At 68.8% G+C, this 57,671-nt stretch carries 48 protein-coding genes and 1 pseudogene (1 of these 49 running past the window's edge); 38 read left to right on the top strand and 11 right to left on the bottom strand.

From position 1 onward, the window contains the following. Nucleotides 1-300: 300 nt before the first annotated feature. The 4 genes from ABIN76_RS13220 to ABIN76_RS13235 all read right to left on the bottom strand — a co-directional run bounded on the left by ABIN76_RS13220 (nucleotide 301) and on the right by ABIN76_RS13235 (nucleotide 4,855). A complete protein-coding gene (locus tag ABIN76_RS13220; RefSeq protein ID WP_346960152.1) occupies nucleotides 301-1,407 on the bottom strand; it encodes an IS110 family transposase in 1,107 nt (368 codons plus the stop codon). Between the two features lie 151 nt (nucleotides 1,408-1,558). After that, nucleotides 1,559-2,173: a type IV toxin-antitoxin system AbiEi family antitoxin gene (locus ABIN76_RS13225; protein WP_346960153.1), complete on the bottom strand. Its 615-nt coding sequence runs from the start codon at nucleotides 2,171-2,173 to the stop codon at nucleotides 1,559-1,561. A 233-nt stretch (nucleotides 2,174-2,406) separates the two neighbouring features. Beyond that, nucleotides 2,407-3,987, bottom strand: a complete 1,581-nt coding sequence (locus ABIN76_RS13230; RefSeq protein ID WP_346960154.1) for a DUF349 domain-containing protein — start codon at nucleotides 3,985-3,987, stop codon at nucleotides 2,407-2,409. 61 nt (nucleotides 3,988-4,048) lie between these two features. Then, entirely contained in the window at nucleotides 4,049-4,855 is an 807-nt protein-coding gene (locus tag ABIN76_RS13235) for a peptidylprolyl isomerase (protein ID WP_346960155.1), read from the bottom strand. Between the two features lie 221 nt (nucleotides 4,856-5,076). Here ABIN76_RS13235 and hisS point away from each other — a divergent pair, with 221 nt between their 5' ends. Beyond that, nucleotides 5,077-6,438, top strand: a complete 1,362-nt coding sequence (gene hisS / locus ABIN76_RS13240; RefSeq protein ID WP_346960156.1) for a histidine--tRNA ligase — start codon at nucleotides 5,077-5,079, stop codon at nucleotides 6,436-6,438. 46 nt (nucleotides 6,439-6,484) lie between these two features. On the opposite strand, the gene ABIN76_RS13245 is transcribed toward hisS, so the two are convergent. Then, a complete protein-coding gene (locus ABIN76_RS13245) occupies nucleotides 6,485-7,786 on the bottom strand; it encodes an APC family permease (protein ID WP_346960157.1) in 1,302 nt (433 codons plus the stop codon). Nucleotides 7,787-7,882: 96 nt separating this feature from the next. On the opposite strand from ABIN76_RS13245, the gene aspS reads away from it, so the two are divergent. Further along, nucleotides 7,883-9,664 (top strand): aspartate--tRNA ligase, encoded by a 1,782-nt coding sequence (gene aspS, locus ABIN76_RS13250; protein WP_346960158.1) that lies wholly within the window; start codon nucleotides 7,883-7,885, stop codon nucleotides 9,662-9,664. Between the two features lie 132 nt (nucleotides 9,665-9,796). Beyond that, the gene (locus ABIN76_RS13255) at nucleotides 9,797-10,552 is read left to right on the top strand and encodes a GNAT family N-acetyltransferase (RefSeq protein ID WP_346960159.1); all 756 of its coding nucleotides are present in this window, start codon (nucleotides 9,797-9,799) and stop codon (nucleotides 10,550-10,552) included. Between the two features lie 28 nt (nucleotides 10,553-10,580). Here ABIN76_RS13255 and ABIN76_RS13260 read toward each other — a convergent pair whose 3' ends face one another. Beyond that, nucleotides 10,581-11,228 carry an acVLRF1 family peptidyl-tRNA hydrolase gene (locus ABIN76_RS13260; protein WP_346960160.1) on the bottom strand — a complete coding sequence of 216 codons (648 nt, stop codon included), beginning with the start codon at nucleotides 11,226-11,228 and terminating at the stop codon, nucleotides 10,581-10,583. A gap of 78 nt (nucleotides 11,229-11,306) precedes the next feature. Between ABIN76_RS13260 and ABIN76_RS13265 the strand changes: the two genes are divergently transcribed. The 14 genes from ABIN76_RS13265 to nusB all read left to right on the top strand — a co-directional run bounded on the left by ABIN76_RS13265 (nucleotide 11,307) and on the right by nusB (nucleotide 24,946). Continuing rightward, a complete protein-coding gene (locus tag ABIN76_RS13265) occupies nucleotides 11,307-12,740 on the top strand; it encodes a replication-associated recombination protein A (protein ID WP_346960161.1) in 1,434 nt (477 codons plus the stop codon). Between the two features lie 181 nt (nucleotides 12,741-12,921). Further along, nucleotides 12,922-13,548 carry a 30S ribosomal protein S4 gene (gene rpsD / locus ABIN76_RS13270; RefSeq protein ID WP_091251848.1) on the top strand — a complete coding sequence of 209 codons (627 nt, stop codon included), beginning with the start codon at nucleotides 12,922-12,924 and terminating at the stop codon, nucleotides 13,546-13,548. A gap of 146 nt (nucleotides 13,549-13,694) precedes the next feature. After that, nucleotides 13,695-14,069 (top strand): DUF948 domain-containing protein, encoded by a 375-nt coding sequence (locus tag ABIN76_RS13275; RefSeq protein ID WP_175321020.1) that lies wholly within the window; start codon nucleotides 13,695-13,697, stop codon nucleotides 14,067-14,069. 29 nt (nucleotides 14,070-14,098) lie between these two features. After that, complete coding sequence (locus ABIN76_RS13280; protein ID WP_346960162.1) at nucleotides 14,099-14,353, top strand: DUF6167 family protein; 255 nt, start codon at nucleotides 14,099-14,101, stop codon at nucleotides 14,351-14,353. Nucleotides 14,354-14,486: 133 nt separating this feature from the next. Further along, the gene (gene alaS / locus ABIN76_RS13285) at nucleotides 14,487-17,165 is read left to right on the top strand and encodes an alanine--tRNA ligase (protein ID WP_346960163.1); all 2,679 of its coding nucleotides are present in this window, start codon (nucleotides 14,487-14,489) and stop codon (nucleotides 17,163-17,165) included. Nucleotides 17,166-17,178: 13 nt separating this feature from the next. Beyond that, complete coding sequence (ruvX, locus tag ABIN76_RS13290; protein WP_346960164.1) at nucleotides 17,179-17,793, top strand: Holliday junction resolvase RuvX; 615 nt, start codon at nucleotides 17,179-17,181, stop codon at nucleotides 17,791-17,793. Further along, nucleotides 17,774-19,450 carry an endolytic transglycosylase MltG gene (gene mltG, locus ABIN76_RS13295; protein WP_346960165.1) on the top strand — a complete coding sequence of 559 codons (1,677 nt, stop codon included), beginning with the start codon at nucleotides 17,774-17,776 and terminating at the stop codon, nucleotides 19,448-19,450. Before ruvX ends, mltG begins: the two co-directional genes overlap by 20 nt. After that, nucleotides 19,447-20,331, top strand: coding sequence for a shikimate dehydrogenase (locus ABIN76_RS13300; RefSeq protein WP_346960166.1), 885 nt, complete (start codon nucleotides 19,447-19,449; stop codon nucleotides 20,329-20,331). Before mltG ends, ABIN76_RS13300 begins: the two co-directional genes overlap by 4 nt. A gap of 26 nt (nucleotides 20,332-20,357) precedes the next feature. Then, on the top strand, nucleotides 20,358-21,557 hold the full coding sequence (gene aroC / locus ABIN76_RS13305; protein ID WP_346960167.1) for a chorismate synthase: 1,200 nt from the start codon (nucleotides 20,358-20,360) through the stop codon (nucleotides 21,555-21,557). A 41-nt stretch (nucleotides 21,558-21,598) separates the two neighbouring features. Further along, a complete protein-coding gene (locus tag ABIN76_RS13310) occupies nucleotides 21,599-22,213 on the top strand; it encodes a shikimate kinase (RefSeq protein ID WP_346960168.1) in 615 nt (204 codons plus the stop codon). A gap of 3 nt (nucleotides 22,214-22,216) precedes the next feature. After that, entirely contained in the window at nucleotides 22,217-23,308 is a 1,092-nt protein-coding gene (gene aroB / locus ABIN76_RS13315; RefSeq protein ID WP_346960169.1) for a 3-dehydroquinate synthase, read from the top strand. Beyond that, entirely contained in the window at nucleotides 23,308-23,826 is a 519-nt protein-coding gene (locus tag ABIN76_RS13320) for a tetratricopeptide repeat protein (protein WP_346960170.1), read from the top strand. The genes aroB and ABIN76_RS13320 overlap by 1 nt, the downstream gene beginning before the upstream one ends. Before the next feature lie 146 nt (nucleotides 23,827-23,972). Then, entirely contained in the window at nucleotides 23,973-24,536 is a 564-nt protein-coding gene (gene efp / locus ABIN76_RS13325; RefSeq protein WP_018773146.1) for an elongation factor P, read from the top strand. After that, nucleotides 24,536-24,946 (top strand): transcription antitermination factor NusB, encoded by a 411-nt coding sequence (gene nusB / locus ABIN76_RS13330; RefSeq protein WP_175321028.1) that lies wholly within the window; start codon nucleotides 24,536-24,538, stop codon nucleotides 24,944-24,946. Before efp ends, nusB begins: the two co-directional genes overlap by 1 nt. 98 nt (nucleotides 24,947-25,044) lie before the next feature. Here nusB and ABIN76_RS13335 read toward each other — a convergent pair whose 3' ends face one another. Then, entirely contained in the window at nucleotides 25,045-26,229 is a 1,185-nt protein-coding gene (locus ABIN76_RS13335; RefSeq protein WP_346960208.1) for a PrsW family intramembrane metalloprotease, read from the bottom strand. 268 nt (nucleotides 26,230-26,497) lie between these two features. Here ABIN76_RS13335 and pyrR point away from each other — a divergent pair, with 268 nt between their 5' ends. The 13 genes from pyrR to ABIN76_RS13400 all read left to right on the top strand — a co-directional run bounded on the left by pyrR (nucleotide 26,498) and on the right by ABIN76_RS13400 (nucleotide 42,159). Then, nucleotides 26,498-27,097, top strand: a complete 600-nt coding sequence (gene pyrR / locus ABIN76_RS13340) for a bifunctional pyr operon transcriptional regulator/uracil phosphoribosyltransferase PyrR (RefSeq protein WP_346960171.1) — start codon at nucleotides 26,498-26,500, stop codon at nucleotides 27,095-27,097. Next, complete coding sequence (locus ABIN76_RS13345; RefSeq protein ID WP_346960172.1) at nucleotides 27,094-28,101, top strand: aspartate carbamoyltransferase catalytic subunit; 1,008 nt, start codon at nucleotides 27,094-27,096, stop codon at nucleotides 28,099-28,101. Before pyrR ends, ABIN76_RS13345 begins: the two co-directional genes overlap by 4 nt. Next, a complete protein-coding gene (locus ABIN76_RS13350) occupies nucleotides 28,101-29,471 on the top strand; it encodes a dihydroorotase (protein WP_346960173.1) in 1,371 nt (456 codons plus the stop codon). The genes ABIN76_RS13345 and ABIN76_RS13350 overlap by 1 nt, the downstream gene beginning before the upstream one ends. Beyond that, nucleotides 29,471-29,989, top strand: a complete 519-nt coding sequence (locus ABIN76_RS13355) for a hypothetical protein (protein WP_346960174.1) — start codon at nucleotides 29,471-29,473, stop codon at nucleotides 29,987-29,989. Before ABIN76_RS13350 ends, ABIN76_RS13355 begins: the two co-directional genes overlap by 1 nt. A gap of 4 nt (nucleotides 29,990-29,993) precedes the next feature. After that, the gene (carA, locus tag ABIN76_RS13360; protein ID WP_346960175.1) at nucleotides 29,994-31,205 is read left to right on the top strand and encodes a glutamine-hydrolyzing carbamoyl-phosphate synthase small subunit; all 1,212 of its coding nucleotides are present in this window, start codon (nucleotides 29,994-29,996) and stop codon (nucleotides 31,203-31,205) included. Further along, on the top strand, nucleotides 31,205-34,561 hold the full coding sequence (gene carB, locus ABIN76_RS13365) for a carbamoyl-phosphate synthase large subunit (RefSeq protein ID WP_346960176.1): 3,357 nt from the start codon (nucleotides 31,205-31,207) through the stop codon (nucleotides 34,559-34,561). Before carA ends, carB begins: the two co-directional genes overlap by 1 nt. After that, entirely contained in the window at nucleotides 34,554-35,420 is an 867-nt protein-coding gene (gene pyrF, locus ABIN76_RS13370) for an orotidine-5'-phosphate decarboxylase (RefSeq protein WP_346960177.1), read from the top strand. Before carB ends, pyrF begins: the two co-directional genes overlap by 8 nt. Nucleotides 35,421-35,906: 486 nt before the next feature. Beyond that, complete coding sequence (gene mihF, locus ABIN76_RS13375) at nucleotides 35,907-36,224, top strand: integration host factor, actinobacterial type (protein ID WP_346960178.1); 318 nt, start codon at nucleotides 35,907-35,909, stop codon at nucleotides 36,222-36,224. Nucleotides 36,225-36,263: 39 nt separating this feature from the next. Continuing rightward, nucleotides 36,264-36,836, top strand: a complete 573-nt coding sequence (gmk, locus tag ABIN76_RS13380) for a guanylate kinase (RefSeq protein WP_346960179.1) — start codon at nucleotides 36,264-36,266, stop codon at nucleotides 36,834-36,836. A gap of 39 nt (nucleotides 36,837-36,875) precedes the next feature. Further along, complete coding sequence (gene rpoZ, locus ABIN76_RS13385) at nucleotides 36,876-37,139, top strand: DNA-directed RNA polymerase subunit omega (RefSeq protein ID WP_138769242.1); 264 nt, start codon at nucleotides 36,876-36,878, stop codon at nucleotides 37,137-37,139. A 26-nt stretch (nucleotides 37,140-37,165) separates the two neighbouring features. Further along, a complete protein-coding gene (locus tag ABIN76_RS13390; protein ID WP_346960180.1) occupies nucleotides 37,166-38,449 on the top strand; it encodes a bifunctional phosphopantothenoylcysteine decarboxylase/phosphopantothenate synthase in 1,284 nt (427 codons plus the stop codon). A gap of 79 nt (nucleotides 38,450-38,528) precedes the next feature. Further along, entirely contained in the window at nucleotides 38,529-39,764 is a 1,236-nt protein-coding gene (gene metK / locus ABIN76_RS13395; RefSeq protein ID WP_346960181.1) for a methionine adenosyltransferase, read from the top strand. A gap of 223 nt (nucleotides 39,765-39,987) precedes the next feature. After that, nucleotides 39,988-42,159 (top strand): primosomal protein N', encoded by a 2,172-nt coding sequence (locus ABIN76_RS13400; RefSeq protein ID WP_346960182.1) that lies wholly within the window; start codon nucleotides 39,988-39,990, stop codon nucleotides 42,157-42,159. On the opposite strand, the gene ABIN76_RS13405 is transcribed toward ABIN76_RS13400, so the two are convergent. The 4 genes from ABIN76_RS13405 to ABIN76_RS13420 are packed head-to-tail and all read right to left on the bottom strand — an operon-like array spanning nucleotide 42,156 to nucleotide 46,060. Beyond that, the gene (locus ABIN76_RS13405; protein WP_346960183.1) at nucleotides 42,156-43,241 is read right to left on the bottom strand and encodes a glycosyltransferase family 1 protein; all 1,086 of its coding nucleotides are present in this window, start codon (nucleotides 43,239-43,241) and stop codon (nucleotides 42,156-42,158) included. The genes ABIN76_RS13400 and ABIN76_RS13405 overlap by 4 nt on opposite strands. Further along, nucleotides 43,238-44,167 carry an alpha/beta hydrolase gene (locus ABIN76_RS13410; protein WP_346960184.1) on the bottom strand — a complete coding sequence of 310 codons (930 nt, stop codon included), beginning with the start codon at nucleotides 44,165-44,167 and terminating at the stop codon, nucleotides 43,238-43,240. Before ABIN76_RS13410 ends, ABIN76_RS13405 begins: the two co-directional genes overlap by 4 nt. A 12-nt stretch (nucleotides 44,168-44,179) precedes the next feature. Next, nucleotides 44,180-45,049, bottom strand: a complete 870-nt coding sequence (locus ABIN76_RS13415; protein ID WP_346960185.1) for an aldo/keto reductase — start codon at nucleotides 45,047-45,049, stop codon at nucleotides 44,180-44,182. A gap of 48 nt (nucleotides 45,050-45,097) precedes the next feature. Further along, on the bottom strand, nucleotides 45,098-46,060 hold the full coding sequence (locus tag ABIN76_RS13420; protein ID WP_346960186.1) for a sugar-binding domain-containing protein: 963 nt from the start codon (nucleotides 46,058-46,060) through the stop codon (nucleotides 45,098-45,100). 125 nt (nucleotides 46,061-46,185) lie between these two features. Here ABIN76_RS13420 and ABIN76_RS13425 point away from each other — a divergent pair, with 125 nt between their 5' ends. The 8 genes and pseudogenes from ABIN76_RS13425 to holA all read left to right on the top strand — a co-directional run. Then, nucleotides 46,186-47,994, top strand: a complete 1,809-nt coding sequence (locus tag ABIN76_RS13425; protein WP_346960187.1) for a glycerol-3-phosphate dehydrogenase/oxidase — start codon at nucleotides 46,186-46,188, stop codon at nucleotides 47,992-47,994. 159 nt (nucleotides 47,995-48,153) lie between these two features. Beyond that, nucleotides 48,154-48,903 (top strand): MIP/aquaporin family protein, encoded by a 750-nt coding sequence (locus tag ABIN76_RS13430; RefSeq protein ID WP_346960188.1) that lies wholly within the window; start codon nucleotides 48,154-48,156, stop codon nucleotides 48,901-48,903. Between the two features lie 82 nt (nucleotides 48,904-48,985). After that, a pseudogene (gene glpK, locus ABIN76_RS13435) lies at nucleotides 48,986-50,500 on the top strand (glycerol kinase GlpK). Between the two features lie 352 nt (nucleotides 50,501-50,852). After that, nucleotides 50,853-53,387, top strand: a complete 2,535-nt coding sequence (gene leuS / locus ABIN76_RS13440) for a leucine--tRNA ligase (RefSeq protein WP_346960189.1) — start codon at nucleotides 50,853-50,855, stop codon at nucleotides 53,385-53,387. Between the two features lie 70 nt (nucleotides 53,388-53,457). Continuing rightward, a complete protein-coding gene (locus ABIN76_RS13445; protein ID WP_346960190.1) occupies nucleotides 53,458-54,492 on the top strand; it encodes a DegV family protein in 1,035 nt (344 codons plus the stop codon). Nucleotides 54,493-54,541: 49 nt separating this feature from the next. Then, nucleotides 54,542-55,447 carry a helix-hairpin-helix domain-containing protein gene (locus ABIN76_RS13450; RefSeq protein ID WP_346960191.1) on the top strand — a complete coding sequence of 302 codons (906 nt, stop codon included), beginning with the start codon at nucleotides 54,542-54,544 and terminating at the stop codon, nucleotides 55,445-55,447. Between the two features lie 21 nt (nucleotides 55,448-55,468). Next, entirely contained in the window at nucleotides 55,469-57,472 is a 2,004-nt protein-coding gene (locus ABIN76_RS13455) for a ComEC/Rec2 family competence protein (RefSeq protein ID WP_346960192.1), read from the top strand. Further along, nucleotides 57,406-57,671: the start of a DNA polymerase III subunit delta gene (holA, locus tag ABIN76_RS13460; protein WP_346960193.1), read on the top strand. The gene runs 748 nt beyond the window's last position; 266 of the gene's 1,014 nt are visible here — the first part of the coding sequence; its start codon is at nucleotides 57,406-57,408; the stop codon falls past the right edge of the window. The genes ABIN76_RS13455 and holA overlap by 67 nt, the downstream gene beginning before the upstream one ends.

A 57,671-nucleotide genomic window follows, 5' to 3' on the forward strand; every position in this document is an offset into this window, starting at 1 on the left:
GCCCTCGCGGCTTAGGATCTTACTTGGCCAGTCCAACTTTCGGGGACCAGTTCAGTTTGTCTTGGACCGCTCTTTTTGTGTCCGTTGCCTGCCTGGTCCGGCTGGCCGGCGCGTCATTGTCGACGGCGCTGTCAGGCTGATATGTGCGGGTTGGTTACCGCAGGACGAGGTGTTCGGCTGGAGGGGTGCCGCTGGTCTAGCAATGTCGGGCGTCACCGGTGATTGCCGGTTGTCCATAGCTGCATCGCGGGTCTCCTCCACGCTGCCGGGCCATCGGAGCGAGTCGGGAACGGCACACGTCTATTCATCCGTCCATGGCTGCTCCTGTTGGACCGCGGCGGCGAGCGACCAGCACCAGCCAGCCAATTCACGTGCGACGGCAACGTTGGCGATGACGCGGCGTTTGTGGCGGGATTCAAACTTGTCCCATTGGTGGTGGAGCCGGTGGTTGCCCTGATGTCCGCGGACCCGGGAGACCTCATCGGCTGCGTCCCAGCGGGCTCGCATCTCACGGCTGACATTGTTGCAGGGCCGTCGGTGATGCCAGGCGGCCTCGACCAGCAGCCGGCGGGCATGGGTGTTGCCGGTCTTGGTGATCCCGCCCTGGGACCGGGAAACGCCGGAGGAATGCTCGGAGGGGACCAGACCGAGATACGCGCCGATCGTCGAACCGGTGAAACGGGTCCAATCACCGATTTCCACGGCCAGGCCGAAAGCCGTAAGCACCGATACCCCGCGCAAACACATCAGCGCACGGACCACCGGGGCATAGCGGTCGGTTGCGGCGAGAGCCATGATCTTCGCATCGAGACGGTTTCGGCGGTCCAGCGTCAGTTCCGCGGCTTCCAGGTTCGCATCGTAGGCGGCCTGCAGGGCAGGATCATCAAAGTGCTGCCGGTGAAGCCAGGTGTAGTGCGCATCGGTCCAGGCATGACCGCCGGAGTAGACCAGGCCGTGGCGCAGCAAGAGCTTCGAGATCCGGTTCCTTGCCCTCATCAGGTCCGCGCGGACGTCCTCGCGGGCCCGCACCAGATCCCGTGCGGCCTCATCCGCATGGCCAGGAACCCGCACGGGCGTGATCTGTCCCAGCAAGGCCAACCGGGCCACATGCTCGGCATCGCGGACATCGGTCTTCACCCTGTCTCCGGGCGGCCGTTGAAGTTTCGAGCGTGCCGCGACCAGACACTCAATCCCTTCCCCGGTCAGCAGCCGGGCCAACCCGAATCCAGTCGGACCTGCCTCATAGACGACCAGGACCGGGCCCGGCAACCCTGCCACCCACTCGGCAATCCCGCCATCATTGGCGGCCAGGCTCTGCCTCAGGATCTCGCCCGTTTCACAGTCGATCGCACAGCCCTTGACGCTGCGTGCATGGACATCCAAACCGACGTAAGTACGCTTATTCATGGCTGGAACCTCCAAACGTTCAAATGTGGCTCTACCAGTCCACACCCCACACCTGTGCGGGGAAAGACCTGGACCGGCAACCCACGAACCTCTTTGAACCCGAGGTTCCAGTCCTACCCTCAGGACGGACGCCGACCACACTTCATATCGTCTACCCCTCGGGCGCAGGCAACCCTGCCATGCGCCGCCGGCATTCGTGCCCCGTGCCCGATCCGGGCCCGTCCAGCAGGGCAGCCAGTTTGGCGAGGGCTGACCTCTTGTGCGGCATCCGAGGCGTCGCGTCGACCGCGCGGATGAGCAGCCGCAGCCGGACGTCCAGTTCCGGTGCGGCCAGGAGGGCTGCCAGCGCCGGCAGGGCACGGTCGGGCTCCACGTGGAGGGCGATGTCGACCGCTGTCCGCAACGGACTGGAGACCATCAGCCCGCCCAGACTGACGACGTCGAACGGGCCCAGCCGCACCTCGTGGAAACTGCAGCCGCGGACGGCGCGGAGGCTCGAAATCCGCCGGCTGGCATCCACCAGCAGGGCCATCCGGTCCGGGTCGCCGGCGCAGCCGTAGATCCAGGCGGCTGTCATCCGTCCCGCCACCACGCGTTGCCGGAGTGGCGACGGAAGGGTACACGCCGCCGCGCGCGCCCGCAGCTGCGGCGTGGACGCGGCGCCGGGAGGCAGGTACGCGCGCTGCGAGAGCTGCGTCAGCACGCCGTCGGACGCCATGGCCTGCAGCTCCGGCCAGGAGAAGAGCGACCCCGGAGAGTACAGCACGGGCGCGCCGCCGTGCCCGCCGGCGGGAGGGGGACCAACGCTCGGCGGACTAACGCTCGGTGGCCCGTTGGGCGGGGGACTGGCAGTTGGGGAACCGGCGGTTGGGGGACTGGCAGCGGGGTGGCCTGGGGGCAGGGTCATCCAGCCATCGTGCCGCCCGGCCCCGGACACGGAACAGGCCCCGCACCGGTCATGTGGATAACCGGGTCGGGGCCTGTTCTGGGATGCGGCGGCTAGGAGAGTTCGCTGGCGGAACGCTCCAGCTGCTCCAGCCATGCCTGGCGTGCGTCCAAGGCTTCATGGGCTGCCTTGATCTTGCGCTCGTCGCCGGCTTTCTCCGCCTTGGCGAGGTCTTCCTTGAGGCCGGCGATGGCAGCTTCCAGCTGCGTCAGGGCACTGTTGGTGCGGGCCTTGGTTTCCGGGTTGGAGCGCTTCCAGTTTTCGTCCTCGGCGTGGCGGACGGCGTCCTCCACCTTCCGCAGACCGGCTTCGATCCGCCCCATGTCCGCCCGGGGAACCTTGCCGGCTTCCTCCCAGCGGTCCCGGATGGACTGCAGCGCCTTCTTGGCCGCTGCGAGGTCCTTGATCGGAAGCAGCTCGTTGGCCTCCACCAGCAAGGCCTCCTTGACCTTGAGGTTGGCGCCGTACTCCTGGTCGATCTCCTCGTTGGCCGCCTGGCGGTTCGTGAAGAAAACATCCTGCGCGGCCCGGAAACGTGCCCACAGGGCGTCGTCATCCTTGCGGCTGGCACGCGGCGAGGCCTTCCACTGGTCCATCAGGCGGCGGTACTCGCCGGCAGCGAAGCCCCAGTCGGTCGACGAGGACAGTGCCTCCGCCTCGCTGATCAGCTTCTCCTTGGCCGCCTTGGCTGCCGAGTTGTTGCTGTCCAGCTGGGAGAAGTAGGCCCGGCGGTGGCGGTCAAAGACGGTGCGGGCGGCGCGGAACCGCTTCCAGAGCGCGTCCTCGTTGCTCCGGCCGAGTCGGACACCGCTCTTCTGCGCGGTCTTCCAGCTCTCGAAGAGCTCGTTCATCCGGGCGCTGGAGGTCTTCCACTGGATCTGCGCCGGGTCGTGGCCGGCGATTTCCTCGGCCTCGGCCACGATCGCTTCGCGGGCAGCGAGCTCGGCGGCGCGGACGGCATCGTGCTCGGCCTTTTCCGACTTCTCCAGCTCGGTGATCTGGCCGGACAGCGTGTCCAGGCGTCCCTCGGCGGCGCGGAGGTCGCCCACCATGTTCCGCTCGGCCAGCACTTCACGCAGGTGCGTGACGGTCTTCTGCATATCCGTGGCCGGAGCCTTGGAAGCGACGCGCTGCTCAAGCAGCACGATCTGGGCAACGACGTCGTCGTACTTGCGGGCGAAGTAGCCCAACGCCTCGTCGTCGCTGACACCCGGGTACTGGCCGACGGGGTGTTCCCCGCCGTCGATGGTCAGGAACACGTGGCCGTCGCCCTCGACGCGGCCCCATCGTGCTGCCTCGGCGAGCGAGGTAGCGCTGGAAGCCGTGGCGGCGGCCGGCGCGGCAACGGACGGTGACGCCTTGGGGCGTGCGGCGAAGGCGGCGGGCGACGGGGCCGGGCGTGGTGCGGGTGCAGCAGCCGGCGCCGGAGCCGGCGCCGGGCTGGCTGCCGGCTCGGCCTCAGCTGCCGGGGCGGCGGCAGGCTCGTCGGTCGCCTGGGGTTCCGCCGCAGCCTCCGGGCTGGCGTCGGCCGGCGCAGCGGTGGGCTCGCTCGCCGCGCCGTTCACCGTAACCTTGGCTTCGGTCTCGTTGGCAGCTGCTGCCACTGTTTCGTCGGATTTCTGACTGTCTGTCACCGCTAGAAGTCTTTCGCTTGGAGGGAAATACCGGCACCGCGGCCGCGAGGGCCCCGGCTGGTTACTTCAGAGAGAACGAGTCTATCGTGACTGGTTCCACAGGTGCGCCGTCGGTGGCGCTGGCGCCGGGTTTGACACCGGCCGCCGCAATCTTGCTCACCACATCCAGCCCGGACGTCACCTTGCCGACCACTGTGTAGCCGCCAGCAGCGTCCGCCGGGATCACCGTGTCCTTGTAGACGATGAAGAACTGTGTCCCGTTGCCGTACGCGTTGCCGCCGGTCCGTGCGACGGCGATGGTTCCGGCCGGGTACTTGTTGTCAGCCGGGGTGTTCTCCAGCGGGCCCCAGGTATATGCGGGATCGCCGGTGCCGTCCCCGTTCTTGGAACCGCACTGCAGCACGCCGAAAAACTCGGCGGTGGTGAGCCGGTGGCAGGTGAGGCCCTTGTAGAAGTTCTGGTCCGCGAGCGATTTGAAGACGGCGGCCGCCTGCGGCGCCTTGCTGCCGCCCAGTTCGACGCCCAGGCTGCCGCGGTTCAGGGCCAGGGTGCCCTTGAAGGTCTTGCCCGCCGCGGTTTCAGGCTTTGGGATGTTCGCCCCGTTGGTTTCGGCGGGGGCTGGCGTGGCGGAAGCCGACGGGCTCTCCAGCCCGGCCTCCGCGGCCTTAAATTCGTCCTCGCTCGGGTTGCTGGAAAACACCGTCAGCTGCAATACAACGGCGAGGACCAGGGCGGCCGCACCACCGGCGGTCGCAAGGATATTGTCGCGCTTGCGGCGTTTGTCCTGCTCCCGGCGGAGCTCACGCTTTGCCTCCATTTGCTGGACGCGCCGCTTGGCTTCGCGGGCGCTCCGTGAACTGGCCGCCAAAAGTCCTCCTGGTTGTAGGGCCGCAGACCGGGCCGCGGCATCGCCGCCGGACCGGGTGCAACACGCAAGCTGCCGGCAGCTCCGCCCGCCGCGCGCATTACAGATGCACGCGGCAAAAAGCATAAACTGGCTGCCGCACACAGTTTATGCACGACTGGCCGGTCTGCGCGCGACGCCGCGGCCGTTGTACCGCCGTCGTTATCAGAGGAGAAAATTCCACCATGGCACGCACCGCCTCCCTGTCCGGATTCCCCGAGTGGCTTCCCGAGGAGCGGCTGGTGGAGCTGCATGTGCTGGACACGCTGCGGCGCACCTTTGAACTGCACGGCTTCTCCTCGATCGAAACCCGTGCCGTGGAAACCGTGGGCCAGCTGCTCCGCAAGGGCGAAATCGACAAAGAAGTCTACGGCCTCAGCCGGCTGCAGGACGACGACGCCGGCGCGGCCGCGACTAACACCGCCGCCTCGCACAAGGCCGATCCGCACGCCCTGGCCCTGCACTTCGACCTCACCGTGCCCTTTGCCCGCTATGTGGTGGAGAACGCCGGCTACCTGGCGTTCCCGTTCCGCCGCTACCAGATCCAGAAGGTCTGGCGCGGGGAGCGTCCGCAGGAGGGCCGGGCCCGCGAATTCACGCAGGCGGACATCGACATCGTCGGCGACGGCGAACTGCCGTTCCGCTACGACGTCGAAATCGCGCTGGTGATCGCAGAGGCGCTGGGCGCCCTGCCGATTCCGGACTTCCTGCTCCGGGTCAACAACCGCAAGCTTGCCGAGGGTTTCTACAACGGCATCGGCCTGACCGACACCGCCGGGGTGCTGCGCAGCATCGACAAGCTGGAGAAGATCGGCCCGGCCAGGGTGGCCGAGCTGCTCAAGTCCGAGCTCGGCGCCACCGAGGAACAGGCCCAGGCCGCCCTCAAGCTGGCTGGAATCCGCACCGGGGACACCTCGTTTGTGCAGCAGGTCCGGGCGCTGGGCGTGAGCAACGAGCTGCTGGAGGAAGGCTTGAACGAGCTGGAGCAGGTCATCGCCGCCGCCGTCCAGCGCGCCCCGGGCAAGGTGGTTGCGGACCTCAGCATCGCCCGCGGCCTGGACTACTACACCGGGACCGTTGTCGAAACCGTCCTGGTAGGCCACGAGCAGCTCGGCTCGATCTGCTCCGGCGGCCGCTACGACGCGCTGGCCAGCAAGGGCAACCGAAAGTTCCCCGGCGTCGGGCTCTCGATCGGCGTCACCCGACTGGTGTCCCGGATCCTCAGCCAGGAGCTGGCCAAGGCATCCCGGGCGGTGCCGACCGCGGTGCTGGTGGCGCTCACCAACGACGAGAGCTGGGGCGCGGCGCAGGACGTTGCCGCGCAGCTGCGCGCGCGGGGGATCGCCACCGAGGTGGCGGCGAAGGCCGAGAAGTTCGGCAAGCAGATCAAGTTCGCGGACCGCCGCGGCATCCCGTTCGTCTGGTTCACCGACGACGACGGCAAACACCAGGTCAAGGACATCCGCACCGGCGAACAGGCCGACGCCGATCCGGCCAGCTGGTCGCCGGCCGAAGAGGACCTGCACGTGCGAGTCATCCGGGCTTGAGCGGGCGCTGCTTCAGCTCCGGCCGGACCTTGTTACGCCAGCGTCGCTAGGCCGGCGTCTGGTGGGATTTCCGGCGCCGCAGGACCAGGAAGCGCCCGGCGATCCCGGCTATGAGCACGGCCGCCATGCCCAGCACCGAGGCGGGCGGCAGCGTGAGGGCCAGCACCACGCAGCCGGCAAAGCCGAGGGCATTGAGCCAGCGCGGCGCCAGCCGGCGGCGGCCGGTGAGGGTGAAGGCGGCGGCATTCGCCACGGCGTAGTAGACCAGCACGCCGAAGCTGGAGAAACCCACCACCGTCAGCACGTTCGTGGTCAGCAGCAGCACGATCACGGCGGCCGCGACGGTCAGCTCGGCCACGTACGGGACGGTGTGCGCCCCGCCGACCCGGGCCAGCGGAGCGGGCAGGTCGCGCTCCCGTGCCATCGCCATGGTGGTCCGGCCCACGCCGGTAATCAGCGCCAGCAGCGCGCCGAGGCAAGCGGCGGCTGATCCCGCCTGCACCACCGGGCTGCCGGCCTGCAGAGCCGAGAGGGTCACCGCGTCCAGCAGCGGCGCCGAGGAACCGGCCAGCAGGCCGGCCGGCAGGTGCCACTGCAGCAGCGCAGCGAGTCCGAGGTAGATCACGAAGGCGCCGCCGAGAGCGGCCAGGATGGCCCGCGGGATGGTGGTGGCGGGGTCCTTGACCTCCTCGCCCAGGGTGGCGATCCGTGCGTACCCGGCGAAGGCGAAGAACACCAGCCCGGCCGCGGGCAGCACGCCCCAGGCGTTCCCGGTGCTGCCGCCCGGAATCGCTCCGAACGCCCCGCCCAGCGCCGCGGGGGCGCCTTCCGGGTGCGGGCCGATGAGCGAGGCTGCCGCTACAAACACGAGGGTGGCCAGCACCACGGCAAGCAGGATCCTGGTCAGCAGGGCCGTCCGGGTAATACCGAGCAGGTTCACGCCGGTCAACACCACGACGGCGGCCACCGCCACCGGGGTGGCGAAGCCCGGCGCCAGATAGTGCCCGAACGTCAGTGCCATCGCCGCGCAAGAGGCGGTCTTACCCGTCACGAAGCCCCAGCCGGCGATAAAGCCCGGCCATTCGCCCAGCTGCCGGCGGCCGTACACGTAGGTGCCGCCGCTGGAGGGATACCGGGAAGCCAGCTGCGCCGAGGCCACGGCATTGCAGTAGGCCACCAGGCCGGCCACGGCCACCGCGACGGTCAGCAGCGGCCCGGCGAGGGACGCGGCGGGGGAGAAGACCACGAACACGCCCGCACCCAGCATCGAGCCCAGGCCGATCGCGGTGGAATCAAGGACGCCCAGGCGGCGCTGCAGCTGCTTGGGGGTCGGCGGAGGGCTTGCCATGGCGGGTGGGGCCTTTCCAACGGGTAAACTCGAACGGGACCGTTCCCGTAGCGGTCCTATTTAACACCACCCTGTTTTCCTTCTGAAAGGCGAGCTGTGCTGCGCACACACGACCTCGGATCCCTTCGCTCCGAGCACATTGGACAAACCGTAACCCTCGCCGGCTGGGTCGGCCGGCGTCGTGACCACGGTGGTGTCGCATTCGTGGACCTGCGCGACGCTTCGGGCGTCGCCCAGGTGGTTGTCCGCGAAGAAGAGGTCTTTCACGGCCTGCGCAACGAGTTCGTGCTGCAGGTGATCGGCACCGTCTCCAAGCGGCCCGAGGGCAATGAGAACCCGGCGCTGGCCACCGGCGAGATCGAGGTCATGGCCGAGAAGGTCACCATCCTCAACACCTCCGACCCGCTGCCGTTCCAGATTGACGAGCACGTTGAAGTCGGCGAGGAAGCCCGCCTCAAGCACCGCTACCTGGACCTGCGCCGCCCCGGCCCCGCCCGCAACCTGCGCCTGCGCTCCGAGGCCAACCGGGTGGCCCGCGAGCTGCTGCACCAGGACGGCTACGTCGAGATCGAGACGCCCACGCTGACCCGTTCGACGCCGGAAGGCGCCCGCGACTTCGTCGTCCCCGCGCGCCTCGCGCCGGGTTCCTGGTACGCGCTGCCGCAGTCGCCGCAGCTGTTCAAGCAGCTCCTGCAGGTCGGCGGCTTCGAGAAGTACTACCAGATCGCCCGCTGCTACCGTGACGAGGACTTCCGCGCGGACCGCCAGCCGGAGTTCACCCAGCTCGACATCGAAGCCAGCTTCGTGGAGCAGGACGACATCATCGGCCTCGGCGAAAGCATCGTGAAGGCGCTGTGGAAGCTGATCGACGTCGAGATCCCCACCCCGATCCAGCGCATAACCTACAACGACGCGATGGCCCGCTACGGCTCGGACAAGCCGGACCTGCGCTTCGGCCTGGAGCTGACAGAGCTCACCGAGTTCTTCAAGGACACCAACTTCGGCGTCTTCAAGGCCCCCTACGTCGGCGCCGTGGTGATGCCCGGCGGCGCCTCGCAGGCCCGCCGGGCCCTCGACGCCTGGCAGGAATGGGCGAAGCAGCGCGGTGCCAAGGGCCTGGCCTACGTCCTGTTCAAGGAGGACGGCGAACTTGCCGGGCCCGTGGCCAAGAATCTGACCGAGACTGAACGCGCCGGCCTCGCCGACGCCGTCGGCGCCAAGCCGGGCGACTGCATCTTCTTCGCCGCCGGCGAGAAGACCCCGTCCCGTGCCCTGCTCGGCGCCGCCCGGGTTGAGATCGGCCACCGCACCGGCCTGATCAACCCGAGTGACTGGGCGTTCTGCTGGGTGGTTGACGCGCCGATGTTCGAACCGGCGGCAGCGGCCGTCGCGTCCGGCGACGTCGCTGTCGGCGGCGGCAAGTGGACGGCCGTGCACCACGCCTTCACCTCGCCCAAGCCGGAATTCATGGACAGCTTCGACACCGATCCGGAAACGGCGCTGGCCTACGCCTACGACATTGTCTGCAACGGCAACGAAATCGGCGGCGGCTCCATCCGTATCCACCAGGGCGACATCCAGGAGCGCGTCTTCAAGGTCATGGGCCTCTCCCACGAGGATGCCCAGGAGAAGTTCGGCTTCCTGCTGGAGGGCTTCAAGTTCGGCGCGCCCCCGCACGGCGGCATCGCGTTCGGCTGGGACCGTGTGGTCTCGCTGCTCGCCGGCGTGGACTCGATCCGCGACGTCATCGCGTTCCCGAAGTCCGGCGGCGGCTACGACCCGCTGACCCAGGCGCCCGCGCCCATCACCGCGCAGCAGCGCAAGGAAGCCGGCGTCGACTTCAAGCCGCAGGACAAGAAGGACGACGGCACCAAGTAGCCTGAGGTGATCAGCAGCAGCGGCTCTCCGGGAAACCGGGGGGCCGTTGCTGTCGGCTGAAGACCTCGTGATCCGTGGCAGGAAGGTATACCCCCGTTGGAACCGCAATCCGGGCCCGCGTTGGAGGCGCAGATGGATACCGCGTGGCCCGCCGCTGACCGGGAGGACTCCGGCGGCTGGGTGCTCCGCTCCGCCTCGGGCGTGACGCAGCGGGCCAACTCGGTGTGGCCCCGTGAACCGGGAGCCGACGGCCCCGCACAGCTCGCGGCGCTCCGGCACGCCCGGCTCTGGTACCGGTCCCGACGGCTGCCGCTGATCTTCCAGGTCTTCGACGACCATCGCTCTGCGCCGCTGAACGCAGTGCTCGACGCCGAGGGGTTCACCCGCCAGTCGGAAACCCTGATCATGGCCCGGGACGGCGGAGGTTCTGCACCGTTGGACCTCGGCGTCGAGATCTCCGCGGAGCCGTCCCCGGAATGGCTGCGGCTCTGGTGGAGCGTTGACGGCCGCGGCGACGACGCCGCCCTCGCGGTGGCCCGCGGCATCCTGACGGGCTGCCCCTCGCTCTACGCCCTGGTGCGGGACGACGACGGCGTCGCGGCCGCCGTCGGACGGCTAGCCTTGCCTGTCTCGGAACCTGGCGGCCCCCGGTGGGGCGGACTGTACTGCATGGCGACCCGTCCCGACGCCCGGCGGCGGGGCCATGCCAGCGCGGTGCTGCAGGCGCTGCTGGACGAGGGGACGCGCCGGGGCCTTGCCGGGTACTGGCTGCTCGTAACGGCGGCCAACACCGGGGCGCAGGAACTCTACGCCCGCGCCGGCTTCAAGGAGTCCGGCCGCTACCTGTACCGGCAGGAGCGGCCGAAGCGGCACCTGACCGGCTGCTGAGCGCGCGAGAGGATTCAGCGCCAAGCTCTTACGCCGGCGGTTCCGTGACCACGATCCGCACCGCGCACAGGTCCGCCGCGGCCTTCTTGAGCACTGCCGCGCGGGGGTCGGGGACGTCGAAGAACGGCAGCCGGACCAGGGCCGCGTAGCGCTTGAGCGCCGGTTCGGCCAGCACCTGCCCGGCCAGCGTGCGGTCCCCGCCCGGGACGAGATATTCGACACACTGGTCCTCGAAGATACGGGCGGCATGGTCGGCCACGGCTTCCACCAGGGCATCGGCCTGGTTGGCGCGGCGCCGGGCAAAGCGCTGCTGTGACCAGCCGCCGGCCGCGGTCCGGGACTGCACGTGCCGCGTGCCGGTCTTGGAAGCCAGGACCCGTCCCTCGGACACCACCGCCACCGAGTACCCGCCGCGGCGCACCAGGACCACGCCAACCCGGCGCGGCTGCGACGCCAGCGACGCCAGCCGTGCCACGGAATCATCGCCGCGGCCCGGGCGTCCGCCGTCCGGCCACGGCGGCTGCAGCAGCGCCGCGGCGCCATCGACCGCCAGCAGGCGCAGGCCGTCGTCGTCCGGTTCTTCCCGCAGCTCCCCGTGGCTCGCCCGGAACCGTTCCACCCAGCCGGGCAGCCGGTTGCCGGAGACGAACGCCACACGGGTGTCGGGGCTGGCCATGGCAGGGATCTCCGTTGTGAGGTTCAGGGGAAGCGCCGCCGTGTCGGGACGGGCAGGAACTAGAAGTAGCCTATCTATGTGGATGATCTCTTTGGCGCAGGGCAGGACAACGCGTCCGCAAACAACGACGTCGACGCCGAAGAGTCCGGCGGCGGCAGCTCCTCGAGCGGCACACCGGGCCGCTCCGCGCCGCGCAGTCCACTGGCCGTCCGGATGCGGCCGCGCAGCCTGGACGACGTGGTGGGCCAGCAGCACCTCCTGGGCCACGGCTCGCCGCTGCGGCAGCTCGCGGCCGGCAGCGACGCCACCGGACCGGCCGGGCCAAGCTCCCTGATTCTCTGGGGACCCCCCGGCACCGGCAAGACCACCCTCGCGCACGTCATCGCCAAGGGCCCGGGCCGGAAGTTCGTTGAGCTCTCCGCCATCACCGCCGGCGTGAAGGACGTCCGGCGCGTCATGGACGAGGCGCTTACCGCGCGTGACCTGTACAAGACCACCACCGTGCTGTTCCTGGACGAAATCCACCGCTTCAACAAGGCCCAGCAGGACGCGCTGCTGCCGGGCGTCGAGAACCGCTGGGTGGTCCTGGTCGCGGCCACCACGGAAAACCCTTCGTTCTCGGTGGTGTCGCCGCTGCTGTCCCGTTCGCTGCTGCTGACGCTCAAGCCGCTCACCGACGCCGACGTCGAGGGGCTGCTGCGGCGGGCCGCCGAGGACGCCCGCGGCCTGGGCGGCAAAGTGGAGCTCAACGAGGAAGCACTCGCCCACCTGGTCCGGCTTTCCGGCGGGGACGCGCGCCGTGCCCTGACGGCGCTGGAGGCGGCGGCCGGCGTCGCGTTCGGGGACGCGGACGACGGGCCCGCAGGGGACGCTCCCGTCACGATCGAACTCAAACACACCGAACGGGCCCTCGACGTCGCCTCGGTACGCTACGACCGCGCCGGCGACCAGCACTACGACGTCGCCAGCGCCTTCATCAAGTCCATTCGCGGCTCCGACGTCGACGCCGCGCTGCACTACCTGGCCCGGATGCTGGAGGCGGGGGAGGACCCCCGGTTCGTAGCACGGCGGATCGTTATCTCCGCCGCCGAGGACGTCGGCATGGCCGACCCGACCGCACTGCAGACCGCGGTGGCCGCCGCCCAGGCGGTGCAGCTGATCGGCATGCCCGAGGGCCGCATCATCCTGGCCGAGGCTGTAGTCCACCTCGCCACCGCACCGAAGTCCAACGCGGCGTATATGGGGATCAACCAGGCGATCGCCGACGTCCGCGCCGGCCTCGGCAACGGCATCCCGGCGCACCTGCGGGACGCGCACTACCCCGGGTCCAAGCAGCTGGGCCACGGCAAGGGCTACAAGTACGCTCACGACGCGCCCCATGCGGTGGCCACCCAGCAGTACCCGCCGGACGACCTCGTCGGCCGGAACTACTACGAACCCACCGGCAACGGCGCCGAACGCGACATCTCCACCCGGCTGGAACGGCTGCGGAAGATCATCCGGGGCAAGTGATCCTCTGGTAGGATGGATCGTTGTCTGGCAAGGCACGGACGCACAATCCACCAGTTCCCAGCGGTTCACGCTGATTTGATGGGTTCGCCCTGTGCCCAGTAGCAAAAGGCAGCGGTTGGCCGATGCTCTCCATCGTGGAGGCCAGTAACACTGACACACCGCAGATATTGGAAGGACACAAGTGGCTAACAACACTCGTGCTCGCCGTACCGCACGCCTCTCGCGTGCACTCGGCATCGCTCTGACCCCCAAGGCCGCCAAGTACATGGAGCGCCGCCCGTACGGCCCCGGTGAGCATGGCCGTGCCCGCAAGAAGCAGGACTCCGACTACGCCGTACGTCTGCGCGAAAAGCAGCGTCTGCGCGCCCAGTACGGCATCCGCGAAGCCCAGATGACCCGTGCCTTCGAAGAAGCACGCCGCACCAAGGGCCTGACCGGTGAAAACCTGATCGAACTGCTCGAAATGCGTCTCGACGCCCTCGTGCTGCGTGCCGGCTTCGCCCGCACCATCGCCCAGGCCCGCCAGCTGGTTGTGCACCGCCACATCCTGGTTGACGGCATCCGCGTTGACCGCCCGTCTTTCCGCGTCGGTGAGGGCCAGCTGGTCCACGTCCACAGCCGCAGCGAGACCATGCCTCCGTTCCAGGTGGCAGCAGCCGGCGCTCACCGCGACGTGCTGCCGATGGTTCCGGCCTACCTGGACGTCAAGCTTGACGCCCTGCAGGCCCGCCTGGTCCGTCGCCCCAAGCGCTCCGAGATCCCCGTGACCTGCGAAGAGCAGCTCGTCGTGGAATTCTACGCACGCTAGATCCAGAGCGACACCTTACAAAGAAGCCCGTGGCAAGCGCCGCGGGCTTCTTTGTATGTAAGGTACTTGGGGGAGTTCTCCGCGTGCCGCGCCTGCGGCCGGAGAACCACGCAGGAATCCACGTAGTTTCAAGGAGATGAACGTCTATGTCTGGTGGCGATATTGCCGGCCTGATCGCGGCCGGAGTGTTTGCACTCCTGGTCCTGCTGCTCGCCGTACCGATCCTCAAGCTCGGCGGTGTTTTCGACGAGGTCCGCAGCACCATCCGCTCGATCAGCGACGGCGCCACCCCGCTCATGGATGAGGTCACCGCCACCGTCTCCACCACCAACCAGCAGCTGAAGAAGGTCGACGGGATCGCCTCCAACGTCTCCGACGCCTCCGCCAACATCTCGGCGCTGTCCTCGCTGGTTGCCGCCACCGTCGGCTCCCCGCTGATCAAGGTCGCCGCGTTCAGCTACGGCGTGCGGTCCGCCTTCTCGGCCCGCAAAAAGCCCGCCACCGGCCGCCGCAGCCGCTGAACCAACTGAGCACGCTGACAGGAGCTGACATGAACAGAATCATCTGGATGGGCATCGGCGTCGCGATCGGCGTCATCGCCTTCCGCAAACTCACCGAGGCGCAGTCAAACCTGGGTCCCGAGGGCCTGAACCGCGCCGTCGGCCGGCTTGCCGACGGCGTCTACGACTTTGCCGACGCCGTCCGCGTCGGCATGCACGAGCGGGAATCCGAACTCCGCTCTGCCCTCGGGGTGGACGCCGGCGTCGAGACGGGCGTCGCCGGCCGGGGTGTAGTCCGGCGCTAGCCGGGAGAGAATTAGTAGATGGCGGTGCCCATGACGGCCCGCCGGCACGGCCGCAGGCCGGAACCAGACCGTTCCGCGGACCAGACGCGCGAACCACATACGCAGTGAATATTGAAGGGTAAGAAACCAGGTTATGAAGTCGCAGGAGATCACCAAGCGCTGGATCGACTTTTTCGTCAGCAAGGGCCACACGGCGGTTCCGTCCGCCTCCCTGGTCTCCGGCGACCCGTCCCTGCTGTTCACGGTGGCCGGCATGGTGCCCTTCATCCCGTACCTGACCGCGCGGGAGGAGGCCCCCTACTCCCGGGCCACCAGCGTGCAGAAGTGCATCCGCACGGGCGACATCGAGGAAGTCGGCAAGACCGCCCGGCACGGCACCTTCTTCCAGATGTGCGGCAACTTCTCCTTTGGCGACTACTTCAAGGAAGACGCCATCAAGTTCGCCTGGGAGCTGCTCACCACCGGCGTCGACGACGGCGGCTACGGACTGCCGCCCGAACGGCTCTGGGTCACCGTCTATGAAGAGGACGACGAGGCCAAGGAACTCTGGCTGAAGAACACCGGCGTCCCGGCCGAGCGGATCCAGCGGATGGGCAAGGCGGACAACTACTGGTCCACCGGACAGCCCGGCCCCGCCGGCCCCTGCTCCGAGATCTATTACGACCGCGGACCGGCCTACGGCATTGAAGGCGGCCCGCTGGCCGACGAAACCCGGTACATCGAAATCTGGAACCTCGTGTTCATGCAGTACCAGATCGACAACGTCCGCTCCAAGGTGGACTTCGACATCACCGGCGAGCTGCCGAAGAAGAACATCGACACCGGCCTCGGCATGGAGCGCCTCGCGATGATCCTGCAGGGCGTCGAAAACATGTACGAGACGGACCAGGTCCGCCCGGTGATCGACAAGGCCGCCGCGCTTTCCGGCAAGGAATACACCTCCGCGGAAACCCCGGAGGACCCGCACCACACGGACGACGTCCGGATGCGCGTGGTGGCCGACCACATCCGCTCGGCCCTGATGCTGATCGCCGACGGCGTCACCCCCTCCAACGAAGGCCGCGGCTACGTGCTGCGCCGCCTGATCCGCCGGGCCGTGCGCTCGATGCGCCTGCTCGGCGTCGAGAAAGCCTGCCTGCCCGAACTGCTGCCCGCCTCCCGCGACGCCATGAAGGGTGTCTACCCGGTCGTAGAGACCGACTTCGACCGGATCAGCCGGATCGCCTACGCCGAAGAAAAGGCCTTCCTGCGCACCATCGCCTCCGGCACCGCACGGCTCGAGGACGCCGTGAAGGAATCCAAAGCCGCAGGACAGCCGCTCTCCGGCGCGGACGCCTTCGCCCTGCACGACACCTACGGCTTCCCGATCGACCTCACCCTGGAAATGGCCGAGGAAGCCGGGCTCAAGGTCGACGAACCCGAATTCCGCAAGCTCATGCTGGAACAGCGCCAGCGCGCCCAGGCCGACGCCAAGGGCAAAAAGGGCGCCCACGCGGACCTCTCCGCCTTCCAGGAGCTGTTGGCCGCGGGGGAGACCGTCTTCACCGGCTACACCGAGCTCGCCGGAGAATCCAAGGTGCGCGGCATCCTGGCCGGCGGCCGGAAGGTCTCCCAGGCGTCCACCGGCGAGGAAATCGAACTCGTGCTGGCAGAGACGCCGTTCTACGCAGAAGCAGGCGGCCAGGCAGCCGACACCGGGCTCATCACCGGTGACGGCTTCGTCGTCGAAGTCCTGGACGTGCAGCGCCCGATCAAGGGACTGAGCGTGCACAAGGCCATCGTCCGTGAAGGCGAAATCGGCGCCGACTCCCTCGTCCAGGCAGCCGTGGACCGGGAACGCCGCCACGCCGCCGAGCAGGCGCACACCGGCACGCACATTGTGCACGCCGCATTGCACCAGATCCTGGGGCCGGAGGCGCTGCAGCGCGGCTCCTTCAACAAGGCCGGCTACCTCCGCTTCGACTTCGCCTGGGGCGAAGGCCTCAGCGCCGCGACGTGCTCCGAAATCGAGGAAGTTTCCAACATCGCGATCCGGAACAACTTCCAGGTCGAGACCAAAGTCATGGGCCTCGCCGAAGCCAAGGCCCTCGGGGCGATGGCCCTGTTCGGCGAGAACTACGGCAACGAGGTGCGCGTCGTCGAGATCGACGGCGCCTGGTCCCGTGAGCTCTGCGGCGGCACCCACGTTTCCAACACCTCCCTGATCGGGAGCCTGTCCCTGCTGGGCGAGCAGTCCGTGGGTTCGGGAAACCGCCGCGTGGAGGCCTTCGTCGGCATGGACGCGTTCCGCCACCTCGCCGCCGAACGCGCCCTGGTGACCGAACTCACCGAAATGCTGAAGGTCCCCTCCGGCCTGCTGACCGAACGGATCGCCAGCACGCTGAACAAGCTGAAGACGGCCGAGAAGGAACTCGAGCGGCTGCGCAAGGAGCAGCTCACGGCTGCCGCCGCGCAGCTGGTGGGCACCGCCAAGGACGCCGCCGGCATCAAGGTCATCGCCCACGACGCCGGCATGGTCAGCGGCGCCGACGACCTGCGCGGCCTTGCCCTGGACCTGCGGACCCGCCTCGGCTCCGAGCCGGCAGCCGTCGCTGTCGCCGGGGTCAGCAACGACCGCCCGGTCATCCTGATCGCCACCAACGACGCTGCCCGCGCGGCCGGCGTCAAAGCCGGGGCACTGGTCCGGCTCGCGGCCGGTATCCTCGGCGGCGGCGGCGGCGGCAAGGACGACGTTGCCCAGGGCGGTGGCACGGACGCCGCCAAGGTCGGCGCGGCGCTCTCCGCCGTCGTGGACGCCATTACGAGGCGTTAGACCGGAACCACGGATGACTGAATCGGCCGTGCCCGGCGTCTACCCCCGGGGCGTAAAACTCGGGGTAGACGTCGGCACCGTCCGGGTGGGCGTCGCGGTCTGTGACCGTGAAGGCATCCTGGCGACGCCGCTGCGGACGCTGGACCGGAACGTGAAGAAAAACACCGACGTCCGCGTCCTCGCGAAACTCGCGGCCGAACTCGACGTGGTGGAAATTTTTGTCGGCCTGCCGCGCACCATGAAAGGCGAGGAGCACGCTTCCGCTCGAATGGCCACCGAGTATGCAAAGCTACTGGTCAGTACACTATTGGAGGCCGGATCCGGCATTCCGGTCAGGTTGGTTGACGAGCGGCTGAGCACGGTGACAGCCCACCGCAACCTGCATCAGGCTGGCATGAGCAGCCGGGACCACCGTAAAGTAGTGGATCAGGTTGCGGCCGCAGGTATCCTGCAGCACGCGATCGACATGCAAAAGGCCAGGGGAACGGATGTAGGAAGCCGCGTCAGCGCGGACCTCCCTCCGGGGCCACCCGGCGACGGCGTTCAGGTCGTTCCGGAAGTACACGCGCATTCTGCACAACGCATTCTGCCCAAAATGGAAGGCTACAGTGAGCCCGGTCAACAATGACGACTCCTCTGGTGTTGCCAATAGCGGCGCCGGCCGACCGCTGACGCGCAAAGAGATCCGGGCCCAGGAAAAGTTCCTGGCCACGCAGGGTCATGACATCATCCCGCCGCAGGCCTTCGAGACCGGCCAAGAGGTCCCGGCCGCGCCGGAAGCCCCCCGCGAAGCCGTTGACGCCGCGCCGGAAGCGCCCCGCGAACCCGCTGATGCCGCGCCGGCGCAGCCGCGGACCGCGCCGACCGTGCATGAAGACCCCGTCCACGCAAACCCCGTTCACCCGGCGGCGCAGCACGAGGAACCGGTGGTTGAACACCCGGTCCACGAGGAGCCGGTTCATCAGGAACCCGCCCAGGAAGAGCCCGTCCACGGACACCCCCTGCACGACGGGCCGGTCCACGAATACGCCGGCGGGATGTCCCGCGAGGAGACCTTGCGGCGCGCCGACGAGCTGCAGTCAGGCCGGCGCCTTCAGGACGGGGCGGATTTCCACCCGGGCTACGCGTCCCACCCCGACGATGATGCCCACCACGCCTACGACGACGAGCCCGGGCGCGACCTGATCGCCGGCGCCGCCGCCCTCCCCACCACCAAGGGCCCATCCAAGAAGGTCCGCCGGCGCCGCCGTTTCCTCGCCCTCGTTCTGACGCTGGCCGTTTTTGTGGTCGCCATCGTCGTTGGCGCCCAGGTGATTAAGCCGCTGCTCGGCGGCGACAAGATGGCCGATTACCCCGGGCCGGGAACCGGGTCCGTGACCATCACCGTTCCGCCCGGCGCGGGTCCCCGGTCCGTTGCCGCCGACATGGAGGCCCAGAAAGTCATCGCGAACGCGGACTCCTTCGTCAAGCAGTTCGCCGCCTCGGGCGGATCCCTGAGCCCGGGAACCTTTACGCTGCGCAAGGAAATGAACAACGCGGATGCCGTGGCCGTGCTGTTGAACAAGGACCAGGACAAGGTCATGTACTTCGCCCTGAGCGCGGGCCTGAGAATCGGTGAATCCCTCCAGGCCATTTCCGAGGGTACCGGAATCCCGGTGGCCGACCTGAAGAAGCTCAGCGACTCCCCGAAGCAGTTCGGCGTGCCGGCCAAGGCCAAAAACCTGGAAGGCTTCCTGTTCCCGGGCGAATACCGCTTCCCGCTCGGGACGTCCGGCAAAGACATCCTCGCTAAACTCGTCAGCACCACGCTGGAGGAACTCAAGGCACAGGGCGTCACCGACCCCGGCAAGCAGTACGACGCCCTCACGGTCGCCAGCATCGTCCAGGCCGAAGGCGGCCAGGCCGAATACGGAGACGTGGCCGGCGCCATCTACAACCGGCTCAAGCCCAACAACACCGAGACCAACGGCCTGATCCAGTCCGACGCCACGGTCACCTACGGGCTGGGCATCCGCAGCTTCCAAATTGACGAGGACCAAAAAGCGGACAAGTCGAACCGGTACAACACCTACGCCAACCCCGGACTGCCGGCCGGACCCATCGGGTCCCCGGGCAAACGGGCCATCGACGCAGCCGCCAAGCCCAAGAAAAATGACTACCTGTACTGGGTCACCATCAACCTGGACACGAAGGAAACGAAGTTCTCCAAGACCCTGGCGGAGCACAACGGCTACGTGGCCAAGTACAACGCCTGGTGTGAGGCCAACCCCGGACGTTGCGTGTGACGCTGCGGGCCGCCGTGCTCGGGCATCCCATCAGCCACTCGAAGTCCCCGGCACTGCACCGCGCCGCCTATGCGCAGCTCGGCATCGAACTGGCCTATGACGCCATCGACGTGACCGAGGCCGCGCTGCCGGCGTTTATGGCCGGGGTGCGCCGCGACACCAGCTGGCGCGGCCTATCCGTGACGATGCCGCTCAAGGCCGCGATGGCCGCCGAAGTGGACGAGGTCCGCGGCGTCGCCCGGCAGTTGGGCGTCATCAACACCGTGGCCTTCGAACGCCCGGGTGACCCCGCCGGTGTACCCGCCCGCCTGGTCGGCTACAACACCGACGTCGCCGGGATCGTTAACGCGCTCCGGTACGCCGGAGCAGCCTCCGAACCGTCCGCCGTCATCCTCGGCGGCGGCGGAACCGCCGCGGCCGCTATGGCCGCTCTCAAGGAACTTGGGGCGCCGAAGGCTGCGGTCTACGTCCGCGACATCGGCCGCGCCGCCGAAGCCCGGGCGGCGGCCGCCGCCGTCGGTCTTGCCCTGCAGGTCCTGCCGCTGGCGGCGGCAGCGCCTGCGGTAACCACCGCCGACGTCGTGGTCTCCACCCTGCCGCCGCGCGCCGCCGACGGCCTCGCGGAAGAACTCGCCGCAGCAGTGGGGCCGAACGGCAACACAGTCGCGGGGGTGCTCCTGGACGTAGCCTACGATCCCTGGCCGAGCCGGATCGCCGCCGTCTGGACGGACGCGGGCGGCCGGGTGGTCCCCGGCCTCGAAATGCTGCTCTACCAGGCGGTCGAGCAGGTACGCCATTTCACCGGACTCGAAGGCCCCGTGCCGGCGGAGGTCATAGATGTGATGTGTGACGCAGTCGGGGCGCCCCGACGGGTGTTCTAAGGGCCTTGCATGGCAGGATGGATTTTATGTTGCGTTGGTTGACTGCCGGAGAATCCCATGGTCCGGCCTTGGTCGGAATTATCGAAGGCGTCCCCGCCGGTGTTGAGCTCACCAGCGACCGGATCGTCGAGGCACTGGCACGCCGGCGCCTCGGCTACGGCCGCGGTGCGCGGATGAAGTTCGAACAGGACGCGGTAACGGTCCTGGGCGGCGTCCGCCACGGACTGACCCAGGGCGGCCCGGTCGCCATCCAGGTCGGGAACACCGAATGGCCCAAGTGGGAGCAGATCATGTCCGCTGACCCGGTGGCCCCTGAAGTACTGGCCGACCAGGCCCGCAACGCGCCCCTCACCCGGCCGCGGCCGGGCCACGCCGACTTCACCGGCATGCAGAAGTACGGCTTCGACGAAGCGCGGCCGGTCCTGGAGCGCGCCAGCGCCCGCGAGACCGCCACCCGGGTGGCCCTGGGCGCCGTCGCCGCCGCATTCCTGAAGCAGCTCGGCATCGAACTGGTCTCGCACACCGTCTCGATCGCCAGTGTTGCCGTCCCGGAAGGCCGGCCGCTGCCGGTGCCGGAGAACGTGCTGGCCCTCGACGCCGACCCGCTGCGCTGCTTCGACCGCGAGACCTCCGACGCCATGGTCGCCGAGGTGGACGCCGCGCACAAGGAAGGCGAAACCCTCGGGGGCGTCGTCGAAGTCCTCGCCTACGGCCTGCCGCCGGGGCTGGGTAGCTACGTACACTGGGACCGGCGCCTCGACTCGCGCCTCGCCGCCGCCCTGATGGGCATCCAGGCGATCAAGGGCGTCGAGGTCGGCGACGGCTTCCTGACCGCCGCGCGCCGCGGCTCGGCCGCCCACGACGAAATCGTCAAGGACGCGGACGGCCGGATCATCCGCACGTCCAACCGCGCCGGCGGCATCGAAGGCGGCATGAGCATCGGCGACGTGCTCCGGGTCCGTGCGGCCATGAAGCCGATCGCGACCGTTCCGCGCGCTCTCAAGACCGTTGATGTCAGCACCGGCGAGGCCGCGAAGGCCCACCACCAGCGCTCGGACGTCTGTGCGGTTCCAGCCGCCGGCGTCGTGGCCGAGGCGATGGTGGCCCTGGTCCTCGCCGAGGCGGTCACGGAAAAGTTCGGCGGCGACTCGGTCGAGGAAACCGCCCGCAATATCAAGGGTTACCTGGACAATATTCCGGCGTCCCTGGACTCGATCGGCCACTAGTGCCGGCCCCTATTCCACCGCGTAAGGAAGCGCGCCCATCTTTGCGTAAAACACTACGTAAAACACTGCCCGGGACACCCAGCCGGCCGGTCGCGCTGATCGGTCCGATGGCGGTCGGCAAGTCCGCAATCGGGCAGCAGCTCGCCCAGCAGCTCGGCGCCCGCTTCGTCGACACCGACGTCGAAGTGGTCGCCCAGCACGGCACCATCGCGGACATCTTCGCGGGGCGGGGAGAGTGCGCATTCCGCGAACTCGAAGCCCGCGCCGTCGCGCAGGCCATCGAGGAGGCTGCCGCCGGCACCGCCGCGGGCTCCCGCACGGTCATCTCCCTTGGCGGCGGCGCCGTGCTGGACTCCGGAACCCAGCAACTGCTGGCCGAGTGCACCGTGGTCTACCTTGAATGCGACGCCAGCACCGTGGCCGAGCGCATCGCCCGGAACTCCGGTCGGCCGCTCCTGGCCGGCGACGCCATGGAACGCTGGCGGACCCTGTTCGCCACCCGGCAGCCGGTCTATGAACGGCTCGCCGACCTGGTCCTCGACGTCCGGAGCGGTTCCGTCCCGGAACTCGCGCGCCGGCTTGAAGATGCGCTGGAACAGCTCGCCGCCACCCAACCCGCGGCCACCCCCGCCCCCAGCAGCGACAAGGAAAGTTGAAAAGTGAGCACCGAATCAACCGTCATTAAAGTCACCGGCAAGGCTCCGGGGGACAACTACGACGTCGTCGTCGGCCGCGGACTGCTGGCCAACCTGCCGGGCCTGCTGGGGGAGCGCGTCAAGCGCGTCCTCGTCATCCACCCGCGTGCCCTGCGCCTCACCGGCGACGCCGTCCGGGAGGAGCTGGCCACCGCCGGCTTCACCGCGCTGACGGCCGAGATCCCGGACGCCGAGGAAGGCAAGCACATTGAGGTGGCCTCGTTCTGCTGGCAGGTGCTGGGCCAGAACGACTTCACCCGCTCGGACGCGATCGTCGCCGTCGGCGGGGGAGCGGTGACCGACCTCGCCGGCTTCGTCGCTGCCACCTGGCTGCGTGGTGTCAAGGTCATCCACATGCCGACCAGCCTGCTGGGCATGGTGGACGCGGCCGTCGGCGGCAAGACCGGCATCAACACCGCCGAAGGCAAGAACCTGGTGGGCGTGTTCCACCCGCCGGCCGGCGTCCTCGCTGACCTGGACACGCTGGACACGCTGCCGAAGAACGAAATGATCTCCGGCATGGCCGAGGTCATCAAGTGCGGCTTCATCGCCGACCCGGCCATCCTTGACCTGATTGAAAAGGACCCCGCCGCGGTGTCCGACCCCCGGTCCGGGGCGGTGCGCGAACTGATCGAACGCGCCATCGCGGTCAAGGCCCGGGTTGTCTCCGAGGACCTCAAGGAAACCGGGCAGCGCGAGATCCTCAACTACGGCCACACCCTGGGCCACGCGATTGAACTCGCCGAACGCTACTCCTGGCGGCACGGCGCCGCGGTTTCGGTGGGCATGATGTTTGCCGCGGAACTGGCCCGCAGCGTCGGACGGCTCAGCGACGCCGACGCCGACCGGCACCGGAGCATCCTCGAAAGCCTCGGCCTGCCCATCACCTACCGGCGCGACCGCTGGCAGGCCCTGCTGGACGGCATGCGGCGGGACAAGAAGTCCCGCGGCGACCTGCTGCGCTTCGTGGTGCTCGACGGCGTTGGACGCCCCGGCATCCTGGACGTCCCGGACACTTCGCTGCTCTTCGCGGCGTACCAGGAGATCGCGTCCTGATGATCAGTGACAGCGGCGGCACCAGCGAGTGGCCGGACGCCGGATTCCCCGGCATCCGGATCAACCCGCAAACCCTCATGCCGCAGGTGGTCAACGGGGAGGCGTGCGCCGAGGCGTTGGCCTCCTCGACGGACCCCACCGACCTGATCTTTGTCCGCCTCGTGGAAGGCCACCCGGGCGAGGCCGCAGAACTGCTCGCCGAGGCCCGGTACAAAGACCCGGACTCGTTCCGGCTGCGGATGTTCGAGGCCGAGGTGCTGCGGGTCTCGCACCGCTTCGACCGCGCCGTGGAACTCTACCGCCAGCTCCTCGCCGACGCGCAGGGCACCCCCGAGGAGGCCGTGGTCCGGCAGCACCTGGGCCGGTCCCACTTTGCGGCCGGCAACATTGCCGCCGCCGTCGAATCTTTCGCCAAGGCCCTGGACCTGCGCGTGGCCGGCTCCGCGGATGCGGCCCTGATCTACTCGTCGACGGTGGCCCTGCAGCGTGCACGGGACGTGCTGGACCTGGCCAGCTAAGGGGCCGTCCGGCAGCGGCCCGGCAAAACCGGTAGAATGGTTTTTGGATTTTTGATAAATACGCGCTGGCGGGCCGGATCGGCATGCCTGCCTGGCATAAGCGGCTGGCGGCTAGTACCAGTCAACTTGAGAAACCTGAGGATATTGTGGCAACCACTAACGACATCAAGAACGGAACCGTGCTGAAGCTTGAGGGCCAGCTTTGGAACATCATCGAGTTCCAGCACGTCAAGCCCGGCAAGGGCGGCGCGTTCGTCCGCACCAAGATGCGCAACGTGATGTCCGGCAAGGTCGTCGACAAGACCTTCAACGCCGGACTCAAGATCGAGACCGCCACGGTTGACCGCCGCGACTACCAGTACCTGTACCAGGACGGCGCCGACTTCGTGTTCATGGACACCTCGGACTTCGACCAGCTGACCGTGTCCGCCGCCACCGTCGGCGACGCCACCAACTTCATGCTCGAAAACCAGATGGTTAATATCGCCATCCACGAAGGCAACCCGCTCTACATCGAACTGCCGCCGAGCGTCGTGCTGGAAATCACCTACACCGAGCCGGGCCTGCAGGGCGACCGCTCCTCCGCGGGCACCAAGCCGGCCACCCTTGAGACCGGCTACGAAATCCAGGTGCCGCTGTTCGTCGAGAACAACACCAAGGTCAAGGTCGACACCCGCGACGGCAGCTACCTTGGCCGGGTCAACGACTAGTGAGCGCACGCGGTAAGGCCCGTAACCGGGCCCTGGATGTTCTCTTCGAGGCGGAGCAACGCTCCACCTCCGCATTCGATGTGCTGCGTTCCCGTCGTGAACAGACGGATCAGATCATCAACCCGTACACCCTGGAAATCGTCGAGGGGGTCGTCTCCCACCAGGCCGCGATCGACGAATTCCTCGAAACCTACTCGCAGGGCTGGTCGCTGGAGCGGATGCCCTCCGTGGACCGCATCATCCTGCGGATCGGCACCTGGGAACTGCTCTACAACGACGACGTCCCCGACGGCGTCGCCGTGAGCGAGGCCGTCGCCCTGGCCAAGACGCTCTCCACGGACGAGTCGCCGTCGTTCATCAACGGCCTGCTGGGCCGGCTGCAGCAACTGAAGCCGTCGCTGCTGGCCTGACAACCGGGCGAGCCGGGACAACAACCACAAGGGCCGGTGCCCGCCGCGAGGCGGACACCGGCCCTTGTTGTCGCTGCACTGCGGCCCACGCCCGGGGGTCAGCGCAGCACGGCGTCGCGCAGCGCAACAATCTCAGCGAGCTGCCGCTGCTCGTCGAGTTGGTGCGCCGGCACGTCCCGGCCGCTGAGGATCCGCTGCCGGGTGAAAGCCAGCCGGGTGGCGGCGTGCAGGAATGCCCGCATCTGCGGACCCCGTCCGATCGACCTGGCCCAGCGCAGGGCCGAGCGGCGCCCGGCGGGGGTCGCCAGCATGGCCACCTCCTGGCCAGTGAACCAGCCGGCAGCTGCGTACTCCTGCAGCCGCTGCCGGGTCAGCCGGCGTTCCGCGACGCGCAGGAGCACCACCACGAGGACGGCGAGCAGGAAGAGCGGCACCTGGACCAGGATGTACTGCGCCAGGAAATCCTGGCCCATCGAGTTCCAGCCGCTGTGCAGGGCCATGGCGGGGACCAGGCCCACCGGGAATGCCAGGAGCGTCAGGCCGGAGTGCCAGCGGCGCGCCGCGAAACCCAGGATGAGCCCGGTTGTCCCGGTGAAAATGGCATGCGCGAACGGGGACATCACCCCGCGCAGGAAGAACACCACGGCCAGGTCCGTGCCCGGGGTGCTGGACTCGGCGATCGCCCGGCCGAAGTACAGGATGTTCTCGGTGAAAGCGAAACCGCCGGCAATCGTGAACGCGAAAACGACTCCGTCGACCGGACCGTCGAACTGCCTGCGGGCGAAAAGCAGCAGCAGCAGCAGGCCCAGCGACTTGGCGAATTCCTCCACCACCGGCGCCTGGACCGTGACCGCGAACGTCCGGTAATCCAGCCCCGACGCCGGACCTGCGGCGAGCGAAAAGAACGGCTGGATGAGCATCGTCACCGAAATCGACACCAGCGCGCCCCAGGCGAACGCGAAAAGCAGCAGCCGCTTCGGTTCGGGCTCCCAGCGGTCGATGTAGCGGACCGCCAGCAGGACCGAGCCAAGCGGCAGCAGCGAGGCGATGAAGCCCACGACGAACCCGCCCGGCCCGGTATTTTCCAGCAAGAACGGGAGCACCAGGAACAGACTCACAAAGGCGAGCACCCCGCCGCCCAGCACCAGCGCCGTCATACCCGCCGAGGCCCGCGGCGGCGGCACCGCCGTGTACGCGGCCCGGTACGCCCCGCCATGCACCGTCCCGGGTCCGGTCCCGTAGCCGGGAGCCGGCCGGTAGTCCTGCGGCCGGACCTGTCCCATCCAGCTGGGGTTGGCCTGCTGCGGTGTCTGGCCGGCCGGCGGCTGCCGGCCCGGGGTGCGGGCGTCCGGCGGAGGATCAAAGCTCGTCATGCCACGAGCCTAAGCTGAAGGCGCCGGGCAGCCGAATATGGACCCACCGGGCAGGGCCGCCGTGTGACGCACACCGCCTTTCCCGGGGCGGGGCGGCGGCGGCCCGTGTGGTAATTTGAAAGGGCAAATGATCCTTTTTTAATTCCGTCCCGTGAGGCGGGGAAAGGGGAGACGAGCGTTGACTTCTGTTCCAGAAGCACCGGTTCCGGCCAAGGTCCAACTCAGCAGGGTTGTCCTCAACCAGGCTGACATCGACCGTGCACTCACTCGTATCGCCCATGAGATTCTCGAGTCCAACAAGGGCTCCCAGGACCTGGTCCTGCTGGGCATCCCGCGGCGGGGCTACCCGCTCGCCGTCCGGCTCGCCGCGAAGATCGCCGCCGCCGACCCCGGCGTGGACCCTGCCGCTATTGTCGGCCAGCTGGATGTGACCATGTTCCGCGACGACCTTTCGCACCAGCCGACCAGGCCGCCGTATCCCACCCAGTTACCCCGCAGCGGGATCGACAACAAAGTAGTGGTGCTCATTGACGACGTGCTCTACTCCGGCCGCACCATCCGCGCCGCGCTGGACGCGATCATTGACTTGGGCCGCCCCCGGATCGTCCGGCTGGCCGTCCTGATCGATCGGGGCCACCGGGAGCTGCCCATCCGCGCGGACCATGTCGGCAAGAACCTCCCCACCTCCTCCGCGGAGAAAGTCCGCGTCCGGCTCGAGGAAACCGATTCCGCCGGCGGCGAAGCCGTGAACGAAGTCGTCATCGAGGCCACCGCATGAAGCACCTGCTCTCCACCGAGGACCTCAGCTACGCCAACGCCATCCGCATCCTCGACACCGCCGAAGAGATGGCCGCGGTGGGGGAGCGCGAGGTCAAGAAGCTCCCGGCACTGCGCGGCCGCACCGTGGTCAACCTCTTCTTCGAGGACTCCACCCGCACCCGCATCTCCTTCGAGGCGGCCGCCAAGCGGCTCTCCGCGGACGTGATCAACTTTGCCGCGAAAGGTTCCTCCGTCTCCAAGGGCGAATCCCTCAAGGACACCGCCCAGACGCTTGCCGCCATGGGCGCCGACGCCGTCGTCATCCGGCACTGGGCCTCCGGCGCCCCGCACCGGCTGGCGGCGACCGACTGGATCGACGCCGCCGTCATCAACGCCGGCGACGGCACCCACGAACACCCCACCCAGGCGCTGCTGGACGCGTTCACGATGCGCCGGCACTGGTCACAGCTCGCCGGCACGCCCTCCGCCGGGGCGGACCTGCGGGGCATGCGCGTCGCGATCGCCGGCGACGTGCTGCACTCCCGGGTGGCCCGCTCCAACGTCTGGCTGCTGCGCACCCTCGGGGCGGAAGTCACCCTCGTGGCGCCGCCTACGCTGCTGCCGATTGGCGTCGAGGCCTGGCCCTGCACGGTCAGTTACGACCTTGACGAGACCCTGGCCCGGGGCGTCGACGCGATGATGATGCTCCGCGTGCAGGGCGAGCGGATGAACGCCTCGTTCTTCCCGACCACCCGCGAATACTCACGCCGTTGGGGCTTCGACGACAACCGCCTCCGCGCCCTCGACAGCCTGGGCCTGAAGGACACCATCATCATGCACCCGGGCCCGATGAACCGCGGGCTGGAAATTTCCTCGGCCGCCGCCGACTCGCCCCGCTCCACCGTGCTCGCACAGGTGCGCAACGGCGTATCCGTCCGGATGGCCGCCCTCTACCTGCTGCTCTCCGGAGACACCCGCGAACCAGCAACCTCCACCGCCGCCTACTCCAAGGAGAGCCACTGATGGCATCACAACAACAGGACACAGGCAGCGCCGGCGCCTACCTCATCCGGGGCGCCGCGATCCTCGGCGGACCCGCTGAAGACCTGCTGATCCGCGACGGCGTCATCGCCGAACGCGGGCAGGACCTCGACGCCGGGGACGCAACGGTCATCGACGCGGCCGGCCTCGTCGCCCTGCCCGGCATGGTCGATATCCACACCCACCTGCGCGAGCCCGGCCGCGAGGACGCCGAAACCGTCGAGACCGGCACCCGCGCCGCGGCCCTGGGCGGTTACACCGCCGTGCACGCGATGGCCAACAGCACCCCCGTCGCGGACACCGCCGGCGTCGTCGAACAGGTCTTCAGCCTGGGCCGCACGGCCGGTTGGGTGGACGTGCGTCCGGTCGGCGCCGTCACCGTCGGCCTGGCCGGGGAGCAGCTCGCCGAACTCGGCGCCATGGCGGACTCCCGCGCCCGGGTCCGGGTCTTTTCCGACGACGGCGTCTGCGTCAGCGACCCCGTGCTGATGCGCCGTGCCCTGGAATACGTCAAGGCGTTCGACGGCGTCGTCGCCCAGCACGCGCAGGAACCCCGGCTCACCGCCGGCGCGCAGATGAACGAGGGAGAGGTCTCCGCCGTGCTCGGCCTCGCCGGCTGGCCGGCCGTCGCCGAGGAAAGCATCATTGCCCGCGACGTGCTGCTCGCCCAGCACGTCGGATCCCGGCTGCACGTCTGCCACGTGTCCACCGCGGGCTCCGTTGAGATCGTGCGCTGGGCCAAGTCCCGCGGTATCAACGTCACCGCCGAGGTCACGCCGCACCACCTCTGGCTGACCGACGAGCTGGTCCGCAGCTACGACCCGGTCTACAAGGTCAACCCGCCGCTGCGCACCGACGAGGACGTCCAGGCCCTGCGCGCCGCGCTGGCGGACGGCACGATCGACGTCGTCGGAACCGACCACGCCCCGCACCCCAGCGAACACAAGGAATGCGAGTGGGCGCAGGCGGCCATGGGCATGACCGGTCTGGAAACGGCCCTGTCGGTGGTGCAGCACACCATGATCGAAACCGGCCTGATGGACTGGGCCGACTTTGCCCGCGTTACCTCCACCACGCCCGCCGCGATCGGCCGGTTGGCGGACCAGGGCCGGCCGCTCGAGGCCGGCGAACCCGCCAACGTCACACTCGTGGACCCGGCTGCACGCTGGAGAGTGGATCCTTCTAAGATGGCAACCATGGGCCGTAACTCTCCGTTTGCCGGCCGGGAACTCCCGGGCAAGGTGGTGGCCACCTTCTTCAAGGGTCACCCGACCGTCCTGAACGGGGAACTCAACACCCCGTACCGGTGGCTCCCCGATGCCCCCGATACGGCTGCGGCGGTCCGGCCCTGATGGTCAAGGAACTCTCCCTGCTGTTGACGCTGGTCCTGATTGGGGTCGCGCTGGTCCTGATCTGGATCGGCTGGCGCAACCGGCTGCGCCGGCAGGCCGGTGTCGAGCCGCTCCCGGCCGTCCCCGCAGAACTCGGGGGACCGCTGGCCGCCGCAGACGGCCAGTACGTCGCCTCCACCACCGCCGGGGACTGGCTGGACCGGATCGCCGTCCACCAACTGGGCCTGCGCACCAACGCCGAACTCAGCGTCCACCCCGAAGGCGTGCTGTTTGACCGCTCCGGCGCCGCACCCGTGTTTATCCCGGCCGCCAGCCTCACCGGCGTCCGGCAGGAAAGCGGCATGGCCGGGAAGTTCGTCGAAAAGGACGGACTCCTGGTGCTCAGCTGGATGCTCGGCGCCAAGGAGCTAGACACCGGCTTCCGCACCCGCCGTGCCGGGGACAAGGCCCTGCTCCTGTCCACCCTCAACGATTTGATCTCCGCAGCCCCTCAGGCAGAAGCCGATAGTGGAAAGTAACAACGTGACTGACCCCCAACTGACAGCCTCCACCCCCGCCGTGCTCGTGCTCGAGGACGGCCGGATCTTCCGCGGCCGCAGCTACGGCGCCACCGGCACAGCCCTCGGCGAAGCAGTCTTTGCGACCGGCATGACCGGCTACCAGGAAACCATCACCGACCCGTCCTACGCCCGGCAGCTCGTGGTTCAGACCGCGCCGCACATCGGCAACACCGGCGTGAACAAGGACGACGCCGAGTCCCGCCGGATCTGGGTGGCCGGCTACATCGTCCGCGACGCCGCCCGCCGCGCATCCAACTGGCGCTCGGAACGGACCCTGGACGAGGAACTGACCGACCAGGGCATCGTCGGAATCCAAGGCGTCGACACCCGCGCCATCACCCGGCACCTCCGCGAGCACAAAACCATGCGCGCCGGGATCTTCTCCGGCGACGCCGCCGGCGCCACGGACAAGGAACTCGTTGACGCCGTGCTGGCCAGCGCACCGATGGAGGGCTCCCGGCTCGCCGAGGAAGTCAGCGTCGAGACGGCGTACACGGTCGAGCCCGCCGACTGGGGCTGGGACGGCGAGCCGCGCTTCAGCATCGCCGCCATCGACCTTGGCATCAAGCGGATGACCCCGATCCGCTTCGCCGAACGCGGCGTCCGAGTCCACGTGCTGCCCGCCACCGCCACCCTCGAGGACATCAAGGCCGTCAACCCGGACGGCGTGTTCATGTCCAACGGCCCCGGCGACCCCGCCACCGCCGACAGCCAGGTGAACCTGCTGCGCTCCGTGCTGGACGCCAAGCTGCCCTACTTCGGCATCTGCTTCGGCAACCAGATCCTGGGCCGCGCCCTCGGCTTCGGCACCTACAAGCTCCGCTACGGCCACCGCGGCATCAACCAGCCCGTCATGGACCGCCGCACCGGCAAGGTCGAAATCACCTCGCAAAACCACGGCTTCGCCGTCGACGCCCCGCTCGAAGGCGCCAGCCAGGCCCCGGAAGAGCGCTTCGGCCGCGTCGAGGTCAGCCACATCAGCCTCAACGACGACGTCGTCGAGGGCCTGTCCTGCCTCGACATTCCCGCCTTCTCGGTGCAGTACCACCCGGAAGCGGCCTCCGGCCCGCACGACGCCGCGTACCTCTTCGACCGCTTCATCGAACTGATGGCGGACACCAAGAACGCTGACACCAAGACTGCCACCGACTCCAAGACTGAGGACAAGAAGTAATGCCCAAGAGAACTGACCTTAAGAGCGTCCTGGTCATCGGTTCCGGCCCGATCGTGATCGGCCAGGCGGCCGAATTCGACTACTCCGGCACCCAGGCACTGCGCGTCCTCAAGGACGAAGGCCTGCGCGTCATCCTCGTCAACTCCAACCCGGCCACCATCATGACCGACCCGGAGTTCGCCGACGCCACCTACATCGAACCGATCACCCCCGAGGTCGTCGAGAAGATCATCGCCAAGGAACGCCCCGACGCGATCCTGCCCACCCTGGGCGGCCAGACGGCGCTCAACACCGCCATCGCGCTGGACAAGAACGGTGTGCTGGAGAAGTACAACGTGGAACTGATCGGCGCCAATATCGCCGCGATCGAGCTCGGCGAGGACCGCGAGAAGTTCAAGGGCGTCGTGGAGCGGTGCGGCGCCGAATCCGCGCGCAGCCACATCATCCACACCATGGACGAGGCCCTCACCGCCGCCCAGGACCTGGGCTACCCGATGGTGGTCCGGCCCTCCTTCACCATGGGCGGACTCGGCTCCGGCCTGGCCTACAACGAGAATGACCTGCGCCGGATCGTCGGCCAGGGCCTGCAGTACAGCCCCACGTCCGAGGTGCTGCTCGAAGAGAGCATCCTCGGCTGGAAAGAATACGAACTCGAAATGATGCGGGACAAAAACGACAACGTCGTGGTGGTCTGCTCCATCGAGAACTTCGACCCGGTGGGCGTGCACACCGGCGACTCCATCACCGTCGCCCCGGCCCTGACCCTGACGGACCGCGAGTACCAGCGGCTGCGGGACATCTCGATCGCCGTCATCCGCGAAGTCGGCGTCGACACCGGCGGCTGCAACATCCAGTTCGCCGTGGAGCCGGACACCGGCCGTGTGGTGGTGATCGAGATGAACCCCCGCGTCTCCCGCTCCTCGGCCCTGGCGTCCAAGGCCACCGGCTTCGCGATCGCCAAAATCGCCACCAAGCTCTCGCTCGGCTACACCCTGGACGAGATCCCGAACGACATCACGGAGAAGACGCCGGCCTCCTTCGAGCCGACTCTGGACTACGTCGTCGTCAAGGTCCCGCGCTTCGCCTTCGAGAAGTTCCCCGCCGCGGACTCCACCCTGACCACAACCATGAAGTCGGTGGGCGAGGCCATGGCCATGGGCCGGAACTTCACCGAGGCGCTGCAGAAGGCGCTGCGGTCCCTGGAACAGAAGGGTTCCCAGCTGGACTTCGGTCCGGTCCCGGAATGGGAAGTCGCCGAACTGATCGAGAAGGCCAAGCGCCCCAGCACCGAACGCCTGCACCAGGTCCAGCGCGCGCTGCTCGGCGGCGCCACCGTGGAGCAGCTGTTCGAGGCCACCAAGATCGACCCCTGGTACCTGGACCAGCTCCAGCTCCTGAACGAGATCTCGCAGGAAATCCGGCACTCCACCGCCCTGACCCAGGAGATGCTGCAGCGGGCCAAGCGGCACGGCTTCTCCGACGCGCAGATCGGCGCGCTGACGCACAACTCCGAGGACGTCGTCCGCGGCGTCCGGCAGGCCCTCGGCATCCGCCCGGTCTACAAGACGGTGGACACCTGCGCCGCCGAATTTGCCGCGTACACGCCGTACCACTACTCCTCCTATGACGAGGAGGACGAGGTGGCGCTGCACGCCAAGCCGTCCATCATCATCCTCGGCTCTGGGCCGAACCGGATCGGCCAGGGCATCGAGTTCGACTACTCCTGCGTGCACGCCTCGATGGCGCTGCGCAAGGCCGGCTACGAGACTGTGATGGTCAACTGCAACCCGGAGACCGTCTCCACCGACTACGACGTCTCCACCCGGCTCTACTTCGAACCGCTCACCCTCGAGGACGTCCTCGAGGTCATCGCCGCCGAGGAGCGCACCGGCGGGGTAATGGGTGTGTTCGTCCAGCTCGGCGGCCAGACCCCGCTCAAGCTCGCCCAGCAGCTCGCCGACGCCGGCGTGCCGATCCTTGGGACCTCCCCGGAGGCCATCGACCTGGCCGAGCACCGCGGCGCCTTCTCCCGGGTGCTCGACGAGGCCGGGCTGATCTCCCCGAAGAACGGCACCGCCGTCTCCTTTGAGGACGCGAAGAAGATCGCGGACGAGATCGGCTACCCGGTCCTGGTCCGCCCCTCCTACGTGCTCGGCGGGCGCGGCATGGAAATCGTCTACGACGAGCCGAACCTCTCCCGCTACATCGCCAACGCCACCGAAATCACCCCGGACCACCCGGTGCTGATCGACCGCTTCCTCGAGGACGCCGTCGAGATCGACGTCGACGCCCTCTTCGACGGCAAGGACATGTACCTCGGCGGCATCATGGAGCACATCGAGGAAGCCGGCATCCACTCCGGCGACTCCGCCTGCGTGCTGCCGCCCATCACGCTGGGCAACAACGTGATCGACCGGGTCCGGACCGCCACGCGGGCCATCGCCGAAGGCGTCGGCGTCCGCGGCCTGATCAACATCCAGTTCGCCCTCGCCTCCGACGTGCTCTACGTCCTCGAAGCCAACCCCCGCGCTTCCCGCACCGTGCCGTTCGTCTCCAAGGCGACCGGCGTGCAGATGGCCAAGGCCGCGGCCCTGATCGGCACCGGAGTCACCATCAACCAGCTGCGCACCGCCTACAAGATGCTGCCCGAGTCGGGCGACGGTTCCACGCTGCCGCTGGATGCCCCGGTGGCGGTCAAGGAAGCGGTGCTGCCGTTCAGCCGCTTCCGCACCCTGGAGGGCAAGGTTGTGGACTCCCTGCTGGGCCCGGAAATGCGCTCCACCGGCGAGGTGATGGGCATCGACAAGCACTTCGACACGGCGTTCGCCAAGAGCCAGGCCGCGGCCAACAACGCGCTGCCTACCGAGGGCAAGGTGTTCGTCTCCGTCGCCAACCGGGACAAGCGCGCGGTCATCATGGCCGTCAAGCGCCTCTCAGACCTCGGCTTCGAGATCGTCTCCACCGGCGGCACCGCCGACGTGCTGCGCCGCAACGGGCTGCAGGCCACCACGGTCCGCAAGGTCGCCGAGGGCTCCAGCGCCGAGGGCGAAGGCACCATTGCGGACCTGATCGTCGCCGGCGAAATCGACATGGTCTTCAACACCCCGTCCGGCGGGGAGGCCCGCGGTGACGGCTACGAGATCCGCGCCGCCGCCACGTCGATCGGCATTCCGTGCATCACCACGGTGGCCGAGTTCAACGCCGCGGTCCAGGCCATCGAGGCGATGCGGACCTACGAGTGGTCCGTCACCAGCCTGCAGGAGCACGCCGCGGCCCTCGCGGAGTCGCAGCAGCGCGTCGCCCAGGAGCGCGCCACGCAGGCTGCCGCCGCGAGTGCGGTGTCCCAGCATGCCTGAGGCTGCCGCCGCTGATACGCCCGGCCGGGAGTCATTCGGCTCCCGGCTGGGCCGCGCCATGGCGGAGCGCGGCCCGCTCTGCGTCGGCATCGACCCGCACCCGTCGCTGCTGCAGCGCTGGGGCCTGGACGACGACGTCGCCGGTCTGGAGCGCTTCTCGCTCACCGTGCTGGAGGCCGTGGCGTCGCTCGCTGCCGCGGTGAAGCCGCAGGTGGCGCTCTATGAGCGCCACGGTTCGGCCGGGATGGCCGTGCTGGAACGCACCCTCGCCGCATCCGCGGAGGCCGGCGTGCTCAGCATCGCCGACGCCAAGCGCGGCGACATCGGCTCCACCATGGCCGCCTACGCCGACGCCTGGCTGCGCGACGGCTCGGCGCTGGCCGCTGACTCGGTGACGCTGAGCCCGTACCTGGGCTTCGAGTCGCTCCGGCCTGCCCTGGACCTCGCGGCGCAGTCCGGCCGCGGCGTCTTCGTCCTGGCCCTCACCTCCAACCCCGAGGGAGCCTCCGTGCAGCACGTCGGGGGAGCGGACTCCGTAGCCCGGCGGATTGTCCGGGCCGCCGCCGCGGAGAACGCACGGTATGCCGGGGACCTCGGCTCCGTCGGGCTCGTCGTCGGCGCCACTGTCGGCACCGCGCTGACCGACCTGGACCTGGACCTCGCGGCGGTCCGCGGCCCGATCCTCGCCCCGGGCCTGGGCGCCCAGGGAGCGACGGCTGCGGACCTGCGGCGCACCTTTGGCCGCGCCTACAGCCAGGTTCTGGGCACCTCGAGCCGGGACATCCTGGCAGCCGGTCCGCAGCCGGCCGCCCTGCGCGACGCCGCCCGGCGCACGTTGGACGAACTCCGCGCGGCCTAGGTGATCCGGCCTTGGCCATCCGCCTCGGCGGAAAGGCGCTTGTGGGCCGGCATTGCGGGTTTGCCGCGTCGTTTGGTCAGAGAAGGCCGCTACGGACCGGGTATTGCGGCCATCTCTGGCAAACGGATGGCGCCGCGTAGGGGCTGGCCCGTTGCCTTAGCTCTGCCGATTGGTCGCAGAAGGCCGCTATGGACTTGGCATTCCGGCCATTTGTGGCAAACGGCCGGTGCCACACCGCCAATTCGCCCCGCAGCCAGACGACCGCCGCCCTGGGGCCGCCCCGCAACCCCATGTCCACCGCTTGGCCAAAAAAGCGTCAGCATTAGGTTTTGCGCCGGAGGCGATCCATTGCTTTCCGCCGACTTCAGACTGTAAGTTCAGGACAAGTCCGCGGTACCAGCCGGGGTGCTGTGTGCGGCCCGTCTCACGGTCACGTCTGACCAGGCCGTTTGCGTGGTCTCGGCTGACAATGCAGGGAGGACCTCAGTGAGCTTGCGACCCCTCACGCCGCAGGAGCGTGCCGACGCCCTGCACAAGGCCGCCGCGGCCCGGGTGGCCAGGGCGGGGGCCAAGGAGAAGCTGAAGTCGGGGCAGCTGACCATCGCGGAGCTGCTCAGCGCTGGGGAGAGGGACGAGGCGATCGCCCGGATGCGGGTGGTCGAGCTGTTGGAGGCGCTGCCGGGGATCGGGCACGTGCGGGCCGCGGCCATCATGGAGCGGCTTGGTATTGCCGCGTCCCGGCGGGTGCGGGGACTGGGAATCCACCAGCGCCGGGCGCTGGTAGATTTTATAGACAAGAAATAGCTTGGCCCGCCGAGCTTCCACCACCGCCCAAAGGAATACGTGAGCAAGAAACCCGGACTGACAGTCCTCGCCGGTCCGACGGCTGTCGGCAAAGGCACCGTGTCCACCTATATTCGGGACAACTATCCCGAAGTCTGGCTTTCGGTATCGGCCACCACCCGCCCGCCGCGGCCTGGTGAGATCGATGGGGTGCACTACTACTTCAAATCCAAGGAAGAGTTTGAAGCCCTCATCGCAGCAGGGGAACTGTTGGAATGGGCCGTGGTGCACGGGCAGAATACGTACGGCACCCTTAAGAGCACAGTGGATGCAGCCATTGCCGAGGGCCGCTCGGTGCTTTTGGAAATTGACCTGCAAGGCGCACGCCAGGTGAAACAAGCCGTTCCGGACGCGCAGTTCGTCTTCCTCGCCCCGCCAAGCTGGGAAGAATTGGTCCGCCGCCTGGTGGGCCGCGGCACGGAATCCGCCGAGGAACAGCAGCGGCGGCTGGAAACCGGTAAAGTAGAACTAGCCGCTGAACCGGAGTTCGATCACACGGTCATCAATGATGACGTACGTCGGGCAGCGGATGAGCTTGTTTCACTCATGGGGCTAACGCCGCACCCGCACTAACCGCAGGGTCGGACTGGCCCGTTAGAATTTGGAGAATTCGTGTCCACGAACCTTGAAGGCATCATCAACCCGCCGATCGACGAGCTGCTGAAGGCTGCCGATTCGAAGTACGGACTGGTAATTTTCGGTGCCAAGCGCGCCCGGCAGATCAACGCTTACTACGCCCAGCTGCACGAGGGCCTGTTCGAGTACGTCGGCCCACTGGTTGATACCAAGCTGAACGAAAAGTCGCTTTCCATCGCCCTGCGCGAAATCAATGAAGGCAAGCTCGTTTCCACGCCGATCGAAGCCGCCGCAGAGTAATAACTCTGCTGCCTGACGGAGGTCACGTGCGCATAGTCCTCGGAGTCGGGGGAGGGATTGCCGCCTACAAGGTGGCATCACTCCTCCGGCTTTTTACTGAAGCCGGCCATGACGTCACCGTCATTCCCACCGAGGCCGCCACCCGGTTCGTCGGCGTGGCCACCTGGGAGGCCCTCTCCGGGCACCCGGTGAGCAACAGCGTTTTCGATGAGGTGCACACTGTCAACCACGTCCGGCTCGGCCACGAGGCGGAACTGATCGTAGTGGCCCCGGCCACGGCGGACCTGCTGGCCCGTGCCGCCACCGGCCAGGCCAACGATCTGCTGACCAACACGCTGCTGATGGCAGGCGGCCCGGTGCTGATGGCCCCGGCGATGCACACGGAAATGTGGCGCCACCCGGCAACCCAGGCCAACGTGGAAACGTTGCGCAGCCGCGGCGTCACCGTGCTCGAACCTGCCACCGGCCGCTTGACCGGTGCGGACTCCGGTCCGGGCCGGCTGCCCGAACCCGAGGCTATTTTTGCCGCCGCGCTGGCCTTGGCCGGCGCCCCCGCGGTGCCCAACACCCCCGACCTGCCGGCGTCGGACGCGGAACTTCCGGCTGCGGCCGCGCACCGGCCGCTGGCCGGCCTCACCGTGACCATCAGCGCCGGCGGCACCCGCGAACCCCTGGACCCGGTCCGTTTCCTGGGCAACCGGTCCTCCGGCAAGCAGGGCGTGGCGCTGGCCGAAGCGGCCCGTGAGGCCGGCGCCAGGGTCCGGCTGCTGGCAGCGCACATGGACGTACCGGCGCCCGCCGGCGTCGAGGTGGTCCGGGTTGAGACCGCGCTGGAACTGCGCAAGGCGGCGCTGCACGCCGCAGCCGATTCCGACGTCGTCATCATGGCCGCCGCCGTGGCCGACTTCCGTCCGGCCGACGTGTCCGGGACCAAGATTAAAAAACGCGACGACGTCGCCGACCCGGTGATTTCACTGGTCCGCAATCCCGACATTCTGCGAGAACTCGTCGAAATCCGTGACGCCGCCTCCCGGAACCAGCTGATTGTCGGCTTCGCGGCCGAGACCGGCGACGCCGACGGGGACGTCCTGGAATACGCCGCGGCCAAGCTGCGCCGCAAGGCCTGCGACCTGCTGGTGGTCAACCAGGTGGGACAGGACCAGGTCTTTGGACAGGACAGCAACTCCGTAGTCATCCTTGCGCGGTCCGGCTCCGAACCCCAAGAGGCGTCGGGTTCCAAATCCGACGTCGCGGCTGCCGTCATTGACCGCATCAGCGCCGAGTTGAGCCGGGTTGTTCCGCCCGCTTGAGCGCTGGCGTAATCAAGGTCTCCTTCGCAGGGGGACACACGCCGCAGGACGCCCGTTTCCCAACCAGTAAGGTAGTTGAGTGACTTTACCGCTGCACATCCCAGACTTCCACGGGTCCACGCCCGCCTCGCTCCGGCTTTTCACGTCCGAGTCGGTGACCGAAGGACACCCCGACAAGATCTGTGACCAGATCAGCGATTCGATCCTTGACGCCCTGCTCACCAAGGACCCGGAGTCCCGCGTCGCCGTCGAGACCCTGGCCACCACCGGCCTGGTCCACGTGGCCGGCGAAGTCACCACGGACGCCTACGTCGAAATCCCGCAGATTGTCCGCGAGACCATCCTCGGAATCGGCTACGACTCGTCCGCGAACGGTTTCGACGGCGCCCGCTGCGGCGTGTCCGTCTCCATCGGCCAGCAGTCCAACGACATCGCCGGGGGAGTCTTCAACTCCCTCGAAGCGCGCGAAGGCCGCCAGGAAGATGACTACGACCTCCAGGGCGCCGGCGACCAGGGCATCATGTTCGGCTACGCCAGCGACGAAACCCCCTCCTACATGCCCGTCCCGATCTGGCTGGCGCACCGGCTCTCCGAGCGCCTCACCGAGGTCCGCAAGTCCGGCCAGCTCGGCTACCTGCGCCCCGACGGCAAGACACAGGTCACCGTGGGCTACGACGGCGACCGCCCAGTCTCGGTCGAGACCGTCGTGATCTCCAGCCAGCACGCCGAAGGCGCCAGCCTCGACCAGCTCCGCGCCGACCTCGCCGAGCACGTCGTGAACCCGGTCATGGCGCTGTCCAACCTGGACACCTCCCGGTCACGGAACATCCTCAACCCAGCCGGCGCCTTCGTGATCGGCGGCCCGGTGGGTGACGCCGGCCTCACCGGCCGCAAGATCATTGTCGACACCTACGGCGGGATGGCCCGGCACGGCGGCGGCGCCTTCTCGGGCAAGGATCCGTCCAAGGTGGACCGTTCGGCCGCCTACGCGATGCGCTGGGTGGCGAAGAACGTTGTGGCCGCAGGCCTCGCGAAGCGCGCCGAAATCCAGATCGCTTACGCGATCGGACAGGCCCGTCCCGTGGGGACCTACGTGGAAACGTTCGGCACTGAGACCGTGGACCCGGCCCGGATCAGCGACGCGATCGCCGAGATCTTTGACCTGCGACCGCGCGCCATCATCGACGCGCTTGACCTCAAGCGCCCGATCTACGCCAAGACCGCCGCGCACGGCCACTTTGGCCGCGAGGAGCCGGACTTCACCTGGGAGCGCCTGGACCGGGTGGACGAGCTGAAGGCCTTCTTCAACGCCTAGGAACCGGCCCTGCCGCTGAAGACCCTGGCTCCTGAAGGTCGCAGCTCTTGAATGTCCTAGCTCTGAATGTCACAACCCTGTGATGTGCTGTAGCCAGGCCGCCGAACGGCGGCCTGGCTACAGTCTTTAAGGCGACTGCTTCAGTCGGCTGCTTTAAAGCGGCCGCCGGCCGAACTGCCGTTGTTTTGTTTGACCCGACCAGCCGCTGAAGGAGGCGAACGCCGTGACCCCAGTCCGTAACGGTGCCGCCGTGCCCCCCGACGAGCCGCTCCAGCTCTCGCTGTTGCACGGCTTCCCCGCCTCCGCGGCCGCCGCCGGGCCGGCGCTTGCCGCGGAGTTGCCGGTGGCGCGGGTGCTGCTGGAGTCGTCCCTCCCGCACCTGGACCGGCCGTTCGACTACAGCGTTCCGGCGGACCTCGATGCTGCGGCCCGGCCCGGCGTGCGGGTGAAGGTGAAATTCAGCGGCCAGGAACTCGGTGGATTCCTGCTCGAACGCACGGCCGCGTCCGACGCCGGCCACCCGCTGGTCCCGTTGTACAAGGTGGTGTCGCCGGTTCCGGTGCTTACCTCCGAAGTGGCCGAACTGGCCGGGCGGGTGGCGGCGCGCTACGCCGGAACCGTCAGCGACGTCCTGCGCGTCGCCGTCCCGCCACGCATGGCGAAAATGGAAAAGGAGTTCGCGCCGGCCGGCCGGCTCGACGCTGCCCAGTTCGCCGCCGACGGCGCCGCCGGGGCAGAGCTGCCTGCTGCCCCTCCGTCCGGCTGGGCGGAGTATCACAACGGCCCGGCTTTCCTGCAGCACCTGGGCGGTGGCGAATCGCCGCGCGCCGTGCTGAGCGCGTTGCAGGGTTTCGGCCCCGGCAGCTGGCCCCGGATGATTGCCGAGGCCGTAGCCGCCGTCCGCCGCTCCGGCCGTGGCGCCGTCGTCGTCGTTCCGGACTACCGCGACCTGGACCGGGTAGAGGCGGCCCTGCTGGAGCTCCTGCCGGCCGGGGACGTGGCCCGGCTCACCTCGGATGACGGCCCCACCCCGCGGTACCGCAGCTTCCTGCGGGTCCTCAGCGGCGCCGCCGGAGTCGCTGTCGGCAGCCGCTCCGCCGCTTACGCGCCGGTGCAGAAGCTGGGGCTGGTGGTGTGCTGGGACGACGGCGACGATCTGCACATCGAGCAGCGTTCACCGTACGCCCACGCCCGTGAGGTCCTGTTGCTCCGGGCGGCGCACGAGGGGGCTGCCTGCCTGCTCGCCGGACACAGCCGCAGCACGGAGACGCAGCGGCTGGTGGCGTCCGGCTGGGCCCGGCCGGTCGAAGCGCAGCGCGCCGTGATGCGCCGCACTGTCCCGCGCGTGCTCAACACCGCGGACAGTTACGAGCAGGAGCGCGACCCGCTGGCCCGGATCGCACGGCTTCCCGGCGCCGCGTGGCGGGCGGCGAAGGAGGGCCTCGAGCGGGGCCCGGTCCTGGTGCAGGTGGCGCGCGCCGGGTACGCGCCGTCGCTGGCCTGCGAACGCTGCCGCGAACCGGCACGCTGCACCGCGTGCAACGGTCCGCTGGCGATCACGGGGCCTGCCGGCAGCGCGGCGGTGCCGGTCTGCCGGTGGTGTTCCGCGGCCGCTCCGGACTGGCGCTGTGTGCACTGTGATGGGGTCCGGCTTCGGCGGGGTGCCACCGGGGCGCTGCGGACCGCCGAGGAATTGGGCCGGGCGTTTCCGGGCAAGCCGGTGGTCACCTCTTCCGGTGACCGGGTTCTGGCCACGGTGCCGGACGCTAAAGCCCTCGTCGTGGCGACCGTCGGCGCCGAGCCGGTGGCAGCGGGCGGGTACGCCGCGGCGCTGCTGCTCGACGGCGACACCCTGCTGCGCCGCGAAAACCTTCGGGCCGGTGAGGACGCCGTGCGGCGCTGGTTCAATGCGGCCGCCCTGGTCCGTCCCGCGGCCGAGGGCGGCGTGGTCGTCATCACCGCGGAGGACACCGCCGGCGTCGGTGCGCTGCTGCGGTGGGACCCCGCCGGGTACGCCGGCCGCGAGCTTGCCCTGCGGCAGGAGCTGTCGCTGCCGCCGGCCGTCCGGATCGCGTCCGTCACGGGCGGCAGGACCGCCGTCGGGCACTTTACCCAGGCCGTCGAGCAGGCACTGGCGAAACAAGGCATTGTGCTGCGGCAGGCGGGACCTGCGCCGTTGCCGGGCGCCGGCGGGGCCGGGGCTGGGGCCGTGTCGGCGGCGTCTGCTTCGGCTGCGGAGCGGCGCGGTGGCGAGGACGTCCGGACGCTGCTGTTCATTCCGTATGCCCAGGCCACCGACGCGACGAAAGCGATGCGTGCGGTCAAGGCCGCGGCTGCCGCAAAGCGCACCGACGATCCGGTGCAGGTGCGGCTCGACGGCGTCGACGTGCTCTAGCGGCGCTTGCGCGCGCGCAGCGCCAGGGCCTCCTCGGCGGCGGCCAGCAACCTGCGTGCGGAGGCGTCCCAGCTGAACTCGGCGGCGCGCTGCACGGAACGGCTGGAGCGGTTCTTCCAGAGTTCCGGCTCCTCCAGTTCGCGTACCGCGGCGGCAAACGCGGACGGGGAGTCCGGATCGACGTAGCTGACCGCGTCACCGCCCACCTCGCGGAAAATCGGAATGTCGCTGGCGATCACCGGCGTGCCGTGCGACATCGCCTCCACCAGGGGCAGGCCGTAGCCCTCCGCCTTGGAAAGGCTGACCAGGGCGGTGGTGCGCGCCAGCAACTCCTCGTACTCGGCGTCCGTCACGCCGTTGTGGAACACGATGCTGGCGCCCGCCGGGGCCAGCGCCTCCAGCTCGGCCCGGCGTTCGGGCGTGATCCGGCTCAGCAGGTGCAGGGTCATCCCCGGCAGGCCGGCCATACCCCGGACCATCGTTTCGACATTCTTGTAGGGCATGAAGGAACCCATGTAAAGGAGCGTCTTGTCGGCGCCGGCACCCGGGTCCCGCGGCGTGAGCCCGGGCTGCGGGGCGTTCCCGACAATCCGGACCGGTCGCTTCGTCAGGCGGTACTTCGCCATCAGGGCCTCGGTGGTGGAGCTGATGGTCGCGACGACGTCGGCCCGGTTCAGCAGCACCCGCTGCGGCCAGAACGCCTTGTGGTAGAGCCGCCAGAGGACCCGGACCGGGGCCGGGAGGAATCCGGGAGGTGCCGGGTGTTCGTAGTAGATCAGGTCGTGCAGGGTCAGGACCAGGGCGTACTTCCGGCCCCAGCTGCCCATCGTCTGCATCGGGCACACCACGACGTCGGCCCCCAGCGGGTTGACCTTGGCCGCCACGAACAACTCGGCCGGTGAGAGCGGGCTGTTGATCAGGGTGTACGGTACGTCCGGCAGCAGGGCCAGCTGGCGGGTGTCGCTGATCAGCATCGAGACGTCCGCGATCTTGGCGGTGGCGGCGATGAGGCTGGCGCCGTAGCGGCTGATGCCGTCGTGGTGGTCAAGCCTGGTGAAGCGGGCGTCAATGAGGATTTTCACGCGGCGTGGTCCTTCAGGAAGCGGCGGATGAAGCCCGCGGCGGGTTCCGGGGTTTCGTAATGGATGAGGTGCCCGACGCCGGGAATGACTTCGAGGGTTCCGTCCGGCAGCAGCGGGAGCAGCTTGTGCTGGTCGGGGAGGGTGGCGATCTCGTCTTTCTCGCCGGCGACGAGCAATACCGGCAGGGCAAGCCGCGGAGCCACCTCCGCGACGTTGCTGCTGACCGAGGCCTTGAAGGCTTCCAGGAGGCTGTCACGGTCGGCGAAAGCGGAGAAGTAGGCGCTGTGCTGGGCGTGGACGAACCGCCGCAGCGCCTTGTCCTTGGTCTTGGCCATGGTCTCGCTCATCACCCGGACGATCAGTTGGTTGCGCAGCAGCGCGTTTCCGAGTCCGCGGGGGAGCCGGGCGGCCGCCTCGTAGTACAGCACAGCCGCTTTGGTCATGAGCCCTTTGGGCCCTTCCAGCGCCGGCGCGGCGATGGGGTTGATCAGTACCAGTTCGGCGACGGCGCCGGGGTGGTCCGCGACGAAATGGCTGGCGATGATCGATCCGAAGGAGTGCCCCAGTAAAACGGTTTCCGGGCCCAGTCCGAGGGCCGCCATGAAGTCCCTGATGAAGCGGCCGTAGCCGCCGACGCTGTGCCGGCCGGCGGGGAACGCGGCGGAGACGCCGAATCCCGGGAGGTCAGGCATGATGAGGCGCATTTCGGGTAATTGGTCCACCACTCGGAGCAGGCCGTGGTGGTCGCCGCGGAAGCCGTGGATCACGAGGATCGTCCGGGTCGCGGCGGTTTCACGGACCGGTTCGTAGCTCCAGTAAGCGATCCGGGTGCCGTTCAGGTCCACCACGGAAGCGCTGCTGCGGGTGTCGAGTTCGGCGCTGAGCAGCGGAGACGGGGGAGAGGGCTCGGTGGCCACGTGTTCCATTCGTTATGGGTCCTAGTTGACGTCGTCGGGGTTGGATCCGGTGCGGACCCCCCGGTCCAGGCCGGTGAGGGCTTCAAGGTCCGCGGAGCCGAGGCTGAACCCGAAGATGTCGTGGTTTTCGCGGATCCGGGCGTACGAGCTGGCCTTGGGGATCACCACGTTGCCCAGTTCCAGGTGCCAGCGCAGGATCACCTGCGCTGCGGTGCGGCGGTGGGCCGCGGCGAGCTCCAGCACTACCGGATCCTGCAGGACCTGGCCCCGCCCCAACGGGCTCCAGGCCTCGGTGGTGATGCCCAGTGAGGCGTGCATGGACCGCAGTTCGGCCTGCTGCAGCCAGGGATGCAGCTCGATCTGGTTGACCGCGGGCACTACCTCCGCGGTCTGCAGCAGCCGGTCCAGATGGGCGGGCTGGAAGTTGGACACCCCGATGGCGCGGACCTTTCCCTCCCGGTACAGCGTCTCAAGGGCGCGGTAGCTCTCCGGGAAGAGCCCGCGCCGGGCGCACGGCCAGTGGATCAGGTAGAGATCCACGTACTCCAGGCCCAGCTTGGCGATGGAGGTGTCGAAGGCCCGCAGCGTCGCATCGTAGCCCTGGTCGTCATTCCAGAGCTTGGTGGTCACGAAGATGTCCTGCCGGGCAAGGGCGGGGTGCAGCTCGCCGGAGCCGCCAGCGGAGCCGTCGAAGGCGGACAGCGCGCCGATCGCGCGTCCCACGCCCGGTTCGTTCCCGTACATCGCGGCAGTGTCGAAGTGCCGGTAACCGGCCTCCAGCGCCATCGTCACGAGCCCGGCGGCGTCGGCGGGCGGAACCTTGTAGAGCCCGAACCCGAGGCGGTCCATCATCACACCGTTGTTCAGGGTCACCCGGGGGGAGAGTCTCATAGCAACGACTCTACCCATTCCGGCGTCCCGGGCGGTGGCGCCCGGCCGTTAGGACAGGCCCTCGGAACTGACCAGACGCCGCGCGCTGGCTTCGTCGAGGATGAGGTCGGTGGCCAGGCCAGCGGCCAGCGCGCCGCGAAGCCCGTTGATCTTGGACGCGCCGGAGACCACGCAGATCCGGCGCCGGACCTGTCGGAGCTGTGCCAGATCCGGGCCGGTGGAGCGTTCATTGAGCGTGATGCCGTCGGAGGAACCGTCGGCGCGGAAGAACACGGTGGCCACGTCGCCGACGACGTCGGACTCCGCCAGCACACTCAGGTCGTCCTCGTCCAGATAGCCGCCGGCGTAGACGTGGCTGGGGTAGTCGGCGTCGACCGATCCCACCCCGAAAATGGCGATGCTCATCCGGGACTGCAGCTGCAGGATGCGTTGAACACTGCGTTCATTCCACATGGCCTTCTTGGTCGCGGCGTGGTCGAAGAACGCAGGGACCGGGAACTGTTCCACCCGGGCGCCATAGGCGCTGCCGAACCGGCGCATGATGTCCGAGGCGTAGGTAATGCCCGTAGTCTGCATGTTTCCGGCGCCGTTGAGCTGGACGATGATGCTGTCGTGCGTGATCTTCCGGGTCAGGTGCCGGCTGACCGCGCTCAGGGTGGAACCCCACGCCACCCCGATGATGGCGTTCGAGTCCACGAGGGGGCCGATGGTGCGCGCCGCCTGCATCGCCACCCGGTCCAGCGTCTCCGCCTCATTGAGGGTGTCCACGACCGGAACGACGTGAACGTCGACCTTGTATTGGGCGCGGATCATGCTGGCGAGCTCGGGTCCGGTGTCCAGCGGGCTGCGGATCTGGATCTGCACCAGGCCGGATTCGCGGGCAGCCGAGAGCAGCCGGGAGACGGTCGAGCGTGAGGTGCGGAGCTCCCGGGCGATGGCGTCCATCGTCAGGTCCTGCAGGTAATACAACTGGGCGGCGCGGAGGGCGTCGGACGGGCGGGTTGGTGACATTCCAGATCCGTTCTGCACGTTTGTGCATAGTGCTTGACTCCATTTTCCATTAGTCCAAAGAATAGTGTTGAACGGCGGCGGGCCCGGTGGGCGCGCCGCACAGCACCAAGCCCCAAGGAGCAGTTTTGGGAAACAAGGCAACACCGGGCAACCCGGCGTCGAGCACTCAGCGCACTTCCGTGCAGCAGCTGCGGAACCGGCCCCACGCGCAGGTGCTTATTATCGGCGGCGGTATCAACGGAGTCGGAACCTTCCGCGACCTTGCCTTGCAGGGCGTCGACGTCGCCCTCGTCGAACGCGGCGACTTCTGCCAGGGCGCCAGCGGCGCCTCCTCGCACATGATCCACGGCGGCATCCGGTACCTGGAAAACGGCGAATTCCGCCTGGTCCAGGAGTCGGTCGTCGAACGCAACCGGCTTCTGCGCATCGCGCCGCACTACGTGAAGCCGCTGCAGACCACCATCCCCATCTTCAGCACGTTCTCGGGCATCCTCGCCGCGCCGCTGCGGTTCCTGACCCACAAGCAGGGCAAGCACACTGAACGCGGTGCCTTCCTGATCAAGCTCGGCCTGAGCATGTACGACTTCTTCTCCCGCGACGGCGGCACCGTGCCGCGCCACCAGTTCCGCGGCCGCAAGCGCGCGCTGGCCGAACTGCCCCGGCTGCACCCGGGCATCAAATACGCCGCGACCTACTTCGACGCCTCGGTCCACAACCCGGAACGGCTCACCCTGGACGTGCTCCAGGACGGTGAGAAAGCCGGCGAAACCGGCGGCAACGGTGCCCGTGCGTCCAACTACCTCTCCCTGGTGTCGATGGGCGGCGGGGCTGCCGGGAACGGGAAGTCCGGCACGGTCCAGCTCCGCGACGAACTCACTGGCGACGTCTTCGACTTCAGCGCCGACGTCGTCGTCAACACCACCGGTGCCTGGGTGGACCTGACCAACCAGGCCATGGGCGCCGAGTCGGCCTTCATGGGCGGGACGAAGGGCTCCCACATTGTGCTGGACCACCCCGGGCTGCTCGAGGCCTGCCAGGGCCGGGAGATCTTCTTCGAGCACACCGACGGCAGGATCGTGCTGATCTACCCGATGGGCGACCGCGTGCTGGTCGGCACCACCGACGTCGACGCCGACCTGTCCGAGGACACCGTCTGCACCGACGCCGAGATCGACTACTTCTTCGACCTCATCGGACACGTCTTCCCGGACGTCGCGGTGGACCGCGAGCAGATCGTCTACACCTTCTCCGGCGTCCGTCCGCTGCCCCGGCACGACGCCACGCAGCCCGGCTTCGTCAGCCGCGACTACCGGATCGAACGCCGCGGCCCCGCCCGCGGCAGCGGGCAGGGGAATGCCGGTGCAAACGGGCAGCGCGGCGCCGTCGTGCTCAGCCTGGTGGGCGGCAAGTGGACCACCTTCCGGGCACTCGCCGAACACCTCAGCAACGACGTCCTCGCCGAACTCGGCCTCGAACGCAAGGTCTCGACCGCCAAACTCGCCATCGGCGGGGGCGCCGGCTTCCCGGACACCGAGGACGGCATCCAGCGCTGGATCAAGGCCCACATGGGGGCCGGCCGCGACGCGGACCGCACCGCGGGCCTGCTGACCCGCTACGGCACCCGTGCGGTGGACGTGATGGCCTACCTCGACGCCGGACCCGACCGGCTGCTGCACTCCACCCGGGAACTGAGCGTGCGGGAGCTGGAATTCATGGCAGCCAACGAGCAGCTTGGACACCTTGTGGACGTGCTGATCCGCCGCACCTCGCTCGCGTTCCGCGGACTCGTCACCGGTGAACTGCTGAACGAGGTTGCCGAGATCCTGTCCGGGCCGCTGGGCTGGGACGCTGCAACGCGAACCGCCGAGATCAACCACGCCCAGGAGGTGCTCCACCGGTTCCACGGCGTCCAGGTGCACAGCCTGGTCGCCTAACAACTTGCGTGTCCGGAGGCTGGACCTCCCGGACACAAGGGCTGCGGGGTTCCTCCCAGGGGAACCCCGCAGTGGCCGGCCGGCAGCGCGAAACCGCTGCCGGCCCAACGGCCCTTCAAACTCGCGAAGGGCTGACAACAGAAAATAGAGGAGTCAAAGATGTCTCTTGGAATAGTTTTCCTGTCCGAAGTATTCGGCACCGCAATGCTGACCCTGCTGGGTTGCGGCGTTGTGGCCAACGTCGCGCTGAAAGGCACGAAGGGCAACAACGGCGGGTTCCTGATGGTCACCTGGGGATGGGGCATTGCCGTCTTCGCCGGTGTCTTCGTTGCAGCCAAGTCCGGGGCGCACCTGAATCCGGCCGTCACCTTCGGCCTGCTGCTCAACGGTAAGAAGGAGTACGCCCCCGGTGTCGCGGTCGACTTCGGCTCCACCCTTACCTACTTCGGCGGTGAACTGCTGGGCGCCTTCCTCGGTGCCGTCGTGATGTGGCTGGCCCACAAGCAGCACTTCGATGTCGAACCCGAGCCCGCCAGCAAGCTGGGCGTATTCTCCACCGGCCCCGCCATCCGCTCCACCCCGTGGAACCTGATCACGGAAATCATCGGCACCTTCGTGCTCGTCTTTGTCATCCTGACCTTCGGCGGGACGCCCTCGGGCCTTGGCCCGCTCGCTGTGGCGCTGTTGGTTGTCGGCATCGGTGTTTCCCTCGGCGGCCCCACCGGCTACGCCATCAACCCCGCACGTGACCTTGGCCCGCGCATCGCCCACGCCCTGCTGCCCATCAAGGGCAAGGGGTCCTCGGACTGGAGCTACTCGTGGATCCCGGTCGTCGGTCCGCTGGTCGGCGGCGGACTCGCCGGCATCGTCGCGGCCGTGGTGCCGATCATCGCCACCGCCGCGGCCTGATCCTGCAACAGAGAACCCCTGAACAACACCCGTTCGAACCACATCACTTCCACCGCCAGGCCCAACAGACAAGGACGTCAACGTGAACCAGTATGTAATCGCCATTGACCAGGGAACCACCAGCACCCGCGCCATCGTGTTCGACCACAGCGGCAACATCGTTTCATCCGGCCAGATGGAACACGAGCAGATCTTCCCGCAGGCCGGCTGGGTGGAGCACGACCCCGCCGAGATCTGGAACAACACCCGCGAGGTCATCGCCTCTGCGCTGTCCAAGGCCAACCTGACCCGCCACGACATTGCCGCCGTCGGCATCACCAACCAGCGTGAAACCGCGGTGGTCTGGGACAAGACCACGGGCAAGGCCGTCTACAACGCGATTGTCTGGCAGGACACCCGCACCCAGCCGATCGTCGACGAACTGGCCAAGGACGGCGGCCTCGAGCGTTTCAAGCAGAAGGTCGGCCTGCCGCTGGCGACCTACTTCTCCGGAACCTAGATCTCGGGGATCGTCGACAAAGTCGAGGACGCACGGGCCAAGAACGACCTCCGGGACCTGGTCTTCGGCAACACCGACAGCTGGGTGCTGTGGAACCTTACCGGCGGCACCGACGGCGGCGTCCACGTCACCGACGTGACCAACGCGTCCCGGACCATGTTCATGGACCTCGAGACGCTGTCCTGGGACCAGGAAATCCTCGACGCATTCGGGGTTCCGGCCTCCATGATGCCCGCCATCAAGTCCTCCTCCGAGGTCTACGGCACCGTCCACACCTCGCAGCTCCTGCGTGAAGTGCCGGTCGCCGGCATCCTCGGCGACCAGCAGGCGGCAACCTTCGGCCAGGCCGCGTTCGATACCGGCGAGGCCAAGAACACCTACGGGACGGGCTGCTTCCTCATCTTCAACACCGGCGAGGAAATCGTCCATTCCAAGAACGGGCTGCTGACCACGGTCGGCTACAAGCTCGGCGACGCCAAACCGCACTACGCGCTGGAAGGCTCCATCGCCGTGACCGGCTCGCTGGTGCAGTGGCTGCGTGACAACCTGGGCATGATCAGCAGCGCCCCGGAGGTCGAGACGCTGGCGGCCGCGGTCAAGGACAACGGCGGCGTGTACATCGTGCCGGCGTTCTCCGGCCTGTTCGCACCGTACTGGCGCTCGGACGCCCGCGGCGCGATCGTCGGCCTGACCCGGTTCGTGAACAAGAACCACATCGCCCGCGCCGCGCTGGAGGCCACCGCGTTCCAGACCCGTGAAGTGCTCGACGCCGTCAACGCCGACTCGGGTGTGCCGCTGACGGAACTGAAGGTCGACGGCGGCATGGTCGCCAACGACGCCCTGATGCAGTTCCAGGCCGACATCCTGGGTGTCCCGGTGATCCGGCCGAAGGTCGTCGAGACCACCTCGCTCGGTGCCGCCTACGCCGCCGGCCTCGCCGTCGGCTTCTGGAAGGACCTGGGCGAGTGCTCCGCCAACTGGTCCGAGGACAAGCGCTGGGAGCCGCAGATGGACCAGGCCGAGCGCGAGCGCCAGATGCGGCTCTGGAAGAAGGCCGTCACCAAGTCCATGGACTGGGTCGACGAGGACGTGAAGTAACCCGGCGACCTACCGCCTTCACTGTTATGGGGGCCCCGCCCGCTTCGCGGACGCCCGAAGCCGCTCCCGGGCCCCCATAACAGTTCGGCGTATCCAAGCCGGCCGATTCAGCCGCTCGTGGCGACTTACGTGGGTTAGATAGAGGGTGCGCTAAAGTAGTCGTATGCGTGCGATCCTCCTGCTTAGTTAGCCGCGCGGCATCCCGGCGAAAACCCGGATTGCCGAGCGGCAGCCCCTCCGTGTCGAGGGGCTTTTGTGTGTCCGGGACAGTTACCGGACCTCAGCAGGGGACCAAGGGATCAGGCGGGACAGTCCTGATCCGACAAGATCGAAAGAACAGAAGAGGCCAGCAGTGAGCGTTCAGCCGGAGACAGAGACCGGAACAGCAGCAGCCGTCGCGAGCGAAGGCCCCGAAGAGGGCGCCTACAGCTTCGCCGCGATGGAGGCCAAATGGCCGCAGGTCTGGGAGGACCTCAAGGTCTTCACGCCCCTGGATGACGGTTCGAAGGAACGCCGCTACGTGCTGGACATGTTCCCGTACCCGTCCGGGGACCTGCACATGGGCCACGCCGAAGCGTTCGCGATGGGCGACGTCGTCGCCCGCTACCTGCGCCAGCAGGGCTACGACGTGCTGCACCCGATCGGCTGGGACTCCTTCGGGCTGCCGGCGGAAAACGCCGCCATCAAGCGCAACGCCCACCCCAGCGAGTGGACCTACGCCAACATCGACACCCAGGCGGCGTCCTTCAAGCGCTACGCGATCTCCGCGGACTGGTCCCGCCGGCTGCACACCTCCGATCCGGAGTACTACCGCTGGACCCAGTGGCTGTTCAAGCGCTTCTACGAGCGCGGGCTGGCCTACCGGAAGAATTCGCCGGTGAACTGGTGCCCCAAGGACCAGACTGTGCTGGCCAACGAACAGGTCGTCAACGGCGCCTGCGAACGCTGCGGCACCGCCGTGACGAAGAAGTCCCTGAACCAGTGGTACTTCAAGATCACCGACTACGCCGACCGGCTGCTGGACGACATGGACGAGCTGCGCGGGCACTGGCCCGAGCGGGTCCTCGCCATGCAGAAAAACTGGATCGGCCGCTCCGAGGGCGCCCACGTCACCTTCGTGGTCGAGGCCGACGGCGGCAAGCCCGCCAAGGACGTCACCGTCTTCACCACCCGCCCGGACACCCTGTACGGCGCGACGTTCTTCGTGGTCGCCGCAGACGCGCCGATCGCCGTCGAACTGGTCACCGACGAACACGCCGCCGCCCTGGACGCTTACCGCGAGCAGGTCAAGGCACTGTCGGAGATTGAGCGCCAGTCCACCGAGCGGGAGAAGACCGGTGTCTTCACCGGCCGCTACGCGGTCAACCCGCTCAACGGGGAGAAGCTGCCGGTCTGGGCTGCCGACTACGTGCTGGCCGACTACGGCACCGGCGCCATCATGGCCGTCCCCGCACACGACCAGCGGGACCTGGACTTCGCCAAGACCTTCGACCTGCCCGTCCGGGCAGTGCTGGACACCGGCGAGGAAGACCCTGCCGTGTCCGGCACGGCGACCACCGGCGAGGGAACCCTGATCAACTCCGGCGCCCTGGACGGGCTGCCCAAGGCGGAGGCCATCCCGGCAGCCATCACGATCCTGGAGCAGCAGGGTACGGGGGAGAAGTTCGTGAACTTCCGCCTGCGTGACTGGCTGCTGAGCCGCCAGCGCTTCTGGGGCACCCCGATCCCGATCATCCACTGCCCGGCCTGCGGCGAAGTCCCGGTCCCCGACGACCAGCTGCCCGTGACGCTGCCGGAGAACCTGCGCGGCGAGGATCTGTCCCCGAAGGGCACCTCCCCGCTGGCCGCCGCGGAAGCCTGGGTCAACGTCGAATGCCCCAGCTGCCATGGCCCGGCCAAGCGCGACACGGACACTATGGACACGTTCGTGGACTCGTCCTGGTACTTCCTGCGCTTCGTCTCGCCGCAGTACACCGAGGGCCCGTTCGATCCGGCCAGGATCAATGACTGGATGCCGGTGGGGCAGTACGTCGGCGGCGTCGAGCACGCCATCCTGCACCTGCTGTACGCCCGGTTCTTCACCAAGGTCATCCACGACCTGGGCCTGATCGAGGCCGACGAACCGTTCCGGGCGCTGCTGAACCAGGGCCAGGTGCTCAACGGCGGCAAGGCGATGAGCAAGTCCCTCGGCAACGGCGTGGACCTGGGCGAGCAGCTGGACAAGTACGGCGTCGACGCCGTGCGGCTGACCATGATCTTCGCCTCCCCGCCGGAGGACGACGTCGACTGGGCGGACGTCTCGCCGTCGGGCTCCGCGAAGTTCCTGGCCCGCGCCTGGCGGCTCGGCCAGGACGTCAGCAGCGAACCCGGCGTCGACTTCGCCACCGGCGACCGTGCCCTGCGCACCGTCACGCACCGCACCATCGCCGACGCGCAGGCCCTGCTGGACCACAACAAGTTCAATGTAGTCGTGGCAAAGCTGATGGAGCTGGTCAACGCGACCCGTAAGACCATTGACGCCGCCGGGGGCGCCGGCGGTGCGGACCCCGCCGTCCGCGAGGCCGTGGAGGCCGTAGCGATCATTCTGAGCCTGTTCGCGCCGTACACCGCCGAGGACCTGTGGAACGTGCTGGGACACCCGGCGTCCGTGGCCAACGCCGGCTGGCCCACGCACGACGAGGCCCTGCTGGTCCAGGACACGGTCACCGCCGTCGTCCAGGTCCAGGGCAAGGTGCGCGACCGGCTGGAGGTGTCCCCGGGCATCTCCGAGGACGAGCTGCGCGAACTGGCGCTGGCCTCGGAGAACGTCCAGCGCGCGCTGGATGGCCGGGGGATCCGCACCGTGATCGTGCGGGCCCCTAAACTGGTCAACATCGTCCCGGCGTAGCCGGGCAGGCCGTTCGTGAACCGGCCGCCGGCAATTGCCGGCGGCCGGAACTCTTTCCAGGAGGTGCTTCGTGCCGGACCGTGAGCCCCCGGGCTGGCTGTGGCTGCGCGAGCGCCTGGTCCGGCTCCGCCAGGCCGCCCGGCCCGGCGCGGCGCCCGAACCGGTACCCGCCGTCGCCGCCCGCACAGCGGTCGTCACGGACTCCGCTGCGGCGCTGCCGGCGGCGTGGGTGCGCGACTTCAGCGCCGACGGCCGCCTGAGTGTTGTGCCGATGCCCGTCATGGTGGGCGCAGAGATCTACGGCGAGGGCGAGGACGACATCGCGGACACCATCGCCGTAGCCTTGGCCAGCGGCGTCCCGGTCCGGACCTCCCGGCCCTCACCCGGGCAGTTCGAACAGGCCTACCTGGCAGCGGCGGCGCGCGGCTTCGAATCCGTGGTCTCGATCCACATTTCCGGCGAGCTCTCCGGCACCGCGGACTCCGCCCGGCTCGCTGCGGCCAAAGTGGGGATCCCGGTGGTGGTCATGGATTCCCGCACGGTGGGGATGGCGCAGGGCATGGGCGTGCAAAGCGCCGTCGTGGCGGCCGCCGATGGCCGGGGCGCGGACGAGGTCAGGGCCTTCGCGGAGGAACGGCTGGCGCGCACCAAGGTCTACTTCTATGTGCCGAGCCTGGAGCAGCTGCGCCGCGGAGGCCGGATCGGGGCGGCCGCCTCGCTCTGGGGCACTATGTTCTCGATCAAACCGATCCTTGCGGTCGACGGCGGCAAGGTCGTCCCGGTGGAGAAAGTCCGTTCTGCGCCCCGCGCCATCGCCCGGCTGGAGGAAATCGCCGCCGCTGATGCGCTGTCCCGCCCGCTCGGCGAGGCACGGATCGCCGTGCACCACTTCGGCAACCAGGCCGAGGCGGAGCAGATGGCGTCCCGGCTGGCCGGGCTGTTGCCCGAGTGCCCGCCGGCGCAGATCAGTTCGCTTCCGGCCGTGCTGGCTGCCCACGCGGGGCTGGGGGTGCTGGCCGTAATTGTGGGGGAGAGCAGCACCCCGATGCCCGGGGCCGGCCTGACTCCCGGGACTGCCGGGGCGCCCGGCGCACTTTCCACATAGCCGTTCCACCGCCTGCCGCCCGGCACGGTCCGGCGCCTAGGCTGGCTGCATGTCGCGCCGATATCCGGGAGCCGGTGCCCGTAGCGGACCCCGCAAGAAGCCGGGCCTGGCCCGGCACCGGTGGGCCGCCAGCCTTGGCCCGGTGCCGGACGAGGCGCTGCTCGACCTTTCGGCGGCCGATCTTCCCGGCACGGAAACACTCACCTCCGGCGCTCCGGCGGTCCCGGTATTCCGGTGGCGGACCGGGCGGCGCGCCGCGGCGCTGATCGCGGTGGTCTCCGTGTTGCTGGGCGGCTGGTTCTGGTGGCAGGCAGCCGACGGCGCACCCCGGGTGCAAGCTCTGGGCGAAGCGCAGGGGTGGGACGCCACGGGCAGCTCGGGTTCTGCGGGTACTCCGGCCGATGAGGCGGATTCCGGTGGGGCAGCTGCCGCTGACGGCCCGGCCGACGGAGACCCACCCGGCCCCACGGCGCCGGCCACCATCGTTGTCCACGTCGCCGGCGCCGTTGCCAGAGCCGGCGTGGTGGAACTGCCGCGCGGAAGCCGTGTCAACGAAGCCATCCAGGCGGCCGGCGGAAGCACCCGCGCGGCAGACCTGGACCGGCTTAACCTGGCCGCAGTCGTCGAGGACGGCCAAAAGATCCTCGTCCCGGAGCGCGGCAGCCCTGACCCGGCCGGGCCTGTCCCCGGCCCCTCCGCCGGTGGCGCCGGCACGGGAACCTCGGGCGGCACGGGGACGTCCGGCGGGATGCCACCCCCGGCCGGGAAAATCAACCTGAACTCCGCCGGGCTTGAAGAGCTGGCCACGTTGCCGCGCGTCGGGCCGGTGCTGGCCCAGCGCATTCTGGACTGGCGGAAGCAGCACGGCAGCTTCGGCAGCGTTGAGGAACTCGACGCCGTTGAGGGAATCGGTCCCAAGCTGCTCGACGCCCTGCGGCCGCTGGTGAAGGTCTGACGTGACCACCGGGCGTCTGACGTGACCAGCGGGCAGCAGCCTCGCTGGCGGGCGTTCCGGGACGCCGCAGCCGCCGCCGTTGCCGGGAGCCACGAGCCACTCGCTCCGGCCGCGGCGCAGGCCCCGTCCCCGGCCGCCCCGGAGCCCCAAGCACCTTCGGCACCCCGGGTGGGCGCACCGGAACGGTCCGCCCTGGGCGTTCTGGAGCACCGGGTCCGCGAAGCTCTGCACCGCCACAGCGCCGGTGCGCGGCCGGCCGCCGACCCCTCCGGCCCGCAGGGTCGGCGTCGCCGGTACGACGTCCGGCTCGTGCCTGCCGCCTTGCTGGTGTGGGCGACCGCTGTGGCCGGCGCCTGGCTGGACCCTGCCGCGCTTGGCGCCCTCTGCGCCGGACTTACGGCTGCGGCGGCGGCCCTGCTGGGTCCGCGTCGCCGGCGCCGGACAGCTGCGCCCCGAAGTTTCCGGGCCACCGCGGCCTTGGCACTACTGCTCTCTTGCACCGCCGGCGCACACTCCGCGGTCGCGTCTGCGCAGCGGAACGACGGCGCGGTGGCGCGGGCCGTCGCCAACCGTGCGGCAGTGGTGGCGGAGCTGGAGGTGGCCGGGGAGCCGCGGCGGCTCGCCGCCCCGGGCCGCTCGGGGCTTTCCGACCGTTGGGCGGTGCCCGCGACCCTGCGTGTTGTCGTCTTTGACGGCATCCGGGTGGACGCCCGCGCAAAGGTGCTCGTCCTTGGCGGGGACGGCTGGGAGCACGCCGAGCGGGGCCAGCGGATGCGCGTCACCGGCCGGCTGCAACCGGCCGGAGCAGGCGAAGCAGAAGCCGGCTTGCTCTCGGCGTCCTCCGCCCCGGTCCGGCTGGGAACTTCCGGCGGTTGGGAACGCGATCCGGCAGGGCTGCGGGCAAGCTTCCGCACGGCCTCCGCCGGGTTGTCCGGCGACGCCCGCGGTCTCCTGCCCGGAATGGTGACGGGCGACACCGGGGCGCTGGACCCCGGGCTTGCCGTTGCCATGAAGACGGTCGGGATGACCCATCTGACGGCCGTGAGCGGAGCCAACTGCAGCCTGGTCCTCGGGGCCCTGCTGCTGGCGGCCCGCGGCCTGAGGTTCCCCCGCCCGGTGGCCGCTTCGCTCGCCTTCGCCGGGCTGGGCCTGTTCGTGCTGATGGTCGGACCCGATGCCAGCGTGCTTCGGGCCGCGCTGATGGGAACGGTGGGGCTGTGGGCGCTTGCCTTTGGCCGTGCAGGCCGCGGACTCAGCCTGCTGTGCGTGGCCTCGACCGGGCTGTTGCTGGCAGACCCGGCGCTGGCGACCGACTTCGGGTTTCTGCTCTCCGTCCTCGCCACGCTCGGCATCGTCGTGGCGGGCAGGCCCGTGATGGGCTGGCTGCCCGCCCTTGTGCCACGCTGGGCGGCGGCCGGCGTCGCGGTTCCGCTGTCCGCCCAACTGTTCTGCGGCCCCGCGATCGTGCTGCTCCAGCCGCAGTTCTCCAGCTACGCGCTGCCCGCGAACCTGGCGGCCGCCGCGCTGGTACCGCCGGTGACCCTGGCCGGCACGGCAGCCGTCCCGCTCGTGCCTGTGGTCCCTGAGCTCGCGGCACTGCCCATCACCGTCGCCGGTATTTTCGCCGCCGGCGTGGCCGGAATCGCCCGCTGCTTCGCGGGGCTCCCGGGGACGGCTTTGCCCTGGCCGGAGGGCGCCTTAGGCTCGGGCACCATGGCTCTGCTGTCCGCGCTGTCCCTGGCGGGCGTCTGGCTCGCTACCCACCCCGCCGCGGCCGGCCGGCTGGTACGGAAAATGCACGAGCGGACCGTGCTGTTCCTCACGGGAATCCTTGACCGAAAAGCCCTGGTGCCCGGCGGCGGCCGGGCCCGGCACCGGCCCGGCCGCCGCCGCTTGGTGGACCGACCCCGCCGTGGCAGGCTTAGAGTCTGCAAACCAACTTTCCGGAGGAACCACGAGTGGCTGCTGCCCAGACCCAACGCACCAGGACCACGGCGACGAAGACCGCCACCTGGCGCGACGTGACGCCGGCGCCGGTGGTGCTGGTCGGCGGGCCGGAGGACTACCTTGGGTCCCGGGCCATGGACCGGATCCGCTCACAGGTCCGCGCCGCCGCCCCCGACGTCGAAGTCACCCGGCTCAACGCCGGCAGCTACGAACCCGGCACACTGGCCATGAACGTGAGCCCGTCCCTCTTCGGCGAGCAGAAGCTGATCGAGGTGGA

It is taken from the genome of uncultured Arthrobacter sp. (assembly GCF_964021775.1).
In the GTDB taxonomy this organism is placed as follows: domain Bacteria; phylum Actinomycetota; class Actinomycetes; order Actinomycetales; family Micrococcaceae; genus Arthrobacter.

Coding starts and splice junctions, on each gene's coding strand:
- ABIN76_RS13410 (WP_346960184.1), bottom strand. CDS start 44,167: ATGGAACACGTGGCCACCGAGCCCTCTCCCCCGTCTCCGCTGCTCAGC.
- ABIN76_RS13280 (WP_346960162.1), top strand. CDS start 14,099: ATGAACAGAATCATCTGGATGGGCATCGGCGTCGCGATCGGCGTCATC.
- ABIN76_RS13450 (WP_346960191.1), top strand. CDS start 54,542: ATGTCGCGCCGATATCCGGGAGCCGGTGCCCGTAGCGGACCCCGCAAG.
- ABIN76_RS13335 (WP_346960208.1), bottom strand. CDS start 26,229: ATGGGACAGGTCCGGCCGCAGGACTACCGGCCGGCTCCCGGCTACGGG.
- ABIN76_RS13255 (WP_346960159.1), top strand. CDS start 9,797: ATGGATACCGCGTGGCCCGCCGCTGACCGGGAGGACTCCGGCGGCTGG.
- alaS (WP_346960163.1), top strand. CDS start 14,487: ATGAAGTCGCAGGAGATCACCAAGCGCTGGATCGACTTTTTCGTCAGC.
- carB (WP_346960176.1), top strand. CDS start 31,205: ATGCCCAAGAGAACTGACCTTAAGAGCGTCCTGGTCATCGGTTCCGGC.
- ABIN76_RS13260 (WP_346960160.1), bottom strand. CDS start 11,228: ATGGCCAGCCCCGACACCCGTGTGGCGTTCGTCTCCGGCAACCGGCTG.
- hisS (WP_346960156.1), top strand. CDS start 5,077: ATGGCACGCACCGCCTCCCTGTCCGGATTCCCCGAGTGGCTTCCCGAG.
- aroC (WP_346960167.1), top strand. CDS start 20,358: ATGTTGCGTTGGTTGACTGCCGGAGAATCCCATGGTCCGGCCTTGGTC.
- ABIN76_RS13275 (WP_175321020.1), top strand. CDS start 13,695: ATGTCTGGTGGCGATATTGCCGGCCTGATCGCGGCCGGAGTGTTTGCA.
- ABIN76_RS13430 (WP_346960188.1), top strand. CDS start 48,154: ATGTCTCTTGGAATAGTTTTCCTGTCCGAAGTATTCGGCACCGCAATG.
- ABIN76_RS13420 (WP_346960186.1), bottom strand. CDS start 46,060: ATGTCACCAACCCGCCCGTCCGACGCCCTCCGCGCCGCCCAGTTGTAT.
- ABIN76_RS13350 (WP_346960173.1), top strand. CDS start 28,101: ATGGCATCACAACAACAGGACACAGGCAGCGCCGGCGCCTACCTCATC.
- ABIN76_RS13220 (WP_346960152.1), bottom strand. CDS start 1,407: ATGAATAAGCGTACTTACGTCGGTTTGGATGTCCATGCACGCAGCGTC.
- ABIN76_RS13415 (WP_346960185.1), bottom strand. CDS start 45,049: ATGAGACTCTCCCCCCGGGTGACCCTGAACAACGGTGTGATGATGGAC.
- ABIN76_RS13345 (WP_346960172.1), top strand. CDS start 27,094: ATGAAGCACCTGCTCTCCACCGAGGACCTCAGCTACGCCAACGCCATC.
- ABIN76_RS13320 (WP_346960170.1), top strand. CDS start 23,308: ATGATCAGTGACAGCGGCGGCACCAGCGAGTGGCCGGACGCCGGATTC.
- ABIN76_RS13245 (WP_346960157.1), bottom strand. CDS start 7,786: ATGGCAAGCCCTCCGCCGACCCCCAAGCAGCTGCAGCGCCGCCTGGGC.
- ruvX (WP_346960164.1), top strand. CDS start 17,179: ATGACTGAATCGGCCGTGCCCGGCGTCTACCCCCGGGGCGTAAAACTC.
- pyrF (WP_346960177.1), top strand. CDS start 34,554: ATGCCTGAGGCTGCCGCCGCTGATACGCCCGGCCGGGAGTCATTCGGC.
- ABIN76_RS13355 (WP_346960174.1), top strand. CDS start 29,471: ATGGTCAAGGAACTCTCCCTGCTGTTGACGCTGGTCCTGATTGGGGTC.